At 60.9% G+C, this 56,706-nt stretch carries 56 protein-coding genes and 1 tRNA gene (1 of these 57 only partly in view); 25 read left to right on the top strand and 32 right to left on the bottom strand.

Translation table 11 applies throughout. The annotated features are described in order from the left end of the window. The 4 genes from GJT30_17600 to GJT30_17585 all read right to left on the bottom strand — a co-directional run. Nucleotides 1-821 carry the 5' portion of an MFS transporter gene (locus GJT30_17600; protein MSM41437.1) on the bottom strand. Its footprint begins 484 nt before the window's first position, so 821 of the gene's 1,305 nt are visible here — the first part of the coding sequence; its start codon is at nt 819-821; its stop codon lies off the left edge, out of view. A gap of 680 nt (nt 822-1,501) precedes the next feature. Continuing rightward, nucleotides 1,502-2,566 (bottom strand): hypothetical protein, encoded by a 1,065-nt coding sequence (locus GJT30_17595; GenBank protein ID MSM41436.1) that lies wholly within the window; start codon nt 2,564-2,566, stop codon nt 1,502-1,504. Nucleotides 2,567-2,719: 153 nt separating this feature from the next. Beyond that, nucleotides 2,720-2,971, bottom strand: a complete 252-nt coding sequence (locus GJT30_17590) for a hypothetical protein (GenBank protein MSM41435.1) — start codon at nt 2,969-2,971, stop codon at nt 2,720-2,722. A 122-nt stretch (nt 2,972-3,093) separates the two neighbouring features. Beyond that, nucleotides 3,094-3,282 carry a hypothetical protein gene (locus GJT30_17585; GenBank protein MSM41434.1) on the bottom strand — a complete coding sequence of 63 codons (189 nt, stop codon included), beginning with the start codon at nt 3,280-3,282 and terminating at the stop codon, nt 3,094-3,096. A 499-nt stretch (nt 3,283-3,781) separates the two neighbouring features. Between GJT30_17585 and GJT30_17580 the strand changes: the two genes are divergently transcribed. From GJT30_17580 to GJT30_17530, 11 genes are all read left to right on the top strand, one after another. Beyond that, nucleotides 3,782-4,405, top strand: a complete 624-nt coding sequence (locus tag GJT30_17580) for a TetR family transcriptional regulator (GenBank protein ID MSM41433.1) — start codon at nt 3,782-3,784, stop codon at nt 4,403-4,405. Next, entirely contained in the window at nt 4,395-5,846 is a 1,452-nt protein-coding gene (locus GJT30_17575) for an AarF/ABC1/UbiB kinase family protein (GenBank protein ID MSM41432.1), read from the top strand. Before GJT30_17580 ends, GJT30_17575 begins: the two co-directional genes overlap by 11 nt. Continuing rightward, the gene (locus GJT30_17570; GenBank protein ID MSM41431.1) at nt 5,847-6,536 is read left to right on the top strand and encodes an ATP-binding cassette domain-containing protein; all 690 of its coding nucleotides are present in this window, start codon (nt 5,847-5,849) and stop codon (nt 6,534-6,536) included. It begins immediately after the preceding gene. Continuing rightward, complete coding sequence (locus GJT30_17565) at nt 6,533-9,085, top strand: FtsX-like permease family protein (protein ID MSM41430.1); 2,553 nt, start codon at nt 6,533-6,535, stop codon at nt 9,083-9,085. The genes GJT30_17570 and GJT30_17565 overlap by 4 nt, the downstream gene beginning before the upstream one ends. 17 nt (nt 9,086-9,102) lie before the next feature. Then, nucleotides 9,103-9,888, top strand: coding sequence for an outer membrane lipoprotein-sorting protein (locus GJT30_17560; protein MSM41429.1), 786 nt, complete (start codon nt 9,103-9,105; stop codon nt 9,886-9,888). Next, nucleotides 9,885-11,120 (top strand): hypothetical protein, encoded by a 1,236-nt coding sequence (locus GJT30_17555; protein MSM41428.1) that lies wholly within the window; start codon nt 9,885-9,887, stop codon nt 11,118-11,120. The genes GJT30_17560 and GJT30_17555 overlap by 4 nt, the downstream gene beginning before the upstream one ends. 67 nt (nt 11,121-11,187) lie before the next feature. Continuing rightward, nucleotides 11,188-12,081 carry an alpha/beta hydrolase fold domain-containing protein gene (locus GJT30_17550; protein MSM41427.1) on the top strand — a complete coding sequence of 298 codons (894 nt, stop codon included), beginning with the start codon at nt 11,188-11,190 and terminating at the stop codon, nt 12,079-12,081. 58 nt (nt 12,082-12,139) lie between these two features. After that, nucleotides 12,140-12,859, top strand: a complete 720-nt coding sequence (locus tag GJT30_17545; GenBank protein MSM41426.1) for a PDZ domain-containing protein — start codon at nt 12,140-12,142, stop codon at nt 12,857-12,859. After that, entirely contained in the window at nt 12,846-13,199 is a 354-nt protein-coding gene (locus GJT30_17540; protein MSM41425.1) for a PadR family transcriptional regulator, read from the top strand. The genes GJT30_17545 and GJT30_17540 overlap by 14 nt, the downstream gene beginning before the upstream one ends. Then, complete coding sequence (locus GJT30_17535; protein MSM41424.1) at nt 13,196-13,927, top strand: hypothetical protein; 732 nt, start codon at nt 13,196-13,198, stop codon at nt 13,925-13,927. Before GJT30_17540 ends, GJT30_17535 begins: the two co-directional genes overlap by 4 nt. A gap of 75 nt (nt 13,928-14,002) precedes the next feature. After that, nucleotides 14,003-14,890, top strand: a complete 888-nt coding sequence (locus GJT30_17530) for a hypothetical protein (GenBank protein ID MSM41423.1) — start codon at nt 14,003-14,005, stop codon at nt 14,888-14,890. A gap of 53 nt (nt 14,891-14,943) precedes the next feature. On the opposite strand, the gene GJT30_17525 is transcribed toward GJT30_17530, so the two are convergent. From GJT30_17525 to GJT30_17485, 9 genes are all read right to left on the bottom strand, one after another. Continuing rightward, nucleotides 14,944-15,402, bottom strand: coding sequence for a pyridoxamine 5'-phosphate oxidase family protein (locus GJT30_17525; GenBank protein ID MSM41422.1), 459 nt, complete (start codon nt 15,400-15,402; stop codon nt 14,944-14,946). An 83-nt stretch (nt 15,403-15,485) separates the two neighbouring features. Beyond that, on the bottom strand, nt 15,486-16,334 hold the full coding sequence (locus GJT30_17520; protein ID MSM41421.1) for a hypothetical protein: 849 nt from the start codon (nt 16,332-16,334) through the stop codon (nt 15,486-15,488). Nucleotides 16,335-16,380: 46 nt separating this feature from the next. Beyond that, the gene (locus GJT30_17515; protein ID MSM41420.1) at nt 16,381-17,595 is read right to left on the bottom strand and encodes a Fic family protein; all 1,215 of its coding nucleotides are present in this window, start codon (nt 17,593-17,595) and stop codon (nt 16,381-16,383) included. Between the two features lie 428 nt (nt 17,596-18,023). After that, a complete protein-coding gene (gene tsaA, locus GJT30_17510; protein MSM41419.1) occupies nt 18,024-18,485 on the bottom strand; it encodes a tRNA (N6-threonylcarbamoyladenosine(37)-N6)-methyltransferase TrmO in 462 nt (153 codons plus the stop codon). 49 nt (nt 18,486-18,534) lie between these two features. Next, nucleotides 18,535-19,401 (bottom strand): hypothetical protein, encoded by an 867-nt coding sequence (locus GJT30_17505; GenBank protein ID MSM41418.1) that lies wholly within the window; start codon nt 19,399-19,401, stop codon nt 18,535-18,537. A gap of 68 nt (nt 19,402-19,469) precedes the next feature. Then, complete coding sequence (locus GJT30_17500) at nt 19,470-19,907, bottom strand: hypothetical protein (protein ID MSM41417.1); 438 nt, start codon at nt 19,905-19,907, stop codon at nt 19,470-19,472. Between the two features lie 251 nt (nt 19,908-20,158). Then, complete coding sequence (locus GJT30_17495) at nt 20,159-21,061, bottom strand: MBL fold metallo-hydrolase (GenBank protein MSM41416.1); 903 nt, start codon at nt 21,059-21,061, stop codon at nt 20,159-20,161. 371 nt (nt 21,062-21,432) lie between these two features. Further along, nucleotides 21,433-21,508, bottom strand: a tRNA-Thr gene (locus tag GJT30_17490). A 99-nt stretch (nt 21,509-21,607) separates the two neighbouring features. After that, complete coding sequence (locus GJT30_17485) at nt 21,608-22,234, bottom strand: redoxin domain-containing protein (GenBank protein ID MSM41415.1); 627 nt, start codon at nt 22,232-22,234, stop codon at nt 21,608-21,610. A gap of 189 nt (nt 22,235-22,423) precedes the next feature. On the opposite strand from GJT30_17485, the gene GJT30_17480 reads away from it, so the two are divergent. After that, nucleotides 22,424-22,942 (top strand): peptidyl-prolyl cis-trans isomerase, encoded by a 519-nt coding sequence (locus tag GJT30_17480; GenBank protein MSM41414.1) that lies wholly within the window; start codon nt 22,424-22,426, stop codon nt 22,940-22,942. Nucleotides 22,943-22,994: 52 nt separating this feature from the next. Next, entirely contained in the window at nt 22,995-24,851 is a 1,857-nt protein-coding gene (locus tag GJT30_17475) for a tetratricopeptide repeat protein (GenBank protein MSM41413.1), read from the top strand. A 152-nt stretch (nt 24,852-25,003) separates the two neighbouring features. Here the strand turns inward: GJT30_17475 and GJT30_17470 are convergent, their stop codons facing one another. The 11 genes from GJT30_17470 to GJT30_17420 form a co-directional block, all read right to left on the bottom strand. Continuing rightward, entirely contained in the window at nt 25,004-27,052 is a 2,049-nt protein-coding gene (locus tag GJT30_17470) for a diguanylate cyclase (GenBank protein ID MSM41412.1), read from the bottom strand. A 15-nt stretch (nt 27,053-27,067) separates the two neighbouring features. Further along, nucleotides 27,068-28,450 carry a TldD/PmbA family protein gene (locus GJT30_17465; GenBank protein ID MSM41411.1) on the bottom strand — a complete coding sequence of 461 codons (1,383 nt, stop codon included), beginning with the start codon at nt 28,448-28,450 and terminating at the stop codon, nt 27,068-27,070. A 59-nt stretch (nt 28,451-28,509) separates the two neighbouring features. After that, on the bottom strand, nt 28,510-28,743 hold the full coding sequence (locus GJT30_17460) for a DUF4911 domain-containing protein (GenBank protein MSM41410.1): 234 nt from the start codon (nt 28,741-28,743) through the stop codon (nt 28,510-28,512). Continuing rightward, a complete protein-coding gene (locus GJT30_17455; GenBank protein ID MSM41409.1) occupies nt 28,736-29,647 on the bottom strand; it encodes a 4-deoxy-4-formamido-L-arabinose-phosphoundecaprenol deformylase in 912 nt (303 codons plus the stop codon). The genes GJT30_17460 and GJT30_17455 overlap by 8 nt, the downstream gene beginning before the upstream one ends. A 50-nt stretch (nt 29,648-29,697) precedes the next feature. Continuing rightward, nucleotides 29,698-30,354: an outer membrane beta-barrel protein gene (locus GJT30_17450; GenBank protein ID MSM41408.1), complete on the bottom strand. Its 657-nt coding sequence runs from the start codon at nt 30,352-30,354 to the stop codon at nt 29,698-29,700. Nucleotides 30,355-30,384: 30 nt separating this feature from the next. Then, entirely contained in the window at nt 30,385-31,425 is a 1,041-nt protein-coding gene (locus GJT30_17445; protein MSM41407.1) for a bifunctional UDP-4-keto-pentose/UDP-xylose synthase, read from the bottom strand. A 145-nt stretch (nt 31,426-31,570) separates the two neighbouring features. Beyond that, a complete protein-coding gene (locus GJT30_17440) occupies nt 31,571-32,488 on the bottom strand; it encodes a formyltransferase (GenBank protein ID MSM41406.1) in 918 nt (305 codons plus the stop codon). 275 nt (nt 32,489-32,763) lie between these two features. Continuing rightward, nucleotides 32,764-33,702 carry a glycosyltransferase gene (locus GJT30_17435; GenBank protein MSM41405.1) on the bottom strand — a complete coding sequence of 313 codons (939 nt, stop codon included), beginning with the start codon at nt 33,700-33,702 and terminating at the stop codon, nt 32,764-32,766. 72 nt (nt 33,703-33,774) lie between these two features. Further along, nucleotides 33,775-34,938 carry an aminotransferase class I/II-fold pyridoxal phosphate-dependent enzyme gene (locus GJT30_17430; GenBank protein MSM41404.1) on the bottom strand — a complete coding sequence of 388 codons (1,164 nt, stop codon included), beginning with the start codon at nt 34,936-34,938 and terminating at the stop codon, nt 33,775-33,777. Nucleotides 34,939-35,116: 178 nt separating this feature from the next. Next, nucleotides 35,117-36,823 (bottom strand): phospholipid carrier-dependent glycosyltransferase, encoded by a 1,707-nt coding sequence (locus GJT30_17425; protein MSM41403.1) that lies wholly within the window; start codon nt 36,821-36,823, stop codon nt 35,117-35,119. Then, nucleotides 36,783-38,006, bottom strand: a complete 1,224-nt coding sequence (locus tag GJT30_17420; GenBank protein ID MSM41402.1) for a peptidase U32 — start codon at nt 38,004-38,006, stop codon at nt 36,783-36,785. The genes GJT30_17425 and GJT30_17420 overlap by 41 nt, the downstream gene beginning before the upstream one ends. Before the next feature lie 146 nt (nt 38,007-38,152). Here GJT30_17420 and ybgF point away from each other — a divergent pair, with 146 nt between their 5' ends. The 12 genes from ybgF to GJT30_17360 all read left to right on the top strand — a co-directional run bounded on the left by ybgF (nt 38,153) and on the right by GJT30_17360 (nt 48,713). Beyond that, nucleotides 38,153-38,881, top strand: coding sequence for a tol-pal system protein YbgF (gene ybgF / locus GJT30_17415; GenBank protein MSM41401.1), 729 nt, complete (start codon nt 38,153-38,155; stop codon nt 38,879-38,881). Between the two features lie 16 nt (nt 38,882-38,897). Beyond that, nucleotides 38,898-39,917, top strand: coding sequence for a LysM peptidoglycan-binding domain-containing protein (locus GJT30_17410; GenBank protein MSM41400.1), 1,020 nt, complete (start codon nt 38,898-38,900; stop codon nt 39,915-39,917). A gap of 149 nt (nt 39,918-40,066) precedes the next feature. Continuing rightward, nucleotides 40,067-41,152 (top strand): DNA-protecting protein DprA, encoded by a 1,086-nt coding sequence (dprA, locus tag GJT30_17405; protein MSM41399.1) that lies wholly within the window; start codon nt 40,067-40,069, stop codon nt 41,150-41,152. Nucleotides 41,153-41,183: 31 nt separating this feature from the next. After that, the gene (topA, locus tag GJT30_17400; GenBank protein MSM41398.1) at nt 41,184-43,466 is read left to right on the top strand and encodes a type I DNA topoisomerase; all 2,283 of its coding nucleotides are present in this window, start codon (nt 41,184-41,186) and stop codon (nt 43,464-43,466) included. A 43-nt stretch (nt 43,467-43,509) separates the two neighbouring features. After that, nucleotides 43,510-44,823, top strand: a complete 1,314-nt coding sequence (locus tag GJT30_17395) for a methylenetetrahydrofolate--tRNA-(uracil(54)-C(5))-methyltransferase (FADH(2)-oxidizing) TrmFO (GenBank protein MSM41397.1) — start codon at nt 43,510-43,512, stop codon at nt 44,821-44,823. A gap of 137 nt (nt 44,824-44,960) precedes the next feature. After that, entirely contained in the window at nt 44,961-45,236 is a 276-nt protein-coding gene (locus tag GJT30_17390) for a hypothetical protein (GenBank protein ID MSM41396.1), read from the top strand. Next, nucleotides 45,226-45,801: a septum formation inhibitor Maf gene (locus GJT30_17385; protein MSM41395.1), complete on the top strand. Its 576-nt coding sequence runs from the start codon at nt 45,226-45,228 to the stop codon at nt 45,799-45,801. The genes GJT30_17390 and GJT30_17385 overlap by 11 nt, the downstream gene beginning before the upstream one ends. Nucleotides 45,802-45,943: 142 nt before the next feature. Next, nucleotides 45,944-46,627 carry a YggS family pyridoxal phosphate-dependent enzyme gene (locus tag GJT30_17380; protein ID MSM41394.1) on the top strand — a complete coding sequence of 228 codons (684 nt, stop codon included), beginning with the start codon at nt 45,944-45,946 and terminating at the stop codon, nt 46,625-46,627. Between the two features lie 12 nt (nt 46,628-46,639). Next, a complete protein-coding gene (locus GJT30_17375) occupies nt 46,640-47,188 on the top strand; it encodes a YkgJ family cysteine cluster protein (protein MSM41393.1) in 549 nt (182 codons plus the stop codon). Beyond that, nucleotides 47,185-47,754: a carbonic anhydrase gene (locus GJT30_17370; protein ID MSM41392.1), complete on the top strand. Its 570-nt coding sequence runs from the start codon at nt 47,185-47,187 to the stop codon at nt 47,752-47,754. The genes GJT30_17375 and GJT30_17370 overlap by 4 nt, the downstream gene beginning before the upstream one ends. A gap of 8 nt (nt 47,755-47,762) precedes the next feature. Continuing rightward, the gene (locus GJT30_17365; GenBank protein ID MSM41391.1) at nt 47,763-48,560 is read left to right on the top strand and encodes an alpha/beta fold hydrolase; all 798 of its coding nucleotides are present in this window, start codon (nt 47,763-47,765) and stop codon (nt 48,558-48,560) included. Between the two features lie 45 nt (nt 48,561-48,605). Next, entirely contained in the window at nt 48,606-48,713 is a 108-nt protein-coding gene (locus tag GJT30_17360; GenBank protein MSM41390.1) for a rubredoxin, read from the top strand. A gap of 20 nt (nt 48,714-48,733) precedes the next feature. Here the strand turns inward: GJT30_17360 and GJT30_17355 are convergent, their stop codons facing one another. The 8 genes from GJT30_17355 to GJT30_17320 form a co-directional block, all read right to left on the bottom strand. After that, a complete protein-coding gene (locus tag GJT30_17355) occupies nt 48,734-50,317 on the bottom strand; it encodes a HAMP domain-containing protein (GenBank protein ID MSM41389.1) in 1,584 nt (527 codons plus the stop codon). 312 nt (nt 50,318-50,629) lie between these two features. Continuing rightward, the gene (locus GJT30_17350) at nt 50,630-52,690 is read right to left on the bottom strand and encodes an elongation factor G (GenBank protein ID MSM41388.1); all 2,061 of its coding nucleotides are present in this window, start codon (nt 52,688-52,690) and stop codon (nt 50,630-50,632) included. A gap of 57 nt (nt 52,691-52,747) precedes the next feature. Then, nucleotides 52,748-53,527 (bottom strand): methylmalonyl-CoA decarboxylase, encoded by a 780-nt coding sequence (gene scpB, locus GJT30_17345; GenBank protein MSM41387.1) that lies wholly within the window; start codon nt 53,525-53,527, stop codon nt 52,748-52,750. Between the two features lie 97 nt (nt 53,528-53,624). Continuing rightward, complete coding sequence (locus GJT30_17340; GenBank protein ID MSM41386.1) at nt 53,625-55,190, bottom strand: 4Fe-4S binding protein; 1,566 nt, start codon at nt 55,188-55,190, stop codon at nt 53,625-53,627. Then, nucleotides 55,187-55,453, bottom strand: coding sequence for a DUF2442 domain-containing protein (locus GJT30_17335; protein MSM41385.1), 267 nt, complete (start codon nt 55,451-55,453; stop codon nt 55,187-55,189). Before GJT30_17335 ends, GJT30_17340 begins: the two co-directional genes overlap by 4 nt. A gap of 87 nt (nt 55,454-55,540) precedes the next feature. Continuing rightward, the gene (locus tag GJT30_17330; GenBank protein ID MSM41384.1) at nt 55,541-55,822 is read right to left on the bottom strand and encodes a CopG family transcriptional regulator; all 282 of its coding nucleotides are present in this window, start codon (nt 55,820-55,822) and stop codon (nt 55,541-55,543) included. Beyond that, on the bottom strand, nt 55,794-56,012 hold the full coding sequence (locus GJT30_17325; GenBank protein ID MSM41383.1) for a hypothetical protein: 219 nt from the start codon (nt 56,010-56,012) through the stop codon (nt 55,794-55,796). The genes GJT30_17330 and GJT30_17325 overlap by 29 nt, the downstream gene beginning before the upstream one ends. Nucleotides 56,013-56,033: 21 nt before the next feature. Next, complete coding sequence (locus GJT30_17320; protein MSM41382.1) at nt 56,034-56,696, bottom strand: transposase; 663 nt, start codon at nt 56,694-56,696, stop codon at nt 56,034-56,036. Between the last annotated feature and the right edge of the window lie 10 nt (nt 56,697-56,706).

The following is a 56,706-nucleotide window of genomic DNA, read 5'->3' as shown; positions in this document are numbered from 1 at the left end:
ATCGCCACTGCCAGGAATGCCATCTCGCCCATGCTCTTCTTCGCCATGCCCGCGACGCTGCCGATGACCATCAGGCCGGCGCCGGCGCCGATGAAGTAGGTCACCCAGAGAACATAGAACTTGCCGGACTTGAGCATGTCGGAAACGGTACCGTTGTAGGTTGGCTTGGCTGCAGCCGGCTTGCCCTCTTCACCTTTCTTGACGGCATCAACCGGGACATAACCGGCCGGCGGGTTGACCAGGAGGAATGAAAGGCCGCAGACTACCACGGTGAAACCACCTGCCAGGAACAGCATCGACTGCTGAATGCCGAATTTCCCCAGCATCCAACTGGCAAGAGGGGCAATATAGACAGGAGCAATACCGAAACCGGCAACGACGATGCCGGCAATAAGCCCGGTCTTGGCCGATGTGAACCACTTGAGTGCCGGCGGCGTAGCAGCGGAGTAACCGAAGCCGAAACCGGCGCCGGCCAGGACGCCGAAACCGAGGACCCAGGCTGCATAACTAGAAGAAAGGGAAATCGTCGTGAACCCTGCGCCGACCAGCAGGCCGCCAATGAGCGCGGTACGTGCCGGGCCAATCTTGTCCTGGCACTTGCCAGCCAGGATCATGGCAAAAGCAAAGGTGAGACAGCAGACGGCATACGGGTCGTTGATGTTTGCCAGATCCCAATTAAATGCTCCCTCGCCGCCTTTTTCAATGGATGACTTAATTGCACCCTTGAAGACACTCCATGCGTAGAGAACACCTAATGCCAGGTTGATTCCCAGACCAGCAAAAGTTACTTGCCACCCTCTGTTTTTTACTGTTTCTGACATGATTGTCTCACCTCCGTGTAGTGTGGTTCTAAATATGTTGTAAACATGAAAGAGCAACATGCATACCAATGTTCTAAAATACCACACAATATTATTTAGTCTTTAATATCGACATGTTACACATTTTGCAATACTGCAACACAACTTGGCACGGCAACCAGATTTGAAAATTTGCAAAACAGCATCAGGAGCACAGGGCAGGTATCGACCCAACTATTTTCTTATATATTAGAGACTTGCATCGGAGACAGGAATGCGGAACCGCTTTTCGCACAAATGCAAATGCGACCGGTTTTTTGCATAAGTGAAAACGGCTGGCTGCAGCCAGTGCCATTGCGACTGCATGGCATGCCCCCCCGCAGTCGACCGGCGCACCCACAGAGGATAGTGACCAATACTGTTCAAATCGAGGTTCCGCAGGCATGATGGCAACCTCCCAACCTCCCTGCCCGAACAATGCGGCAGGGCACCGGGCGACAGCCGGGCGCAAGACACTACCAGGATAGGTAGCCCTCATCTTCCCACTGTCAGCTCGACCAGTAAAAGAAACCAACTGACTTGATCCGGAGTAAAACAGATACACGGGCAGGGAGAGATAAAGATTTGCTGCGGGCAAAAAAATGGGGCAGCGTCTCTCGATGCTGCCCCCAATGAAGGAAGGTACTACGCCTTTAGGAAGGTTATCCTTTGCGGACTGCCTGCTCCAGGGGCTTCTTGGCTGGGCCGTTCATCCTGATGGCCGCGGCAAACTCCATCCAGAAGATGAGGTAGATGGAGACCATCAGCGACAGCCCGATGTTCTGGTTCTCGGGTCCCAGTGCCTTGGCCAGGATCGGCGAGGCAAAGCCGGCGCCCAGGGTCCCGGTGACCCGCTCCAGAACATAGAATACCGCCAGGGTGATGACTGTGCCGACAATCATGATGGCAATCCCGCGACCACGCTTCATCCAGTACCGCGGCGAGAAGCCGAACATCCGCATGAAGATGACGACCCAGATGATCCAGACCGAGTAGTCAACGGCGGCGTCGGGCAGAGCCAGCTTGTTCTTGACCAGGACGATCTCCAGCACGGTAACGACGGCCAACAGGGTGAACATCCAGGAGAACTTCTCGTCGGCCTGGGTCTGCCAGTTGCGGCTGTCGGGAGCGGCCACTTCGCGGGCGGAATGGTTATGGGTGCCCAGCGCGGAGAAGAGAATGGCGAACCAGATACCGGCATTGTGGAAGAGCAGGGAGGAATGGTTGCCGGCGACGTTGGCGATCCGGGAGAGGGGATCGCGGGCGAAGTCAGCGGCGATTCGCATCAAGAAGAGGTTGACGATGATGGAACAGGTCATGATGACGGCGACGGTGAAGATCCGCCGCGGTAGCAGATAGGGATCGACACGGTCGGGAAAGCCGAGAATGAAGGCAAACCAGATGAGGTACATGATGAAGGGGATGCCGAAGCAGATACCGTAGACGCTGTTACCTGCAAAGTCCCCGGCCTGGGCGTAGAGGATATAGTTGTTGCTGGGATCGGCGTCGGTGTTGGCGGCCTTGGCCACGTCCTTGGCGACGAGTTTGACATGGGGCAGCATTCCCATAAAGTACCAGCCATGGTCTCCCTGGGTGGTGTCGACGACCCAGTACTGGTCGCCCATCATTTGATCCAGACCCTGGAAGATCCGCATGGAGAAGGTAGAGCAGAGCGTTACCACCACCAGCAGCAAAATCGCGTTTTTGATACTCATCGGCTGAGACATAACCGTTCCTCCTTCAGGCATCGCTCATCCCGGGAGCGCGGAGTTTTTCGTAAAGTCAAGGCGGTCGAGGGATGACGCGGAGACGGAAGCCACGCTCCGTCGCACAAGGAATCCCGACGACCAACGCCGGGATTGCGGAAAAGAACCGCTCCCCTATTCTTTATGTGTGGTCCAGAACATGGATACCGCATTGGCGGCAAACAGGCCGTAGAGCCACATGGTATTCCAGGCCGGCCCGGACCAGTGGCTGCCGCGGCCGCCACCAACGACGCCGGAGGCGATCACGATCCCGATCATGGCAGTGAAGGCAACCATCGCCACGGCACGCAGGATGGCGCTGTTGCGCCAGGTGTGACGCTCCAGCTCTTCGATCCGGTTTAAAAGCTCAAGCTCTTTTTCGCTCATCGCTCTTCTCCTTTACGATGGATATGATCACAAAGCCGATAGCCACGATCAAGGCGGCCATCAGGGCGAATCCGTTACTATGCAGGCTTGTCAGGTACAGCATTTTCGTCCCCCTTCTCCGGTCAGCACTTCACCAGTTCCCTGTTTTCGGCCGGGAACCGCTCTGCCAGTTCCTGGTATTTCAGACATTCACCGTAGCGGCAGCTACAGAATTTGATGATCAGGTTTACGTCATAAGGGGAGATGTAGCCGCAGCCGACATCGCAGTAATCGTCGCTCTTCGCATAAAAGGGACACACTGCCTTTGCCATGGAAACCTCTGCCCTTTCAATCGGTCATGCTGCTCCCCGGATGGGGGGGGAAGCAGGTACCCGATCGTCATCGGGACCTGACTTCACCCAAGTTAGGAGTAACTGTCTTCTCTTACAGCAACCGCCATACCAAAGCGCACACTTTTCTTTACAGTTTTTATCGCTTGCTATTTCAGATAGTTACACACTGTTACCAGAAAAAACCTTCAATGCGATGAAGATGCGATTTTTGCAGAGGTGCAAATAGCAACGGACCACATATCGGGACATGGGACACGGCGACGCAGGAGATCGTGGAGTACACCTCATACATTTCAACATGTTAGCTTGTAATGCCCGCTAACATCCCAGATGATTGCAGCCATGCAATGTGAACATTAACAAATTTTGCAAATCTGCAAAATAAGCCCTGGTAGTTTTATGAGCGTGCTCATTTTTCTATTGCTGCCACCCCAAGCTCCTGCTATAGTGAACGCGTTCACATTAGCAGGAGCACCTCATGCGCATCAGCGAACAGACCAAACAGGAAACGCGGGCCCGCATACTGGAAAAGGCTGCAGAGCTTTTCATCGGCAAGGGGTTCGAGGACAGCACCACGCGGGACATAGCCCTGGCCGCGGGGCTGGCCGCCGGCACCCTGTTCAACTACTTCCCGAGCAAGGAAACCCTGGCGATGACCATGGTCGCCGAGGCGCTCGGCCGGGGGCAGACTGATTTCCAGCACCGCCGTAGCGGAAATGAGGATCTGGCCGAGGAGTTCTTTTTGTTTGTCGCCTCGGGCCTGCGGCGGCTCCGTCCTTTACGCCCCTTTCTCGGCCCGGTGCTGGAGCGGTCTTTAAGCCCTTTCCCCCGCAAAAACATCTGCCCGGAGGGTGAGACGGCCCGACTTGAACACCTGGCCGCCGTGCAGGAAATCATCGGGCGGCACGGTTTTACGGAAGCCCCCGATTATGTCGCCATGACCATCTACTGGTCCCTCTACCTGGGCATCCTCGCCTTCTGGACCAATGACGAATCACCCAACCAGGAAGCGACGCAGGCACTGATCGACTATTCAATCCGCACGTTTGTACAGGTGATTTCCGGCACCGGTGCGGATACGGGAGGAGCTCATGCGGACTGAAAAGACCACCGATATGGAGCTGCTCGACCTCCTGCCAAAGGATGGCACCACAGACCCGGCCGGAGAACGGCTGGCGGAACTGCTCGCCCGGATAGCAATGAAAAAGGTGCCGGTAAACTCCTTTTCACGTATCTGGATTCTGGGTTCTCTCCAGGCAAGGGTCACTGCCGGATATTTCGCCTATTGGCTGCGCAGCCGTTTCAGTGACGCCGGGGAGAAGCAGCGACTCAAGAGCGAAGCCCACCTGGCCGCGGCCCTGAGAATGTTCGGCACCATGGGCTATCTGCGCGGCGCAATAATGAAATTGGGCCAGCTGCTGGCCAACCTGCCGGAGGTGGTGCCGGAGGAGTTTGCCGACGTGCTTGCAGCCCTGCACTTCGAGGCGCCCCCCATGCACTATGCCCTGGTGCGCGAGGTTTTCCTGGACGAATTCGGCCGCGAACCCGAGGAGTTGTTCGCCAGTTTCGACCGCCAGGCCTTTGCCGCCGCCTCACTGGGGCAGGTGCACCGCGCCCGGCTGCACAGCGGCAAAGAGGTGGCGGTCAAGATCCAGTACCCCGGCATTGCCCGGACCATCAAGGCCGACCTGCGCAATCTCCGTCTCCTGCTTCAGCCGATCTGCCTGACCAGGGACTGGCAGAATACGCTCGACAATCTGGCGGACCTCGAACAGATGCTGCTTATGGAGACCGACTACGAACAGGAGGCTTGTTTCGGCAAGCAGGCAAGGTCGCTCTTCACGGAGGCGGACCTGATAGTGGCCCCAAAGGTCTACGAAGACTATTCCACCAAACGGGTGCTGACCACCGAGTACCTGCGGGGATGCCATCTCAATGAATTCCTGGCCCGCAATCCGAGCCAGGCCGAACGGGACCGTTTCACCCATCTGCTGACAGTGGCCACCTTCCGGGTCTTTTACCGGCTGCGCTGGCTGCCGGCCGACCCCCATCCCGGCAACTTCATCTTCATGGACGACGGGCGCCTGGGAATGATCGATTTCGGCTGTACCCGGGTCCTGAGCGATGCAGACTGGCTTTTGTCATGGGAATCCATAGAGGCGGGGCTGAACCGGGACCAACCGCGCCTGAACCGTGCCATTGCCAAGGCCTGCCTCTTCGACGATCCCCAAGAGATGAGCGCCCATCATCTGAAAACCATCCGGGAAGGGTTTGAGTGGTTCATGGAACCCTGGTTGCAGGAAGGCATATTCGATTTCGGGGACAGGGATTTTTTCCGCCGAGGCGTCGATAATTTCGCGGAAGGCGTGCGCAAAAGATATACCCGATGCGTGGCCATGTCCCTCTGGTCCAACCGTTTCACGTTCGGGGGAAGGGCCTTTTGCTACCGGTTGAAAGGACGCTGCGAGTTCCGAAAGATCTTTCTCCAGGAGTCAAGCTGGGATGGGCCGGGCAAAAAACTCGTCGCAAAGGAGATCTCATAAATGCTGAAGCTCCAGGATGTATTCAAGACCTACGACGGCAAATCCAGGGTGACGGCCCTGGCCGGGATAACCCTTTCCATCGCTGCCGGCGAGCTGGTGGCGATCATGGGGCCTTCCGGCTCCGGCAAATCGACACTCTTGAACCTGATGGGAGGTCTCGACGTTCCCAGTTCCGGTTCGATCGTCGTGGCGGGCAAAGACCTGGCCACGGAGAACGAAAAGGGGCGTTCCCTGTTCCGCCGCTCCAAGGTCTCCTACATCTTCCAGGCCTATCACCTGATGCCGACCCTGCGGGTGAGCCAGAACGTGGCCCTGCCGCTCCACCTGGCCGGGGTCCCGGCCAGCGAGATCAATCGCAAGGTCGCCCAGGTGCTCGGGGAGGTCGGACTTGAGGTGAGGGCAAACCACCTCCCGGACGAGCTCTCCGGCGGGGAGCGTCAGCGGGTCGCCATTGCCAGGGCGCTGGTCACCGACGCGCCGCTGCTCCTGGCCGACGAGCCGACCGGCAATCTCGACACGGCACGGGGCGAGGAGATCCTGACCCTGCTCCGTACCATCCACCGGGAGCGCGGCACCACCATCGTCATTGTCACCCACGACCACCACGCGGCTGGCGTCTGCGAACGGCTGATCAGACTCCGTGACGGGCGGGTGGAGGGTGACAGCGTCCAGGCCGGGGGTGGCAGATGAGGTTCCTGCTCCGTACCCTCTCGCTCTCCTACGTCAGGCGGCACGTGACCAAGACGCTCTTGACGCTGCTCGGCGTGGTGGTCGGCGTGGCCACCTTCAGCGCGATCCGGAGCGCCCAAGGGACCCTGGTCAAGGGGATCCGCACCACGGTGGACCGCGTGGCCGGCAAGGCACAGCTCCAGATCACCATGGAAGGCGGGGTGCCTGAAGAGGTGCAGGAGCGGGTCCGCGAGCTCCCCGGCATCCGGGCCACCGCCCCGGTCATTGAGCAGATCGTGGTGCCGGAGCAGGGGGAACTGGGGAGCCTGCTGGTGATCGGGATCGATCTCCTGGGAGACCGGGAGATGCGCGACTACGGCTTTGACGGGGATGACGCCGACCTGGACGACCCGCTCCTCTTCCTCGCCCAGCCCGACTCGGCCCTCTTTACCCGCGAGTTCGCGGATAAGGCCCGGCTGAAGACGGGCAGAACCATCACCCTGCGCCTGCCGAAAGGGGCGAAACGGGTAACGGCCAGGGGGCTCCTCTCTCCCAAGGGGTTCAGCGAGGCATTCGGCGGCAACCTGATGGTGGTGGACGTCTATGCTGCTCAGGAGTTGTTCGGCCGGGGGCGACGCTTCGACCGGCTGGATGTGCGGATCACCGAAGGGACCACGGTTGCCCAGGCGACCGCGACACTGGAGAAGGCGCTCGGGCCGGCCTACCGCGTCGAGACCCCGGACCGCCGCGGGGAGCAGATGGAGCGGATCGTCGCCAACTTCGTCTCCGGCTTCAACGTCTCCAGCGGCTTTGCCCTGACCATCGGGACCTTCCTGATCTTCAACGCCTTCAACGTGGCGGTGAACCGCCGGCGGCGCGACATCGGCACGCTCCGCGCCCTGGGCGCCACCCCCCGCCAGGTGCAGATGCTCTTCCTGGCCGAGGCCCTGCTGATCGGCATCGTGGGGGGGATTATCGGTTGCCTGGCCGGGACAATGCTCTCCCAGGGCTTTCTCCGGATGATGGGACAGACCACGGAGACGGTCTATGGCGTCACCAGCTCCGGTGCGGTCCACCTGCCGCCGGGGATTGCGCTGGAATCCATGGTGCTCGGCATCCTGGCGTCGCTCGTGGGGGCCTGGGGACCGGCACTGACCGCATCCCGAATCTCGCCCACCGAGGCGCTGGCCAAGGGGGCCTTCCAGGCCCGGCTCCCCGGCAAGGTGGCGCCACGGATAGCAGCCGGGCTGGTGGCATTCGGCTGCGCGATCCTGCTGGCCCTGCACCCCCCTTTCGGGGGCAACCTGCTGATCCTTTCCGTTCTCCTCCTCGGGGGCACGGGGCTCGTCCTCCTCGTCGGCCCCCTGTCGCGGGCGATTTTGCAGTTCTTCATCCCGCTTGCCGCCCGCTTCGCGCCCGTGTCGGGCCGGCTTTCATCGGATGCCCTCCTCGGTTCCCCCCGCCGGACCTCCGGGACGGTGATGGCAATGGCCCTCTCGCTCACCTTCGTACTCGGTTTCGGCGGATACATGGGCTCCACCAAGGCAGCAATGGTGCGCTGGATGGACGATGCGCTCACCTGCGACCTCTTTGTGCGGGCCTCGGCCAACTTTTCCCGCCCCGATTTCCTTTTCCCTGGGGAATTGCGTGAAGAGCTCCTGAAGGTGCCCGGCGTGCGGACTGTGGAGAGCTACCGCGCCGTCCGCCCCCTGTTCCGGGGCCAGCAGATCCTGGTCAACTCCATAGAGGTCGGTCCGACCATGGACCGGACCAAATTCGAGTTCATCCAGGGGGATGCGGAATCGATGCGCCGGGGTGTGACCAGAGAAGGGATGTGCACCGTTTCGGAGAACTTTTCCCGGCGCTTCAACCTGGGCGTGGGCCAGGAAGTGGAGCTGGTCACCCCGAGCGGGATCGTGCGGATACCGATTGCTGCCGTACTGCGCGACTACAGTTCCGACAAGGGGACGGTGCTCCTGGACCGCACCCGATTCCTGAGTCTCTGGAAGGATACCCGTGTGGACATATTCGACGTCTCGATCAACCGTGGCGCGGATGTCGGCCAGGTACGCAATGCCATCCGGGCGCAGCTCGCCGGGAAATATCCGGCCCTGGTCTCCACCCGCAAGGAATTCACCGCCGAGATCAACAAGGCCATCGACGCCTTTTACGCCCTGACCAGGGTCACGGTTTTCCTCGCCCTGCTGGTCGCCTTCCTCGGGATCGTCACCTCGCTGTTGATCTCGGTGGTGGAACGAACGCGGGAAATCGGGATACTGAAGGCACTGGGGGCCTTGCGTTCCCAGATCGCCAGGAGTATCGTGCTGGAGGCGCTGGCCCTGGCCATGACCGGCCTCGTGCTGGCGATCCCGGCCGGCAATCTCTTTGCGGCCTTCATGGAAGGGGCCATTGCGGAGTTCTTCACCGGCTGGCAGATGCCCCACCACTATCCCTGGGAGATCCTGGCCCAGCTCCTGGTCGCTCTCCCGCTGATCTCGGCGGTCGCCGCCTGGATTCCCGCACGCCAGGCAGGAAGGTTGAAGATCACCGAGGCGATTGAATATGAATAATGTCGTAGGAGGGATACATGCGCATGAAAAGATTCGTTGCGGTTACGCTTTTCTCGGTCATTTTCGCCGGCATTGCCGCGGCAGGCCCCGACGCCCGCGCGCTCCTGAAGGAATCTGAGAACCGCCACCGTACCCGCACCCAGCAGTATGCCGGGGACCTCACGGTGGTGAACAAGGATGGCAAGGTCCGCAAAAAGGGGTGGAAGAGCTTCCGGCAAGGGTATGCCGGCGACGCCAGGAACCTGATCCGTTTCATTGACCCGCCGGAGGTGAAGGGGGTCGGCTTCCTTTCGCTGGCAAAGCCGGGGAAGAACCCGGACCAGTGGCTCTATCTCCCCTCCATGAAGCGGGAGCGGAGGATCGCGGCCCAGGACCGGGACGCCTCCTTTGTCGGCACCGACTTCAATTACGAGGACATGGAAGAATTCGACCACGAAAAATACAAGGTGGCGCTGCAAGGAGAACAGACCCTGGAGGGGCAGCCCTGCTACGTCATCATGGCGACCCCGCTGGAGACGGTGGGGAAGTCGGTCTACGAGAAAAAGATCCTCTTTCTGCGCAAGGACATCCTCTACCTGCTCCGCGAAGATCTCTTCCGCAAGGGGGACAAGGAGCCGAGCAAGCGGATGATCCTCACGGACATCCAGAAGATCGACGGCCACTGGGTGGCCAGGAAATGGGAGATGCACGACCTGAGGAAGGGGAGCAGGACCACGGTGATCCTCAAGGAGATCGCCTTTGACCAGCCCCAGGCAGCCAACCGCTTTACCCTGCAGAACCTGAACCGCGAGGGGGGCGATTGACCCGGATTCGCCTCCTGCTCCTGCTCCTGCTGATCCCCCTGCCGGTCTCGGCCCAGGGGATTTCGGGATATGCCGAGACAAAGGGGTTCGCCTATGCCGAGCGGTTGAACGACCGCGATCCATGGCTGCTCGGCTGGGGCACCCTCTTTGCCAAATGGGAGCAGATGGCTGTGGAGACGCAGCTCACCGGCTCACTGCGGGTGGAAGGCATCACCTCGGACGAACAGGGCAACCTCGCCTTCGACCCGGCCGACCGCAGGCTCAGGCGTACCCCCCTCTCCGTGCGGGACCTCTGGCTGCGGCTCCCGCTCACCCCTGCCCTGGACCTCCAGATGGGGCGTTTCCAGCTCGGCTGGGGGAAGACCGACGGCTATTCCCCGGCCGACGCCTTCCTGCCGCGCGATCTTTCCGACCCGTTCAGCGACGAAAAGCTCCCCCTGTGGGCCGTGCGCCTGAGCGGACAAGAGGGGACGCTGCGCTACGAGGCGGTTGCCTGCCCAATAACCACCCCCTGGCGCCTGCCCGTGCTCGGCAGCCGGAATGCCCCGCTCGAAACGGAAGGTCTGCCCACCGGAACGGTCTTCGACGAGATCGATTCCCCCCCCCCGACCGACGGCTTTGGCGCCCTGCGCCTCCTTGCCACCTTTGGCGATTGGGACCTGGGGGCATGGGGACGGTTCGGGGTGCGCCCTGCCCCGCTCCTGGATTTTCGCCTGGACCGGGCAACGCCGACCCCATCCGGCCCGATCATCCCCGTGGAGCGGCGTTATGCAAGGGAAGAGGCGATCGGCATCGAGGCATCCCGGATCATCGGCTCCTGGATCCTGCGCGGCGAAGGTGCCGCCCTCTTCTCCCGTGACCGCGACCTGGGCAATGCGCTTATCGGCGCGCTGAGCGCGGAAAAGGGTTTCGGCGACGGCACCCTGCTCGTCACCCTGGCCGGGAACGCGCTGGATACGCCCGTGGACCCGGTGCTCCTCTTCGACCGGTCTATTCTTCCCGCCCTGATCGCAGCCTGGAACCGGACCGAGGATTGGGGAGAATGGAAACTGGTCTGGAGCGTGGGGCTCAAGCGGGGCGACGGTCTGCTGAAGGCGGAGGCAGGCTACAACCTGACCGACCTCTGGAAAGTGACGCTGGGGGGGGAACTCCCCTACGGCTCGGCAGAAGGCCCCTTCGGAGCCCTCTATGCCGCCCGGCGGGTACACCTGGCATTGCGCCTGAGCTGGTGAAGGCCTTATGCACATGCGACTAGTATTGTCGACTACAACGGATTCATGACAAAACCCGGAGGGATTGATGGCCAGCCTGCAAAGTTACATCCTGCGCACCTATCTGAACTACAACAAAACAGCCAACAGCACGCACTGGCCCGTGGAAAAATTGCGCGAAGTCGAGGAAGAGTCCGCCAGAAGGACGCAGATGCCCAAGGATTTCCTGCTCCAGCCGGTCACTGCCGGCGGGGTCGAAGCGGAGTGGCTCCATCCCTGCGAAGCGCCCAAAGAGAGGGTCCTGCTCTATCTCCATGGTGGCGCCTATGTCATGGGTTCGTGCAACACCCACCGGGCAATGGTGGCACGCATGGCCAGGGCGTGCGGGATGCGCGGGCTGATTCTCGACTACCGGCTGGCGCCGGAACACCCGTTTCCGGCAGCCCTCAACGATGCGGTCGCGGCATACCGCTGGCTCTTGAATAACCGCATCAAAGCACGCGATATCGTGATCGCCGGCGACTCGGCCGGTGGCGGCCTGGCCCTGGCAACCCTCCTTTCCGTGCGCGAGGCCGGCGATCCGCTCCCGGCCGCTGCGGTCTGCATCACTCCCTGGACCGACCTGGCCATGACCGGCGATTCGCTGAAGAGCCGCGCCAAGGCCGAACCGCGCGTCACGCTCCAGTCTCTTTCCCTGGGCAGACACTACATCGGTGACAACGACCCGCGCCTGCCGCTGATTTCCCCGCTCTATGCCGATCTTGCCGGGCTCCCGCCGCTCCTGATCCATGCCGGCAGCGACGACATCCTCCTGAGCGATGCAACGCGCCTGGCGGAGCGGGCCAGGAGCGCAGGCGTCCAGGTTACCCTGGAGGAGTGGGAGAGGATGTGGCATGCATTTCATCTCCATGTCCCCCAGCTGCCGGAAGCGCGGCGTGCCATCGACGCCATCGGCGCCTTCGTCCGGCAAAAACTCGGGTAGCCGTTTTCCCCATTGACATACCTAAATTTAATAGGCATTATACCTTTAAATTTTAGGTATGGGAGGGGGAGCCATGAACTCCAGTTTTTCCAGGCGTTTGTTGTCGTTGGCGGTCATCAGCGGTTTGCTCTGCGGCTGTGCGTCACACCCGGAGCTGCAACGGGGCTGGGTGGGGGGCGAATATGAAAATGCCAAGGTCGGCTTCTTCAAGCCTGATCCGCTCAAGGGGGATACCACGCTTCCCCTGCTGCCCGAACCGGTGCTGAAGGAGCAGTCCGGTGCGGTGCTGGTCGTCGGGCTCGCTGAAGAGACCCCGCTGGCTGAGGCCGGCATCCGGGCAGGGGACCTGATCGTCGGGATCGACGGAGAAACGGTGCAATCCATCGATGACCTTCGCACCCGGATCGACGAAATGACACCGGGGGCCACGGCTCGACTGAAGGTCTATCGCAACGGCGAAACAACCGAAAAACCATTGGTAATCGGCAAGGAAACCTATAAAATTATCGGGACGCTCTCCATCGGTCTCCGCTTCAGCCCGGAGATCGAACTGAAGATGCAGCCCGATTTTTCACTGTTCTCCCTGGTCAGTTTCCGGAGCAGCGACAAACGGGTCAACCTGCGGTCGCCGCAAGCCCAGTACGTTGCGGCAAACTCCGAGGCGGGAAAGACTGCGGAAAATGCGCTGTGGGATCTCTGGCTGGGGGTTTTCGGCCTCGGCAGAAGCGAGACGATCATCAATCAGGAGTCGGTCGGAGTGAACCATGACAAAAGTTGACCGGAAGAAACCGAATGCGGCATTCCAGAACGGGGTGCCGCTCCTCCTGGTTTTGAAACTCCTCTCCAGAAACGAGATGTACGGCTACGAGATCGTGAAGTCGATCCAGAAGGCATCCAACGACGTGCTGTCGTTTGCCGAAGGGGCAATCTATCCGGTGCTGCATCTGCTGGAAAAGGACGGGTTCATCACAAGCCGGGAGCAGAGCATCAACGGCCGGACCCGCCTCTATTACAGCCTGACCGAATCGGGGCTTAAGCGGCTTTCCGAACTGGAGACGGAGTGGGCCAGGGTCAGCCGGGGGGTTAGCCTGGCATTGCAATGGGAGCCGCAATCATGAGACATGACCTTGACTGGCTGAAAACCACGTTGATCCGGCGGGGCATCCCGGTCCGGCAGGCATGCCGGCTGGTGGGGGAATTGGCAGACCATGTCGAAGATGCGGAAAACGATCTGCTCCTGGCGGGCAAATCCCCCCGTGAAGCCGCGCTGCTTGCCAGGGAGAAGCTGGGCGGAATGGAACTGCTCGCCGACGAGATCAGCACCTGCTTTGCCAAGCGGACATTCTGGGGCAAACATCCGGTGCTCTCGTTTGTCCTGCTGCCGCTCTTTTCCTTTGCCCTGATCCCGATCGTCCCCATCGTAACGGGCAATCTCCTGGTCAGGTTCCTGGATCGCCTGAAGGAGCAAGGCATCGGTTACGACCTGCAGGCGGTGCTGTCGTACTGCAACAATGGCTTTCTGGCCTACCAGTACCTGCTGGCAGCCGTTTGCGCCGCCGGCTTTATCGGCATCGCCACGAGGTACGCCTGCAGCATGAAATGGGCGGCTGCGGCAACCGGCATACTGGCCGTTTTGGGCGGGCTGCTCGTGTCGGTCCTGACGGTCGGGCCTCCGGTCCATGCCGGGGCGCACCTCTCCGGCACCATTACCCTGGGGTTCGAGTTGTCCGACATGTTCTCCCCGGAGCGAATCGTGCGATTCAGCCTCCCCCTGGCAATGTTTGCCCTGCTGGCAGGCAAAAATGTCTGGCACGGCTACATAAAGCCGACGATGACCAGGGGCTGAAATATCCGTTGTCCATTGCGCATTGACATATTCATTCCCAAAGGGATTCACATGCATAGATGCCGTCATGCTCTGATGTTGTTTTGCCTCGTAGTATCCGCTCTTGCAGCCACAAACGCGGAATCGGCCGACACCTCCCCCAATGAAGCCGCCAAGGAGCTGATGGCGGCCGAGGAACAGCCGGGCCGTCACCCTTGGAACGCCTCCGTTCAGACGACCTGGTTCCCGGACAGCACGATCCGGAACACCGGTGGGGAGATCGGGATGCAGGAAGTGGAGGCAAAGTTCGGGCGGAGCTACCAGCTTTCCCCTGCTTTCAACCTTTCCACGGATTTCGCCTATTCGCTCAGAACCCTCGATGCCCCCGACAGCGCGCGGCTGCCGGAGGAGCTGCACACGGTCTCGGTCAAATGGAGCGGGAATTATCAGGTGAACAAGGATACGGGGCTCACGTTCCTGGTTGCGCCGAGCCTGAACGGCGACTTCAAGGTGATCGGCACCGATGACATCCGGATGCAGATCGGTTTGATGGGGCGTTACAACATGTCGGCAAAGCTCACGCTGCTGGCCGGGCTTATCTATCGCCAGGGTTTCGAGTCCCTCCCGGTACTCCCCATCATCGGGGCCATGTACCGGCCCGACGAACACTGGACCCTCAGTCTGGCCGCTCCCCGGCCAGGGGTAACGTACAGCCCGGACAAGACGTCGAGTTATTACATCGGCGGAGAGTTTGCCAGCAGCGAGTATCAACTGCATGACGCCTCGCTCGGGGCGAAGATCATCAGCTACCGGGATTACCGGGCGCTTGCCGGGGCCGAATTCCTCCTGTTTTCCGCAATCAAGCTCAACATCGCGGCAGGTTACGCCTTTGACAGGAAGTTCGTCTTCTATGACGGCGCCAGGGACGACGTCAAGGTCGATGACAGCCCCTTTGCCAGGATCGGGGTGAGTGTGGTCTGGTAGGCTTTGGGAAAGCGGCAGCCGGGAGAAAACTTCCTCCTCCGACTGGGCAGGGGTCAACAGCCGGTCTTTTTCCCGGTCATTTCCTCGATCTCGACCCTGATCACGGCGGTCTTGGCGACTGCAGCCGGCGGAAAACTGAACTCACCTTCGCCGTACTGGTTCATGATGACCTGCAGGGCTGCCACCTTTTCCTCCCGGCTCTCCAGCAAGGTGGCAGTGCCAAAGGCGATGACGCTCCGAAAGCGCATCCCCCAGGCACAGGGGGTTTCGGCCTGCACCAGTCCGTGGCCGGTATCGAAGGCACAGCAGACCCGGCTGTTGCGCCGCAGGATATCGATTTTCCGCCCCTCCACGGCGCTATGCAGGTAGATGACGCCCTCTTCGTAGCCGAAGTTCATCGCCACCAGGTACGGCGAGTCCCCATCCGCCATGGCCACGTGACAGACCTGGCACTCGCGGATGATCTCCTCCTGCTCCCCTCGGTCGGTAATCTCTTTTTCCGCTCTTCTCATCCAGAACTCCACAATTCCGGGGTCGCCACCCGGCGTCAGTACAACATCAACGGCAAATCAGACCTCGTGAATTCATCTCCCCATCAGCCCCGCCGCAACCGGTCGACGAACTCCTGCCAGGCAGTATCCAGGTCCTCGCCGAACGCCTCGGTAAACGACCCAGCAAAATCCCGGTCGTCCTCCAGGGCCAAAAGAAAGGCGCGGAAGCGTGTTTCGTCGCGTTGTCTCAGCCAGGCCACGAACATCCCGCTCTGGCGGTAGAACATGTGCGGCTCCAGGCCGTAGGAGTGGGCGGATTTCTTGAACAGGAAGCTCCCGCGCGCCTCCGGCGTGATGCTCTTTCCCGCCAGAATGGCCCTGGCCGCCTCCTCCGCGCTCACCTTTTCCGCCCCGCCGCCCCCTGAGACGGTCACTGCCAGCCCTTCCTGGAACCAGGCCGGCAGGTTGGCGTTGTAGCCATAGATGCCGAGCTGCTGCCCGATGTGCAGATGGGACAGCTCGTGGGTCAATATCCGCTTGATCCGTTCCGGCTCCTTTCTTAGGCCGCCGGAAAGGAAGAGCTTGATGATTACGGCGCCGCGTATCTGTTTCGACACCCCGGTAAAGGCGGCAAAGCTCTCCTCGTCTTTGGTGACATAGACCTGCACCGGCTGCGTGAATGGCCGGTGCTGGTCCCGTTCCACCGTGGCAATGGCCTCGGGCAGGAGCGCCGCAACGGGCGCAGCCACATCCTCGCCGCCTGGCTCGGAGAAAACACGCCCATCACCCGCCATCGGCGCAAAGTCCGACGTCGACTTCAGGGAAGCAATACTGGAACGCATCAGGCTGCAGCCGCAGATGTGTGCGGCAAGCACGAGCAGGACGATGCATCTCGCCGCTCCGGCAAACCGGCTTGCAGGCGAACGTGGCCGAGGCTCGGCGGCGGAGCGCAGCAGAGACCGTCTGCCACGTTTAATTGAGCATTCCTTGCTGTACGGGCTAATCAAGACTGGCCTCAACCCCTTCAGGGTAAAGGCGAGGGAAATAATACCCCACCATTGATGCTGGGAAACCGAGCTTTACAGGTCCCTTTTCCGAATCGGAAACCAAATAGCCTTTGCCCAATAAACTACTTACGACCCTACGTGCTGAGCGCTCAGGCATTCCAATGATGCTTGGGATTTCTCCGCGAGTTATTTCCCCGCGTAAAAATACATCTCTCAGTAAATGACCAGCCTCAGGTTTCAATGCACCAAAAGAAACTTGACGATCAACCACTGCTTGTATTCTTTTCTGCATTCCATCCAAATCCAAAAGCCCTGTCATGAAGTCAATTTGGTCAACAGCAATTTCAAGAAAAAACTTACAAAATCCCAACAGGCCCGCTTGCGTCAAGCTCCCCCGGCCATCCAGATCTCCTCTGCGAGGTTGATCTGCCCCTGCCAAGGAAGCAAGATATTCTTCACGATTTCTTGCGAAACCTCTAGATACAGTCCACAACCCATGGCCATCTATCCGGGCTTTTTTCAGATAGGCATGTGTCATAAGACGTGTAACTCGCCCGTTGCCGTCCAGGAAAGGGTGAATCCATGCAAGACGGTGATGAGATGCCGCCGCCGCGATAACTCGACTTACACCCTTTAGTTGTTGAGGGTCGTAGACTTCTTCATATCTTTTCATAAAATCACATATATATTCTGATTTCGGTGGCAAGTGTCTTCCAACCTCAACCTCTAATTCCCTTGTTCTGCCAGGGATCACCCTTTCAGTTTTTCCATCTGGGCGTTGTACGACAAGATACTCCTCCGGCATCCGCTCATAAAATTCTTTATGTATCCAGCACAAAAAACTCTTACTTGTAATGACTGTTCCCGGATTATTCTCAATGTGAGTCTCGATGCATTTCTGGACTTCAATATGTGCTTTGCTTTCCAATTGTTTTGCTCTTTTTACAGGATCTTTGGAAAAGTCTTCTCGCATAGCGCGATCAATGTCTACAGGATGGGTGTTGTGCCCTTCTATCAAATTGGAATAGTAGCTGTTCATTTTTCTTACTAATTCCACGATTCCTCTACGGGTAACTGGATGAACAGCGGCACTAATGCCAGCAGACTTACGAATCACCTCAATCGCCAGATCGTCGAGTTCTCCCGCGGGATCAAGAGGCATCATCGGTTCCATTTCGGAAATTTTCGTATAAAAACCATCTTCCATGTGGATTCTCCGTACATGGGCCAGCATTCTGGCCGATGTTGAAACCGATATTATCTGCGCATGAATGTTCAGTTGTGCAGAGAGTTTGGCCGATTTATAGGCCGATCCTATAAAATAAAATATTAAATATAAACAAGCTATTGCAAACAATGACACCAATATATATCAAATGTTTTGGCCGATAATTTGGCCGATATCCTTGTACTGCATTTTATCAATTAAATAAACAACTTTTTATTTGTCTAATTTTACTGGCCGATATTTTGGCCGATCCTGGGGAACTAACAATAAAAAATGCCGCCCCGCGGGGATCGGCATTTTCCCAGTACATACAGCCTGCCCCACCGGCATCACTGCTTCAGATAGCGTTTCATCGGGTTGTAGGCGAATCTACTCCGCTTGAAGCATTCGTTCGCCCGTTTCACTCTCTATTCTCGATTGCCCGGTTTTGGCCGCCACGTTGTTTCCTGCACCCACCCATTGGATGCTGCGGCAATGAGATCAAACCGCGGTATGTATGGCTTAATATCCAGCAAAGGCGTCCTGTCGAGAACATCTATGCCATCGACAATCAAGACGTTGTCTTCCCTGCGCAGGAGTCTGACAATAGACATGCCGATTCCGTTTGGCCGGCAAGGGTGACGTGAAGCATAGATACCGTGCGGTGTGTCGTCAAGAAACGTAGGCCTGACCAGTTCGACCTCCCCGCCCCGGTCAAACAGGTACAGCAGATAAAGGTGGGAAAAGGTTTCGATATCCTTGAGACCGGGAGCGTATTCTTGGAAGACTTCGACTCGACCCTCTGCGTTTTCGGAATAGAGCGGCTGAATCGGGCATTCTTCCTTTGTCTTGTGAGGTGAGTGAATGATTCCTATGGGCTGGATTTCCATGGTGATGGTCCTTGTGGGCAACGTGTGAGAGTGCAGCGGCGAAGCGTAGTTATACCTTGTGGACCAGTGTGGAGAAATCAAATTCAAACCGTTCTGTGTTTTCTGGATACAAGTCAACCATGACAAACGTTCGATAATATTCTTTAACAAACTCTAAGTTGCCGTTCTTCAGGCTTTCTTTGGCCTTTCTTCGGACTTCCTGAATTGTCAAAGTCTTTGTCTCAAGCTCTTGGTACTGTGAGACTATGCCTTCTACCCTTTGTAATATTGCCTTGGCTGAACAATGCTCTTTTAGATAACTTTTCGATGCCATTGTGAAGAGGTCTTCACAGGTTACGAGCCCATAACGTTTCCCGGTGCTTTTTAGCGTCTCATTCATTTTTGCGATTGCACCGTTGACCTCTTTTGTCTTGAACAGTTCTTGGTAAAACACTTGATAACCCGCTTCAACTTCATTAAAACTGACAGCTTGTCTCGGACCTAACACAGCGTAAAACGGCGCTCTTTCCAAAACATCTGTAATTTTGAATAGGTGGAATCCAAAACAAGCCGCAACTACAACAAGGAGGTTATTTCTTGTGTTTATATTGATTCTCTGAAGGGATTTAAAGAGATCTTGCCAAGGTATTGCTTCCCCACCAGCCGTGCCGAGGGCGTCCTCATTCGCGTGTGCCTCAATGTGGATGAAAGGGAGTTCGTTCTTGGTTTTTGTTGCGTCCTCTATAGCGCTCAAGATGCTATCGAGTTCACTCCTGTCATTAAAGGTCAAATACGTGATTGTAAGCTGAGGAAGATATGCATCTTTCCAAACCGTTGAGTCTTTGAAAAGAGCTCTTCCGGTATGGCGCTCATCTGATTTCAGCGATTCTAAGATGTATATTTTGTTAAAAGAAAGGTGGCAGTCCTTGTGTTGCATAATTTTCTCTTTTCTCCGGTATAACGGGGCCGGCGTTGACCTGCCATCGGGCAGGTCAAACAACGTGGTTATGCTCGATTTTTCTTTTTCGTTTGTTTGCTATTGTTTGGTAGGGCATCTAATGTGTGGCCTACTAAACCGGTTAATTGCCGCGTAGCGTCTGCTTGTTGTTTATGTAATTCGAGCATTTCTCTCATTCTGTTAATTATCCCGACTATTAAGGACATGAACAAAATGGCAAATGACCAAACTATTAAGAAAACATCTCTACGATTAATTACCTCGTCTGATCTGAATTCTAATAAAAGCGCTGATACAGCACATATGTTGCTGAACCAGAGAAAAAGGCGGACAAAAATTTTCTTGGTGTCATCTTTGATTTCGTCAATGCTTTTCGCATGTTGGGCCTTAATGGTTATCCATGCCAGTAATGTCGCCCATCCAAGCGATATTGCTAATGTGACTATCATGACAGCCCATGCCGTTTCATTGCTGGTTAATGTCATTTCTGGTTTCCTTTATTTTTCTGCATAACTCGTTATTAGCAAGTTTCCCGATATAAGTAATTTATTACCTATATTTGGAATATATCTCTCATATAAGTAACTCAGTTCCCACGACGGTGATCTCGTCAGTATTCCGCCCCCATTATACGCCGCCGACCTCCATGCGCAAGTGACGTTGCCGCGATAAAAAAAGGCCGACCCCCGCGGGGATCGGCCTTGCCTCTGACACACTACAGCCTAGCCCAGCGGCTTCACGGCTTCAGATAGCGCTTCTTCAGGTTGTAGGCGATCATCCACTCGGCCTGGGCCCGCTTGGGCAGGACCTTTTTCATCTCTGCCGCGACCGCGTCGGCATCCTTCGAGGTGGCTGTCAGCTCGCGCGCCTTGGCGTCGAACAGGAGGAGGTAGTCCTTCATCACCTGCAGGTCCTTCTTGGTGGAGAGCGGGCCGTGACCGGGGATGATCCGCTCCACGTCCATGGCCTGGAGGGCGTCGAGGGTCCTGGTCCAGCCGGCGATGTCGCCGTCGGCCAGGTAGGGATGGAAATCGGTGAAGAGGATGTCGCCGGCAAACATGATCTTCCGGGCCGGCAGGTAGACGACCGTGCTCCCCTCGGTGTGGGAGGGGGCCAGGCGGATCAGGTCAACGGTCTCGTCCCCCAGGTCGATGCTCACCGTGTCATTGAAGGTAAGGGTGGGCAGGACAATCTCCGTCCCGGCCATATCCTCGGGCTTCAGGCCGTAGCCGGCGATATTCCGGAGGATCTCTTCCCCCATCCCTGCCAGGAGCCGGCGGTCGGCGTCGTGGGAGATCACGATGGCGCCCAGCCGGGCAAAGACGCAGTTGCCAAAGGCATGATCCAGGTGGGTATGGGTGTTGACCACGTACCTGATCGGCTTGTCCGATACCTTGCGGATGTCGGCCAGGAAGCGCTCTCCTTCCTTGGCGGAGATGAGGGTGTCGATCACCAGGATGCCGTCCCGGCCGACGACGATGCCGGCGTTGGCGGCAAAGCTGGTGGCAGGGCCTGCCTCTTTCACGCCGACGTAGGAATAGACGTTATCGGCAATCTTGGTCAGCTCCGCCAGGGCAGATGTGGCCCCGCCACAGACAACCGTTACCACGCAGATCCAGAGAACTACGAACCGCTTCATGTGTTCCTCCTTTTGCATCGCGTCATGTCAGATGCCGCCGCAAGGCTCGGGATGGCGCGCGACGACTGCGGCAGCGGCCCAGTATATGCCCATCCCCGCAAAAAATCACCCCCATTTTGCGCACTTTTTTGGGAATGGGCGCAATGAGAGCCATGGGTTGCCAACCATGCCCGGAAACTATTGGTTCCCGGATCGGAAAGGAGGGATTTTTCGTCCTGGCAAGGAAATCAAGGGATTGCGCGGAGGCGTAGCAGCGCTACGCCGCACAAGGAATCCCGCGGATTGACGCCGCCAGGGCGGAAAAGAACCCTTTCCGGACGGGAACACAAAAAGGCCCCACGGCGGATATTCCGTGGGGCCTTGCGTGCTACTGGAGCCGATGGGCGGACTCGAACCGCCGACTTGCTGATTACGAATCAGCTACTCTACCAACTGAGTTACACCGGCTTGCTTCGTGCCGACGACGTGCCGTCGAGCGATGGTTTTTTTAGCGTACTTTGCTCCGGAAGTCAAGCCACAACTCCCTGTCGCTCCGACGGAACCGCGCTACTTCGGCTTGCCGCCGAGCGTCTTCTGCCCCGGTTTCCATCCCAGCGGACAGAGTGAACCGCTCTGCAGCGCCTCCAGCACCCGGATGGTCTCGTCGACGCTCCGCCCCACATCGGTGTTGTGCACCACCTGGTACTGCAGCACCCCCTGGGGGTCGATGATGAAGAGGCCACGCAGGGCTATCCCCTGTTTTTCATCGAGGATGCCGTAGCGGCGGGCGGTCTCCTTGTTGAAGTCCGCCAGCAGCGGATATTTGAGATCCCCCAGCGCTCCGCTCTTGATCCATGCCAGGTGCGAAAACTTGCTATCCGTGGATGCCCCCACGACGGCAGCTCCCAGCTCCTTGAACTTGGCGACGCTTTCGTTGAACCCCTTGATCTCGGTCGGGCAGACAAAGGTGAAATCGGCCGGGTAGAAGAAGAGGACCAGCCAAGTGCCGGCATAGTCGGAGAGGCTGACCTGCTTGAATTCCTTGCCCTGTTCCGTGCCGACCACCGCCTCAAGAGAGAAACCGGGGGCCGGCTCCCCTACCTTCGCCTGCTGCGGCGCCATCATCTGGTGATGCGACGTCATGAGCGACTCGCCGGCAGCGGCAAGACCGGAGGTCAGGCAGAGTGCCGTCATCAGGATCACCAGCGCGCAACCTTTCCGTATTCTCACGTTCACGGTCTCCTCCTCGAATGAATTTCGTCTAAAACTATACCACAGCCCGGCCAATTGCAACCTTCAGTCAAACCGCTCCCCAGAAAACGGTTCACCACCTGAGCGAAATATGGTAGAAGAGGGGAAAATAACCTGTAAGGAGCAGCAGCCATGACCGAATCGACCAATCCCAAGGTCCTGATGGAAACCTCCATGGGTCCGGTGACCATCGAACTCTTCAAGGAGAAGGCCCCCATCTCCGTGCGCAACTTCCTCTCCTATGTCAATGACGGCTACTACGACGGCCTCACCTTTCACCGCGTGATCAGCACCTTCATGATCCAGGGAGGGGGCATGGACGCCGACATGCAGCCGAAAAAGACCAAGTTCGCCATCAAGAACGAGGCGGCCAACGGGCTCTCCAACCTGCGGGGCACCCTGGCCATGGCCCGCACCAACGTGGTGGACAGCGCCACCTCCCAGTTCTTCATCAACGTGGTGGACAACAAGTTCCTCGACCACCAGGGGAAAAAGCCGGAACAGTACGGCTACGCCGTCTTCGGCCAGGTGGTGGAGGGGATGGACGTGGTTGACGCCATCAAGCAGGTGAAGACCACCTCCAAGGCCGGCCATACCGATGTCCCTGCCGAGCCGGTGATGATCAACTCCATCAGGCTCATGGAAGAATAACCTGCGGCGGGGTGGGCCGTCCCGCACGGCCCACCCGCTCCCGGCAGAGCAGATGCCCAGCCCCCTCTCCCCTTTGCCCGTAACGGCGCGACAGCCGGCCTTCCATCTCCTGCTGATCGTCGCAATCGGGCTGTTCGCCTACTCCGACAGCTTCATTGTCCCCTTTGTCTTCGACGACCGCTGGACCATCGTCACCAACCCCCAGATCCGCGATCTCTCCCGCTTCTTCACTGATCCCGCCATCTTCGCGGCCTTCCCGCGCCGTTTTCTCGGCTTTCTCACCCTGGCGCTGAACTACCGTCTGGGGGGGCTGGAGGTTGCCGGCTATCATGCCGTGAACCTTGCCCTGCACCTTGCCACCGCTCTCCTGCTCTACCGGTTCTGCGGGCTGCTCCTCGATCTCCGCTCCGCTGGGGCATCCTGCGCCACCCGGCTGGCCATGCTCCTCCCGCCGCTCCTTTTCGTGGCCCACCCGGTGCAGACCCAGGCGGTCACCTATGTTACCCAGCGGTTCAGCGTCCTGGCCACCCTTCTCTATCTGCTCTCCTGCACCCTCTATCTCTCTTTCCGCCGGCGTCGGGAAGCGGGGATTCCACTTCGCCGGCTCGGGCCCTGGTATGGCGGGGCGCTTCTGGCCGGGCTCTGCGCCATGTTCGCCAAGGAGATCGCCTTTACCCTGCCGCTGGCGATCTGCCTCCTTGAATGCGCCCTGTTCCGCGGCACGCTCCGGCAGCGGCTTTGCCGGCTCGGGCCGTTTCTCGCCCTGCTGTCGGTCATCCCCCTGCTGACCCTGCTGTCCGGCGGCCACGAGCAGGAGCTGGCCGTCCTGGGAGGAGCGTCGGCCGCTTCGTCGCTCCCCACGCGGGATGCATATCTGACCACCCAGCCGGCCGTGCTGGTCACCTATCTGCGGCTCCTGCTGCTGCCGGTCAACCAGACCCTGGACTACGACTTCCCGCTCTACCGCTCGCTCCTGGCGCCCAAGGTGCTGGCAGGGATCGGCCTTGCCGCGGCGCTTCTCGCCGCTGCCGCCATGCTCTTTCGCCGCAGCATGAAGGAGCCCAGTGAAGATGGCACCCCCTTTGCCCGCCAAGCCGCCATCGGCATCTGCTGGTTCTTCCTCACCCTGGCAGTGGAGACAATAGTCCCGCTGGCCGACGTCATCAATGAGCATCGGCTCTACCTTCCGTCAATCGGCATGGCCCTTGTGGCCGGAGCCGCTGCAGGAGCTCTGGCAGAGCGGTTTTCGCCCCGCCCGGTCATTGCAGCAGCCGTCGTCATCGTGCTGCTCCTGGCGATAGCCACCTGGCAGCGCAACCTGACCTGGGGGGACGAGCTTCTCCTCTGGAGCGACGCCGCGGCCAAGGCGCCGGGAAAGGCCCGCCCCCACTACAACCTGGGAGTGGTGCTGAGCCGGCGCGGACTGCTCGATGCCGCCGAGAGCGAATTCCGCGCTGCCCTTGCCATCGACCCCCGCCATGCCCGAGCCCGCTACAACCTGGGGGTGATCCGGGCAAGCCGCGGCGAATACGCTGCGGCCCAAAGCGATTACGAGGCTGCGCTCGCCCTCGACCCGGCGCTGGCCGAGGCCCACAACGCCCTGGGGTCGCTCCGGGCAGCCACCGGCAACCTGGCGCAGGCGATCGCCTCCTATCGCGAGGCGATCCGGCTCGATCCGTCCCTGGCCGACGCCCGCAACAACCTGGGGGCGGCCCTGGCCGCCGATGGCAAGGCGAATGCCGCCATCGTCGAGATAGAGTCCGCCGTCCGCCTCAACCCGGAGAATGCCGACTATCGCCGGAATCTCGCCAGGGCCTACGACCTGCTGGGGTTGCGGGAAAAGGCCGCGCTGGAGCGGGCACGTGCGGATGCACTAAAGGATCAGAGCGGCAAACGAGCCCGTTATTGAAAACGCAGGTTGTTCAAAAGCAGTCAGATCGGCGCACCTGCAGAAAGCCCCGCGGAGGCGTAGCAGCGCTACGCCGCACAAGGTGGCTTTCGAGGACGGCGGCGAGATGGCTGGTTTTAGCTCCGCTGAAACTTCGTTTTCAACAACCTGTTTCAGTGGGTCTGCTGGGTGGCGGGTGCGACGATCCGGAACCTGCTGGCAGTCGGGAGATCCAGGCTGGAGACGATCCGGTTGCGGCCTTCGGCCTTTGCCTGGTAGAGGGCCACATCGGCAGTGGAGATGAGATCGGCGGCGGTGGCTCCGTTGTCCGGGTAGGTGGCGATGCCGATGCTGATGGTGAGGGTGCTGGACGGGAGCCCTTCCTCGCCGGCAAAGAGTTCGTGCTCGATGGCGTAGCGGATCCGCTCCGCGACAAAATGGGCATCCACGTTAGGGGTATCGGGGAGGAGGATGCAGAATTCCTCGCCGCCATAGCGCGTCACCACGTCCATCTCCCGCACCGACCGTTGCAGGAGCTGCGCCACCTTCCGCAGCGCCAGGTCGCCGGCCGGATGGCCGCAGAGATCGTTATAGAGCTTGAAATTGTCCAGGTCGAGCATCATCACGCTGAGCCGCAGGCCATTGCGCACGCTGCGGGAAAGCTCCTCGTCCATCCGTCGCTCCAGAAAGCGCCGGTTGTAAAGCTCGGTGAGCGGATCGGTGATGGAAAGACGCTCCAGAAGCCGCACCCCTTCATGGCTCTTCATCCGCAGGAGCAGTCCGGCGGCATGGGTCGCCAGCCTGGTCAGCAGTTCCAGGTCGTCGTTGCCAAACGGGGTCTGATCAGCGCGGTCGGCCAGGTTGAGCACCCCGACCGTTTCGTCGCGGCACGACAACGGCAGGCTGATGAGGGAGCCGGTCTTGAAGCGGGAACGGTGCCCGATGGTGAACCGCTCGTCGTTGACGATATCGTTCACCAGCACCGGCTGCCCGGTCAGGGCCACCTGACCGGCAATGCCGCTCCCCAGCTTCACGGTGAAACGCCGTGCCAGCATCGGATGCATCCCCTTCACCGCCGCAATGGTGAGGAATTCCTTCTGCCGGTCCAGGAGCATGAGCGAGCCCGAGCGCGCCCCCACCAGCTTGGCTCCCCGCTCCAGAACGTTGCGGCAGAGCTCCTCCATCCCCTCCACCAGAGTCAGTTCCGTGAAGATCTGCACCAGCCGCTCGGCGCGCTCCACCTGTTCGGCCTGCTGCCGCTCTCGCTGAACTCCCGCGATCCGGGCAGCCGCTCGGCCGATCAGAAGCTCCTGCATGAGGAGATCGTTGCCCCGCAACCGTTCTCCGACCAGCAGCAGGGCGCCCAGGGTCGCGTCACCCTCCAGTAACGGCACGCAGATCCCGCTGTTGCCGGCATAGGAGGGGAGAAAGCCGGCCAGGTCGTGCACAGGCAGACGGACCGTCCCCTGGCCGCCGAGACAGTGGCGCGCACCTTGATCCTGCAGGGCAAACGGGGTGAACTCCGCCCCCCAGGCCGGGCAGACCTGCCAGCCCGGACCGCCCTCGGCAGGAAGGATGGTTGCGACCCCCTGCAGATCGAAGAGAATTCCCAGGGATTCGGCCAGAAGGGCAATGACATCGTCGCGGGTGGCTGCCCGGTCGAGCTCTGACGACAATTCCAGCACCAGGCGGAGCAGTTCATCCCCCTCAGGCCCCTGGGCCGGCACGAGATCATGCCCGCTCAGGAGGCGGACCAGGGCAAAGGTGCGGCCTGCCAGTTCCGCAACGGAACCGAAGGTGGCAACGGGCAGGGCTTCCAGCTCTTCCAGAAGGCGAAGCGGGTCTTCGCCCAGGCTGACGGCCAGCTCTTCCACCCGCAACAGGTCGAGGCGGGCATCGCGCACCCCGCCGCAGGCCAGGCACCAGGGGGGGGGCGCACCTCCCAGGGGCAGGGCAAAGAAATAGAGCCCGGCCGGGGTCCTGGTTACCTGGGGGCTTGAGCGGCGCTGGGCACGGTCGAGCAGTTCGGCAAGGGAAGCTTCGGCGATGCGGGAAAAGAGCGGCGGCACCCCGTTGTTGCCGGCATACTGCCAGGAAGAACCTGCGGCCGCACCGGTCCCCTGGCGCTTGAACGGCGCCAGGAGGTGCCCCTGTAGAAAGCCGGCATGGCTCAACGCGGCAAAGATCTCCCCTGCCGCCGTATGTGCCCTGGTTTCACGCATCTGTCGCCACTCCGCTCAGGCTGCCCCGCCAACAGTAATCTCGGAAATCAGCAGGGTCGGCTGGGCATCGGATACCGGCACCCCCTGGCCATCCTTGCCGCAGGTGCCGATGCCGAAACCGAGATCGCTGCCGACCCGGACGATATTCTGCAGAACAGCCGGCCCGCTGCCGGTGAGGGTTGCCCCGCGTACCGGTTCGCCGATCGTCCCGTTTTCGATCAGGTAGCCCTCAGTGACCTCGAAGACAAAGTCGCCGGTGACCGTGTTCACCTGCCCGCCCCCCATCTTCCTGACGAACAGGCCATGCGTCGCCTCCCGCACCACCTCTTCCGGGGGTGTGCTGCCGGGCGCGATCAGGGTGTTGGTCATCCTGACGATCGGCTTGGTCTGGTACGACTCGCGCCGGCCGTTGGCCGTGGATGCCTGGCCGGTCTTCATGGCGGTGAGGCGGTCGGAGAGGTAACCCTTCAGCACGCCGTTCTCCACCAGCACGGTCCGCTGGGCAGGAACCCCTTCGTCGTCGAAGGAGAACGAGCCCCGGGCATTGGGGATGGTGGAATCGTCCACCACCGTGACCAGCGGCGAGGCGACCACAGTGCCGATCTTTCCGGTGTACATGGACACCCCGGCCTGGACCAGGTCTCCTTCCAGGCCATGGCCGATCGCCTCGTGGACCATGGTCCCCCCCGCCTCGGACGAGAGGACCACCGGCATCATGCCGCCGGGAGCCTTGCGGGCCTCCAGCATCATGACCGCCCTGCGGGCCGCGGTCCGGGCAATCTCCTCCACCGGGTGCGTCCTGAGAATCTCCAAGCCGCAGAAGCCCCCCACCGGCTCGTAACCGGTCTGGATCACCCCGCCATCGGCGGCTACCGCTTGCACTGCAAAGACCACGCCCGTGCGATTGTTTTCCACGAATTCGCCCAGCGAGTTGGCGATCTGGCTCCGCGACCCGCCGTCGCGGTAGGAGACCGTCACCTGGCGGATGCGCGGATCGACGCCGCGTGCCACCCGGTCGGCCAGGCGGACCAGCTCCACTCGCTCCTCCAGCGGCACCAGGTCGGGCGGTTCCAGGATCGGGAACCCCGGACCGACGACACGGCTGCGAAGATCGATGGCACCCTCGAACCGCCGCCCCTGCACGGCACGGCTCACGGTCTCGGCCAGCTCCATGAGCGCTCGCTCCGTCACCTCGTTGGTATAGGCATATGCAGTGCGCAGGTCCGCGATAACCCGGATCCCCACCCCCCTGTCGCTACCGGAAATGACCCGTTCGATCCTGCCATCCTCGCAGCTGACACCGGTTGCCGTCCCCTCCTCGAAATAGAGGTCGGCAAACTCGCCGCCATTGGCAAGGGCGCGGCAAAGGATACTCCGTATATCCATGGTTTCAAGCACTGTCGCCCTCCAGTTTCTTGTCGTAGGTACTCAAAATGCGGCGGGAAAGACCGGATCGGTCAGTGTGCCGCGTAATCGGGCATCTCTTCCAGGGTTATATCCCCCTGCAGCGAGGCAAGCAGCGCCGCGCTGTCGGCTGCAGCCCAGTCGGCGGAGCTGATCCGGACGATCCCCTCCCGCTGGTCGACCGTGCTCATGGTCATCATCCCCTCGTAGGCCTCGACGATGAACTTGAGAAAAACCATGTCGCGGCGTGCCACCCGGTAGTGCCTGACAGTCGTCGCATCAGGCATCGCGGTTCATCCCCTGGAGCGCCACCGGCATCGCCCTGCCCGCAATGGTGCCCATTGCCAGCTCGCAGGCTGGTGCATCGTAGCCGACATCCTTTGCCACCTCGTCAAGGGTCATAAACCGCACCCCGCGGTTGCGCAGCCGTTGCAGGAGATCGGTAAAGAGATCGCTGAACGCCTTCCCTTCCAGTTCCGCATGGATGGTATGCACATTGAGCCCCGGTTGCAACAGGGAGAGATAGTGGTCGTTGATGTTGGCAGTGGTGATGCCGTTCTCGCCGAGGAGTTCGTCCATGGTCGGCCAGGTGGAAGGGATCTGCAGTGTATTGAAAAAACGGCCCTCCATGACCGGATAGAAGGGATGGGTGCCACGGGCATCGCTGCAGTGGGTAAGCCCCATGGCATCCTGGATCTCCAGGGAATCGGCGGTGACGGTCCAGCCGGGAGCCGCAGTGGTGCGGGTGCGGCGGCCGATGATCTCCTCGAACAGGGCGCTCGCCCGCCCGAGTTCGAGCAGGGCGGACTGTTTGGGGAGCCAGGGGAGGTAATCGTGCCATTTGACATGGTCCCAGCAGTGGATGCCGATCTCATGCCCTTCCTGTTCGGTTAGTTGCAGAATCTGCGGCAGGCGTTCGCCGATGATGGGGGGAGGCAGGAGGGTGCCGTAGAGCATGGTGCGCAGGCCATAGACCGAAGGGGCGCGGGTCCGGAGCATCTTCTCCAGAAACCCTTTCCGGAAGATGCGGCGGATCGCCTTGCCCGAGTTGTCCGGACCGAGGGAGAAATAGAAGGTGGCCCTGATGTGGAATCGCTTCAGGGTCTCCAGCAGGCGCGGCACGCCGTCGCGGGTACCGATGAAGGTATCAACGTCGACCTTGAGGGCAACTGTGGCGGGTCTTTCAGTCATGCAGTTTGCGCTCCCGCCCTCCGGGCAGGTTTACCGCGGCACAAAGGGTATCAGAACCCCATCGTCACGGATCCGTACAGAAACGTACCTGAAATATCGAACGAACTCCCCATCATGGTGCTTTTCAGCTGCTCGATCCGCTTGACCTCTATGGCGAAAGAGCCCGCCCCACCCAGCTTTAAGGCAACCCCGCCGCCATAATAGAGGGCGGTCGTCAGGTCGTCGTCCTCCAGTTCCTGGTTCGCCGAGATCTTTTTCTTTGCCATCAGGTACTGCATCCCGCCGCCGCCGAGGACATAGATGTCGACATAACTCAAGGGGACTATGGCCTTGGCCGTCAGCGCCATCGGCACGACGGAAAGGGAATAGAAGGGGTCGGCGGCGTAATCGTGGGTCAGGAGGGGATCATCCTTGATATAATCGGTCTCATAGTAACCGATCGTCGCTTCTGCAGCGACATACGGCAGCGGCCGGATGCCGTAGCCCAGTTCGGCGCCGGTGCCGATGTCGAAATCGAGGCTGCGGCCATCCACGCTGACATCCGGGAAGAAGCCGCCCCCCTTGAACGTGAGATACTGCTGGATGCCCGCCCCATCCTGGCCGGCGCTATCGCGAGCCTTCATCCAGTCGAAATCCGCAGCCTGCGCCTGCGCGGACAGAAGCAGCAGAGCGGCCAGCAGTACCCATGTACGGAAAATCCCGGTCATTCCCGATCCCCCCAACGCCTCAGCAGGCGGTTACAGCAGGTGCTCGATCTTCTCCTTGTCCTCAATCAGGTAGAAGTCCAGCGTCTTGCGTAGCGCCTCGTCGATGCCGGTCTTCGGTGCCCAGCCGAGGCACTTTTTGGCGTTTTCCACCGAAGGGACGCGGGTCAGCATGTCCTGGTACCCCTTGCCGTAGAACTCGCCCGAGGTAATATCCACGATCCGGCAGTTCTCGGCCTTTTCCCGGTAGGCGGGATACTCCTTGACCAGGGCGATCAGCTTTTCGGCCAGTTCCCGGACCGACAGGTCGTTGCCGGGGTTGCCGATGTTGAAGATGCCGGCGTTGGCGCAGCCGTTCTCGTTGGCGATGATCTTCATCAGGCAGTCGATGCCGTCCTCCACAAAGGTGAAGGAGCGGCGCTGATTGCCACCGTCCACCAGCTGGATCGGTTCGCCGGCCAGGATATTGTAGAGGAACTGGGTGAGGACCCGCGAGCTCCCTTCCTTGGCCGTGGAGATGGAATCGAGCTTGGGACCGACCCAGTTGAAGGGACGGAACAGGGTGTACTGGAACCCTTCATGGGCGCCGTAGGCATAGATGACCCGGTCGAGCATCTGCTTGGCGCAGGAGTAGATCCAGCGCTCCTTGTTGATCGGGCCGAGCATAAGCGGCGAGCTCTCTTCGTCGAACTCTCGGTCCGGGCTCATGCCGTAGACCTCGGAGGTGGAGGGGAAGATGACCCGTTTCTTGTACTTCACACACTGGCGGATGATCTTCAGATTCTCCTCGAAGTCCAGCTCGAAGACGCGCAGCGGGTCCTTCACATAGGTGACCGGGGTGGCGATGGCCACCAGCGGCAGCACCACGTCGCACTTCTTGATGTTGTACTCGATCCACTCCTTGTTGATGGTGATGTCCCCCTCCAGGAAGTGGAAGCGGGGATGGCCGATGGAGTGTTCGAGCTTGTTGTCGCTCATGTCCAGGCCGTAGACTTCCCAGTCGGTGGTGTCGAGGATGCGGCGGGTCAAGGCGTTGCCGATAAAACCATTGACGCCTAGTATCAGTACTTTCATTCAACTTTCTCCTTGTTACGGCTCCGACAACGGGCCGTCTGCAGCGTTGCGTTGCGGGCCGTGAGGCTCAACGTAGCGCTGCTACGCCTCGCCCCCCGGTCCTCACGCGCCTTGCATACGGCGCCGTTCTCGAAGCCGGTTGGTTTTATTTAAATTGTGCGGTAAGCAACTGCCTCTGCTCAGTAAAAGCGGCAGCGTCGGTTTCCGCTTCGTTCTCCACCTGCAGACTCCTGATCTCCAGGAGCCCTGCGCCGGTCCCGACCAGGAGCGGCTCTCTCGATACGATCCTGCCAGGCTCGCCGCTTCCCTCCAGGGGCCAGGCCTGCCAGATGACGACCTTCTGACCGCCAAGATGGGTAAAAGCGCCCGGATAGGGGTGGGTGACACCGCGGACCAGGTTGTAGACCTCAACGGCGCTTCTGGTCCAGTCGATCCGGCCGTCCTCGGGCTTTCTGCCACCACAGTAGTTGCCGGACTTCAGATCCATAGGGATGCGCGGCGCGGTCCCGACCAGAAGCTGCGGCCAGGCCCGGCCGATGACCGTCACTGCCGCGTCGGTCACCTTGTTGAAGACATCAAAGGCCGTGTCGGTAAAGGCGATGGCCACCCGCTCCCGGTCGACGATCTCCCCGGCATCCGGCTTCTCCACCATGTAGTGGAGCGTGGCGCCGGTCTCGGTCTCGCCGTTGATGACCGCCCAGTTCACCGGCACCCGCCCCCGGTATCGGGGGAGGTAGGAGCCGTGCAGGTTGAGGGCACCCCTGGCGGCCAGTTCCAGCACCTCCGGCTTGATCATGTTCCGGTAGTAGAAGGAAAGGAGGAACGCCGGGGCGATCTCCCGCACCCGCGCCACGTTCTCCGGAGTATTGATGTCGCTGGTGACATACGGGATGCCATGCCTGTCCGCCAGCTCCCGCACCGACTTGAACCAGATCTGCTCGGTGGGCGAATCCTCGTGGGTGAAGACGAGGCGCACGTCGGCCCCCTGGCGGAGCAGCTCCTCCATGCAGCGATAACCGACATTATGATAGGCGCAGACGACGATTTTTGGGGTAGTGGTCACGTACAAATTCCTTAAAGGAGTAAATTGCTTCACACTACGTCTGAATCCACCACTAAGACACTAAGGACACTAAGAAATCGCTCACCAATAAGCTTTGCGGTCTCACATCCCGTCCCCAAATCCATGCACGATGCCTGACCAAAGTTATTTATTTGAAAACCCTCTGAATCCACCACTGAGACTCTAAAGACACTAAGCAGAAAACATGTTGTTTTTCTTAGTGCTCTTAGTGTCTTAGTGGTGAAAAGGTTTTTTTAAGAGTCACAGTAGCGGTGTTACTCTTCAGTTCCGTGTACCTTGCGCACCACGTACCGCGGCCGCCTCCTCACCTCCTGGTAGATCCTCCCCACATACTCGCCGACGATGCCGATGCCGAAGATCGTGATGCCGATGAAGAAGAAGAGGATGGCAAAGAGGGTGAAGACCCCTTCCACCTCGGCGCCGACCAGGAAGCGCCGCACCAGCAGGAAGATGGCAAAGGCCACGGCAAAGAGCGAGGTCATGATCCCCAAAAGGGCGAAGATCTGCAGCGGCACCACGGAAAAGCCGGTCATCAGGTCGAAGTTGAGGCGGATCAGCTTGTAGAGCGAGTATTTGCTCTCCCCTTCGAGCCGCTCGGCATGGGCCACCCCGACCTCTGACGGAGAGGAGGCAAAGGTCTGGGCCAGGGCCGGAATAAAGGTGGAGGCCTCCTGGCAGCGGTTGATGTTGTTCACCACGTTGCGGTGATAGGCCCGCAGCATGCAGCCGTAGTCGCTCATCTTCATGCCGGTCATCTTGCGGGTGACGACGTTCACCATCAGCGACGCGGTCTTGCGGAAAAAGGTGTCCTGCCGCTTCTGGCGGATGCTGCCGACGACATCGTGCCCCTTCTCCACCTCGGCAATGAGCTTGGGGATCTCTTCCGGCGGGTTCTGCAGGTCGGCGTCCAGGGTGATCATGATCTGGCCGCGGCTCACCTCGAAAGCGGCCATGATCGCCATGTGCTGGCCGAAATTGCCGTTGAACTCCACCACCCGGACCTCGGGGTAGCGGGCAGTGAATCCCTGCAGTATCTCCAGGGAGCGGTCCCGGCTGCCATCGTCGGTGAAGATGATCTCGAACGGGAGCGCAAGCCCCTGCATGACCGGGTAGAGCCTGGCCATGAGGTTGTCCAGGTTCCCTTCCTCGTTGTAGACCGGGATGATGATGGAGATGTACGGCTGTTGCGGCATTGGTAATTCCCGTAGGGGCAACCCTGCATGGTTGCCCTTTGTTGGGCGGCCACGCAGGGCCGCCCCTACAAATTATTTCCGAAATTTCACGATCACGTCCTTCACCGCATCGACCACGTCCCGCGCGTCCTGATCGGTCATCTTCGGGAAGAGCGGCAGCGACAGGATCCGGTCCGATGCGTAATCGGCATGGGGCAGGCTGCCTGCCGGCTGGGGGAGATGCTCCCGGTACCAGGCATGGTGGTGGACCGCCTTGTAGTGGAGCCCGGTGCCGATGTTCAGCTTCTTCAGCTCGGCCATGAAGCCGTCACGGTCTATGTCGAGCAGCTCGATCCGGACCAGCGGCGTGTAGAGATGCCAGGCATGGCGTTGCGGATACGGGCCGCAGACGGGAAGAGCCAACTCAGCCACATCGGCCAGGGCCTGGTTGTAGAATCCGGCGATCTCGGTGCGGCGTTCGATGAAGCGGTCCAGCTTGGGGAGTTGGTGGATGCCGATAGCCGCCTGGATGTCCATCATGTTGTATTTGAAGCCGGGCAACACGATGTCGTAGTTGGGGGTACCGCTGGCGGCAAAGCGCTTCCACGCCTCGCGGCTCATGCCGTGGAACTTGAGGAGCGACACCTCCTCGGCCAGAGTCTCGTCCGGGGTACAGACCATCCCCCCTTCGCCGGTGGTCAGGTTCTTGTTGGGATGGAAGGAGAAGATGGAGATCGAATCGAAGGAGCCGATCCGCTTCCCCTTGTATTCGGTGCCCGCGGCATGGGCCGCATCCTCTATGACGGTGAGCCCGAATTCGCGGGCCAGGGCGAAGATCGGGTCGAGATCGCAGGATTGACCGGCAAAGTGGACCGGGATGATCGCCCGGGTCTTCGGGGTGATCTTCTCGCGGATCTTTTGGGCATCGATATTGAGGGTGCCGGGCTCGATATCCACCAGCACCGGCTTTGCACCGCACAGGACCGGGATGCTCGCCGTGGAGGCAAAGGTCATGGGAGTGGTGATGATCTCGTCTCCCTCCTTGATGCCGAGGGCGAGCAGGGTCAGGTGGAGCCCCGCGGTGGCCGAACTGAGCGGCACGGCATAGGGGGCGCCGACATACGCCCGGAAGGCGTCCTCGAAACGCTTCACCTTGGGGCCGGTGGTGATCCAGCCGGAACGGAGGGAATCAACGACCTCGTTGATCTCTGCGTCCTCTAGGGTGGGAGTGGAAAAGGGGAGAAACTCGCTGCGCACCGGAAACCTCCAGGAACTATCGCAAATCGCTTATTTATGGCACAAATCCCACGGTCGTGCAAACACTTTTCGCGCCACAAAGCCGCCCCAGTGTCGGCTCCGTCACCCGCCAGGCCCGCAGCGGGGCCTCATCGGGCACACGCATCCGAAGCGCAGGACGGACACCGCAACCGCTGCGTCAGCGATTGGTGATCAGAAGCTTGCGGCGGTCTTCGCCGAGTATGCGTACCTGAGTTTTTGACTTACTCATGAGGGTGTCGAGATCCCCTTGCCTGAGGAGCGCAACCACGGGACGGGACGAATCCCAGATCGGGACGAATCGGTCCATATCCATAAACCAGGCCGACTGGTCTCCCTGCTTGGAGCCGAACTCCAGCTCGCCGATCCCGCCGACCACGATCACGCGCCGCTGCGCATAGAAAGGGAGCCCCTGCTCATAGCCGAACGAGGCGACCACCGTGTCGGGCCCCGCCACCTTCCGCACCATGAGACAGAGTTCCTTGGAACTCGCCCGCCTCTGGGAGATCCGCTCGTAGAAAAAGTGCGGCCCCACCACGGCCAGGAGCAACCCGCCGGCGCAGAGGGTCAGCAACAGCCGCTGACCGTCGCGATAGTGAACGGCGACAAAGGCCAGGACTCCTTCTGCCAGGAAGATCCCCCCGGCCACGATGCCGCCGACCGGCGACAGATCGGGCCGGGTTGCCACATGGGGATAGACCATCGCACCGAGCCCCACGATGCAGAGGATTGTTGCCAGGACCATGGTGACCCTGGCCGGCAGCTCTTCTCCGTCCAGGATCGTGCAAAACAAGCGCCCGACCAGAAGGGCCAGGGCAGGAAAGACCGGGAGGATATAGGGGATGAGCTTCGAATTGGACTTGGAAAAGAAGAGAAAGATGAAACCGGCCCAGAGGATGAGATAGATCAGGTTTTCGCCGCCGGGCGCCTTCCGCTCCCGCCAGGCTTTGGCAAGTGCCTGGGGCACGAAGAACGACCAGGGGAGCATGGTCAGAAGGAGTATGGGGATGAAAAACCAGAACGGCTGGTAACGGCCATGCACCTTGGTGAGGAAACGCTCGAAGTGTTCATGGATGAAGAAGAAGCGGGCGAATTCGGGATTGCGCAGCGACACGAGAACGAACCAGGGGGCGGCGACCGCCAGAAAGAGCAGAATACCGGTCAACAGCCGCATCTCCCTCAGGAGACGCCAGCGTCGGCAGATGAGCAGGTAGAGGAAGATCACCGCACCGGGCAGGACCAGCCCGATCAGCCCCTTGGCCAGCACGGCCAGGGCCGCAAAGATATAAAACAGATAGTAATAGAGCCCCTTTCGCTTCTCGTCCGGGCGGGAGGCGAGGAGAAAGCAGCCAAGCGCCGCGGTCATGCAGAAGGTGAGGGTCATGTCGATGAAATTGATCCGGGACTGCACCAGGAAGCCGGTGGCCGAACCGAGCACCAGGGCTGCCAGCATCCCCTCGCGGCGGCCGAACAGCTTTCGCCCCATATGATAGGTGAAGAGCACCGTGAGAAGGCCGCAAAGCGTTCCGGGGAAGCGCGCGGCAAATTCATTCTCCCCGAAGACGGACAGCGACAGGGCATTCAGCCAATAGTGAAGCGGCGGCTTCTCGAAATACTTGACGTAGTTCAGAAGCGGCGTCACGAAATCGCCCCGTTCAAGCATCTCCCGCGGGATCTCGGCATAGCGCCCCTCGTCCGGCTCCATGAGCGGGAAACGCCCCAGGAATTGGAAAAAGGCGATGCCGAACACCAGGGTCAATGTGGTCAGATCACGCCGGGCACTGCCGGCAGTTGCGGTGATGAATCTCAGGATACTTTTCACGCGGTCACTGTTCCTCGTCTGTAGATTCCCGCCGCAGCAGGTCATACCGTTCCACCGGCACCGGTAAGCGGAGCACTATCCGCTGGTTGGGTTGGGCCACTGCCAGGGGCGCCCCCTTTTCGTCCTGCATTTCCTGCATGGTGAGGCTGGCGGTCTTCATTGCCGGACCGATCAGCTCCACCGCATCTCCGTCCAGCATCCGGTTGCGCACGCCAACTACGGCCCGGCCGTCGGCCAGCACCTCTTCCACCATCCCCACGAACTGGTGGCTGCGGCGGTAACGGGAGTGGTACTCCTGGTCACCCTCGCCGGGCTGGCCAAAGAGGAAACCGCTGGTGTAGCCCCGGTGGCTCACCTTCTGCAGCTCTTCGAGCCAGGCGGGATCGCACCGGTAACCGTCAGGGTCGGCGCAGTAACGGTCCAGGGCGGTCCGGTAGACGCGCACCACCGAGGCGACATAGTAGCTCCCTTTCATCCGCCCCTCGATCTTCAGGGAGTCGACACCACTTGCGACCAGTTCCGGCAGGTGCGGCAGCAGACAGAGATCCTTGGAGTTGAAGATGAAGGAGCCTCCCCCATCCTCGACAACCGGGAAGTACTGGCCGGGGCGGGTCTCCTCCACCAGGGCGTATTCCCAGCGGCAGGGATGGGCGCACTCCCCCTTGTTGGCCGGCCGTCCGGACATGACGCTGGAGAGAAGGCAGCGGCCGGAATAGGCGATACAGAGCGCGCCGTGGACAAAGACCTCCAGTTCGGCCGAGACCTTGTCGCGCACGGCTTGGATACCGGAAAGCGGGGTCTCCCGCGCCAGATTTATCCGCTTTATCCCCTGGCGTTGCCAGAACAGTGCGCTCTGCCAGTTGGTGGTATTCGCCTGGGTGGAGAGATGGATCTCCCGCTCCGGGGAGACCTCCCGGATCATGGCGATAACCCCGGGATCGGCAACGATGCAGGCGTCAACCGGGATAGGAGCGATCTCTTCCAGATAGCTCCTGAGCGCCGGCAGCTCGTCGCTGCCCGGATAGGCATTGACCGTCAGGAAGACTCTCACCCCGCGGCCATGGGCATAATCGACCGCCTCCCTGAGCTCGCCGGGGGTGAAATTGCCCGCCAGGTTGCGCAGGCCAAAGGCCTTTCCCCCCAGGTAGACGGCATCCGCTCCGTAATGGATGGCAATCTTCAGTTTTTCCATGGTGCCGGCAGGTGCCAGCAGCTCGGGTTTCTTCACGGATATCGCCTTTGGTGGCGCCTGTCGGCGCAGGGGCTGGATACTAGCATAAATCGCCCCGGTAAAGATACCCAAAAGGGGCGTTAGCCCTTGACAAAGCAGCGGATGAAGCTTTAATTATGATAACTTTTTTCTAAGGAGGGAAAATGCACCGCGCACACTGGCTCTGCACCGGCATAGCCGGCCTGATGCTCGCCGGCTGCAGCTCCGTGGACGTCATCTCCAAGAAGCAGATGGAAACAGAATCCCGCTTGGAGCAGCTCCTGCAGTCGAATGCCGCCAACGCTTCGCAAGTTGCCGATCTCACTCGCGAAGTCCAGGAGATAAAAAATGCCCTGATCGGGCAGGCAGCCGACCTGGAGACGATCAAATCACGGCAGGAGAACCTGCAGAAATCCCTGGAAGCCATTCCGGCGCAAGCCCCCTCTTCGTCTGCAGCACCGGCCACGGAGCCATCCGCCAAGATCGAGCTCGTCAACGCCGCCACCAAGACCGACGCGGAAAATCCCCAGCAAGAAGCCTACATGAAGGCCTTCGGCATCTTCAGCGCCGACCGCTATCCCGAAGCGATTACCGCGTTTACCTCCTTCATCGCAGCCTACCCCGACAGCGAATATGCGGCAAACGCCCAATACTGGATCGGCGAATGCCATTATACGCAGAAGGAGTACCGCCAGGCCCTGGCCGCCTTCAAGCTGGTGGTTGAGAAGCATCCCAAGGCAAAGAAGGTGCCGGATGCGCTGCTGAAGGTCGCCTTCTCCCAGCTGAGCATGAACGAGCCGTCCGCAGCCAAGACCACCATGCAGAAACTGATCGATCACTATCCCAAGAGCCCCGCTGCCGCCAAGGCGCGCGAGCGGTTGAGCCGTCTCTAGTCAAAGGGGTTACGCAATGAAACGAGTCGTTTTTTCACTGTTGGCAGTCCTCCTCTGCACACCTGCCCTGCCGCCTGTGGCAGGTGCCGAAGAACCGCAGACGACCTATATCATCCAGAAGGGGGATACCCTCTGGGGCATCTCAGGGCGTTTCATCCGCGACCCCCATTACTGGCCCGACCTCTGGGCGAACAACCCGCAGGTGACCAACCCGCACCTGATCTTCCCCGGCCAGAAGGTAAAGGTCTTTCGCGACCGGATCGAGATAGAGCCGGTCGAGGTGAAGAAGGAAGCAGCGGCACCGCCTGCACCGCAGGAAGCCCCGGCAACCGGCACAGCCAACGCGGCCAAGGATACCGTCTTCACGGTGAGCGGCGGCGAAGGGTATTTGATTGAGGACAAACTGAAACCTTCCGGCATGATCATCTCCACCCACCTGAACCGCCAGATCCTCGGCGAGGACGACATCGTCTATACCGACCTGGGGAGAACCACCGGCGGCAAGGTGGGAGACCGCTACTCCATCTTTAAGAAAGGCGCCCCCATCAGCCACCCGATGACCAACCAGATCGTCGGCTACAAGGTAACCCCGCTGGGGACCCTGCAGATCGTCGAACTGGAGGACAAGGTCTCCAAGGCGATCATCACCAAGTCCTACGAGGAGATCGGTCCGGGCGCCTATCTCATGCCCTATGCCGAACCGCTACGGACCATCGCGCTCAAGTCGGCCGATCGGGACCTGACCGGTTACATCGTCGAAACCAAGTCAGGCAACAAGGCCATCGCCTCCGGCGACATTGCCTATCTCGACCTGGGGAAAAACCAGGGGCTCCAGGTCGGCAACATGGTCTACGTTATCCGCGATGTCTACCCCGACCCCAAATTCATCGACGTGCCGGTGGGGAAACTCCCCTCCGAAGTGATCGGGGCAATGGTGGTGGTCGACATCGGCCCCAACACCTCGACGGCCCTGGTGGTGAAGAGCATCGACACCATCTACCGCGGCGACCGGGTGGAACTGATCAAAAGCCGCTGAAACGTCTCGTCCGGGACCGGCACCGCTGCCGGTCCCTTTTTTCTTGGCCGGCAACCGGCCATCACGCCGAAGCCGGAATCAGGGAGGGGCGCCGCATGAAGCAGCGCCCCTCCCTGATTCGCATTTCACGTTCACACAACACGGCCCTTATGGAACATTACTACTGGTTCGGTCTCAGGTCGGTCCCGCTGGTCGGGAACATCACCTTCCGCCGGCTCGTGGAGCGATTCGGCTCTCCGCAGCGTGTCCTGGAGGCGACTGCCGAAGAGCTGGCAGCCAAAGGGGTCTCCCCTGCCGTTGCCGGTTCCATCAGCAGCTACGACTACCGGGAAGCGGCTGAACGGGAATGCCGCGCGGTTGCGGCAAGCGGAGCGCGGGTCGTCGATTGTCACTCCCCCGACTATCCCCGCCTTTTGCTGGAAACCGCCGATTTTCCGCCATACCTTTATGTCAAAGGGGTGCTGGAAGGATGCGACCCGTCCGTTGCCATCGTCGGCTCCCGGCGGGCAACTCCGTACGGCCTGCAGGCTACCTCCCGGCTCTCGGCCGAGCTTGCCGGCCACGGGGTGCTGGTGGTCTCGGGAATGGCGAGGGGGATCGATACTGCTGCCCATCGCGGTGCCCTGCAGGCCGGGGGAAAGACCATCGGGGTCCTGGGGTGCGGCATCGACGTGATCTATCCGCTGGAGAACCGCCGGCTGTTCGCCGAGATGGCTGAACGCGGGGGGCTCATCTCCGAGTTCCCCATGGGAACCCAACCGGTGGCGGCCAACTTCCCCCGCCGAAACCGGATCATCAGTGGCCTCTCCCGCGGCGTGCTGGTGGTGGAAGCCGCCGAGAAGAGCGGTTCGCTCATCACCGCTCAGTTCGCTCTGGAACAGGGGCGCGAGGTCTTCGCCATTCCGGGGGCCATCACCTCCGGAGCTAGCAGGGGCACGAACCGGCTGATAAAACAGGGGGCCGTGCTGGTGGAAACCGTCAGCGACATCCTGGCAGAGCTCCCCCCGTCCGGCACAAGGGATGCCGCCGCTCCTGCCGCGGCCCGGAGCGCCCATCAGCAGTTGGAACCGGACGAAGCGGCAGTGTGCGACCTCCTTGCGGGAGGACCGCTGCAGATCGATGAAATCACGGCAAGAGTCGTGTTGACAGTGCAGGAGCTTTCGGCTATGTTACTGCGCCTGGAATTAAGGGGAATCGTCATGCAACTCCCCGGCAAGATCTTCGCATTGACCTGATACCGCAACCATTAAACAGACTGGTGCCGCTATGCCACAACACCTGATCATCGTCGAATCGCCTGCCAAGGCCAAGACCATCGAAAAATTCCTGGGGAAGGACTACAAGGTACTCGCCTCCTTCGGCCATGTGCGCGCACTCCCCAGCAAGCAGGGTTCGGTGGATCTGGATAATGACTTCGAACCGAAGTATGCGGTGCTCCCCGAGAGCAAGAAGCATATCGATGCCATCAAGCGGGAGCTGAAAAACTCCGACTCACTGCTGCTCGCAACTGACCCCGACCGCGAAGGGGAGGCCATCTCCTGGCACCTGCTGGCCGCACTCGGGATCGACGAGAACAAGTCCCCGCTCACCATCCAGCGGGTGGTGTTCCACGAGATCACCAAAACGGCCATTGTCGACGCGGTCAAGAACCCCCGCACCATTTCCCACGAACTGGTGGATGCACAGCAGGCCCGCTCGGTGCTCGACTACCTGGTCGGCTTCAACCTCTCCCCCTTCCTCTGGAAGAAGATCCGCTACGGCCTCTCTGCCGGCCGGGTCCAATCGGTGGCGCTGCGCCTCATCTGCGAGCGGGAACGGGAGATCCAGGCGTTCCAGACCCAGGAATACTGGACCATCGCCGCTGACCTGATGAACGGCACCAAGCAGCGTCTCACCGCCTCCCTGGTCGAAGTGGAGGGGAAAAAGCTCGGCAAGTTCGATATCCCCGGCCAGGCCGAGGCCGACCGCCTCGTGCAGGCGCTGCAGGGCTGCCCCTACCGGGTCGGCAAGATCACCCGGAGCGAGCGGAAGCGGACCCCCTCCCCTCCCTTTACCACCTCCACCCTGCAGCAGGAGGCGGCCCGCAAGCTCGGCTTTTCGGCCAAGAAGACCATGTCCACAGCCCAGAAGCTCTACGAGGGGATTGATATCGGCGGCGGCGCCGTCGGCCTCATCACCTACATGCGTACCGACAGCGTCGTCCTCTCCACCCTGGCGGTCGACGAGGCACGCGAGGTGATCACCAGCCTCTACGGCCGCGAGTATGCGCTGGAAAAGCCTCGCACCTTCAAGAACAAGGCAAAGAACGCCCAGGAAGCCCACGAAGCGATCCGCCCCACCTCGCTGGCCCGGACCCCGGCCGAGCTGAAGAAGGTCCTCGGTTCCGACATGTTCAAGCTCTATGAGCTGATCTGGAAACGGACCGTGGCCTGCCAGATGGCGGAAGCGCTCCTGGACCAGACCTCGGTGGAGATCGCGGCCGGCGACCGCTTCAAGCTCCGCGCCACCGGCACGGTCATCCGCTTCCCCGGCTTCATGAAGCTCTACATCGAAGGGATCGACGACGAGAGCGAAGAGAAGGAAGGCCTCCTGCCGCCGCTGAACGAAGGAGAGCCGCTCAACCTCCAGGAGTTGAAGCCGGAACAGCACTTTACCCAGCCGCCGCCCCGCTATACCGAGGCGACCCTGGTGAAGACCCTGGAAGAGTATGGTATCGGCCGGCCATCCACCTATGCCAGCATCATGAACACCCTGCTGGAGCGAAAGTACGCCCGGCTCGACGCCAAGCGGTTCTTCCCCGAGGATGTGGGGCTCGTGGTCAACGACCTGCTCACCAAGCACTTTACCCAGTATGTGGACTACAACTTCACCGCCTTCCTGGAAGAGGAGCTGGACCAGGTCTCCCGCGGCGAAAAGCAGTGGAAACCGCTCTTGCGCGAATTCTGGGGGCCGTTCGTCTCGCTGCTCAAGCAGAAAGAGGGAGAGGTCAACAAGTCGGACGTCACCACCGAGGCCACGGACGAGGCCTGTCCCGAGTGCGGCCAGCCCCTGGTGGTGAAGCTGGGCAAGCGGGGCAAGTTCATCGCCTGCTCCGGCTACAAGGAAGGGTGCACCTACACCCGCAACATCGAGCAGCAGGCCGGCGAGGTAGTCGAACCGGTGCTGTCCGACGAGAAGTGCGACAAATGCGGCAGCCCCATGCTGATCAAGGATGGCCGCTACGGCAAGTACCTGGCCTGCTCCGGCTATCCCGCCTGCAAGAACATCCAGCCGCTGAACAAGCCGAAGGGGACCGGGGTGGTCTGCCCCGAGTGCAAGCAGGGGGAGTTGACCGAGAAGAAGTCGCGCTACGGCAAGATGTTCTACTCCTGCAACCGCTACCCCGAGTGCAAGTTCGCCCTCTGGGACCCGCCGGTAGAGCAGCCCTGCCCCAAATGCGGTTTCCCGCTCCTGGTAAAGAAGGTCTACAAGCGGGAAGGGGAATTCCTCAAATGCCCCAAAGAGGGGTGCGACTACAAGCTGGGCGGCAAAGAGCCAAAAGCGAAATAAGCGAAAGGCGGGGCGCAAGTCCCGCCTTTCTCGTAAAGGACAGATGACAAACTCCCTCACCATAATCGGCGGCGGGCTGGCCGGGTGCGAGGCTGCCTGGCAGGCCGCCATCCGCGGCGTGCCGGTCGTTCTCCACGAGATGAAGCCGGACCGCTTTTCCCCGGCCCACCACTCCCCGCTGCTGGCGGAACTAGTCTGCTCCAACTCCCTGCGCGGCGCCGACCTGGCCAATGCGGTGGGGCTCCTGAAGGAAGAGTTGCGCCGTCTCGGCTCCCTCTTCATGCAGGCGGCCGACGCGACAAAGGTTCCGGCCGGCGGGGCGCTGGCCGTGGACCGCGACCAGTTCGCCGCCTTCATCACCGAGCAGATCGCCAGCCACCCCCTGATCACCCTGGTGCGCGCAGAGGCGACCGAGATCCCGGCCGAGGGGCTGACCGTCATCGCCTCGGGGCCGCTCACCAGCGACGCCCTGGCAGCGGGCATCAGCCGGCTCACCGGCGACTACCTCTATTTCTACGACGCCATTGCCCCGATCGTCGAGGCATCGTCGCTGGACATGGCGAAGCTGTTCCGGGCCTCGCGCTATGGCAAGGGCGACAGCGACGACTACCTGAACATCCCGCTGGACGAGGCAGGCTACAACGCCTTTGTGGACGCGCTGCTGGCGGCCGAGAAGGTGCCGGCCCGCGACTTTGAAAAGATGGTCCATTTCGAGGGGTGCATGCCGATCGAGGAGCTGGCTGCCAGAGGTCGCGAGACGCTGCGCTTCGGGCCGATGAAGCCAGTGGGGCTCACCGATCCCCGCACCGGAGCCGAGCCCCATGCCGTGGTGCAGCTCCGCCTGGAAAACCGCGAAGGGACCCTCTACAACCTGGTCGGCTTCCAGACCAAGCTCACCTGGCCGGAGCAGCGGCGAATCTTCAGCATGCTTCCCGGACTGGAGCAGGCGGAATTCGCCCGGCTCGGTTCGCTCCACCGGAACACCTTCATCAATGCCCCGGCGCTCCTCACCCCCACGTTCCAGCTCAGCTCCGAGCCCCGCATCCTCTTTGCCGGCCAGATCACCGGCGTGGAGGGGTACGTGGAATCGGCCGGAAGCGGCTTCCTGGCCGGTATCAACGCCGCCCGGATCGCCACCGGAGCGGTGCCGCTGCCACCTCCCCCGACCACCGCCCTCGGTGCGCTGGTCAACCATATCACCACCTGCGACCCGGCCCATTTCCAGCCGATGAACGTCAACTACGGCCTCTTTCCCCCTCTCCCCGGCAGGGTCCACAAGAAGGAAAGGCGGGCACGCCTCGCCGAACGGGCGCTCGCAGACCTGGCCCCCTGGCAGGCGGAGATCGCCAGCGCATAGCACGGAATCGGCGGCCCACCGTCCAGAAGATTATTGAAAAACACCCTGCAGAGGGCCGTTTTTTCTGTTGTCCCTCATCAGCCAATCCGCTAGAATCTGACCGTTGTCGCGGCCCATCCTCCACGCAAGGACTATCCATGAACGAAAAGGAAAAGCAGGAAATATCTCTTATCGGCCGCATCTTCTCCATGGAGGCGCTCCTCCTCCTGATGGGGCTCTTCTCCCTCGGCTCGGGCATCTATAACAGCGCGCCGATGCAAATCTTCTGGGGGGTCACCATCGCCTGCGGTGCGGTGATCCTGCACTTTGTCCGGAAGAAGGACTGGCAGAAGCACTGGGCTGAGCAGGAAGAGATGAAGCTGCGCTACGAGGAACGTCGCCGGCAGGCGCAGGAAAAAAAAGATGGGAAATAGGCTGCGGATCGTCCTTGCCTCCGCTTCGCCGCGCCGTGCCGAACTCCTGGAGTCCGCCGCCATCCGCTTCCAGGTGGTGCCGGGCCATATCGACGAGACCCCCTTTGCCAACGAAGAACCGGTGGCGCATGTCCTGCGCCTGGCAGAGGAAAAGGCACGGGAAGTGGCACTGCGCGAGGAGGGGGATATCTTCATCGGCGCCGATACCATTGTCCTGTGCGACAACGAGATCATGGGAAAGCCGGTGGATGAACGGGATGCGGTGCGGATGCTGCGCAAGCTCTCGGGCCGCGCCCACGAAGTGGTGACCGGCTACGCCGTCTACGACAAGGCCCGTAACAAGGCGGTACAACGCGCCATAACGACCATGGTCGTCTTCAAGGAGCTGCGCGACGACGAGATAGAGACCTACGTCGCCACCGGCTGCCCCCTGGACAAGGCGGGCGCCTATGCCATCCAGGGTGGAGCCGCCCACATGGTGGAGCGGATCGAGGGTTCGTACACCAACGTGGTCGGGCTGCCGCTGTGCGAGGTGATGGCCACCCTCAGAGAATGCGGTTGTTGAAAACCAGCCATCTCGCCGCCGTCCTCGAAAAGCCACCTTGTGCGGCGTAGCTCTGCTACGCCTCCGCGGGGCTTTCTGCGGGTGCGACGATCTGACTGCTTTTGAACAACCTGAGTTGCTTAGCAACCTGTCAGGACCCGATATGAGCATTGCTGACAACCTCCAGAGAATTAGGCACCAGATTGCAGAGGCAGCGGTGCGCACCGGTCGCGATCCCGCCGCTGTCAGGCTGGTGGCGGTCTCCAAGACCAAGCCCGCTGCGCTGGTCGACGAGGCGGCCCTCTCGGGCCAGCTCCTCTTCGGCGAGAATTACGTCCAGGAGTTCGTCGCCAAGGCAGCGGCAGTGCGGGAGCAGGTGGAGTGGCACTTCATCGGCGCCCTGCAGAGCAACAAAGTCAGGCAGCTGGCCGGGCTGGTCACCATGATCCATTCTGTGGACCGCCTCTCCCTGGCCGAAGAGATCGACCGCCAGTGGGGAAAGCTGGGGATAAGCTGCGACATCCTGATCCAGGTGAACATCGCCGGCGAGGCGACCAAGAGCGGCACCACCGCCGCCGAGCTGGCAGACCTGGTCCGCCGGGTGGCTGTGCTGCCCCATCTCCGTATCCAGGGGCTGATGACCATGCCCCCCTTCTTCGACGATCCCGACGCGGCCCGCCCCTATTTCCGCCAATTGAAGGAGCTGGCAGCGCTGATCGCAGCCGAGCGGATTCCGGGGGTAGCTATGGATGAGCTCTCCATGGGGATGTCCGGCGATTTCGAGGCGGCCGTGGAGGAAGGGGCGACCCTGGTCCGGATCGGGACGGCCGTCTTCGGCATGCGGTAGGCGGGATTCCCCATGAAAGACGCCCTGACAAACTACGTCTCGCTCGTCGCCAAGGTGGACGAGCTCTGCTCACGCATCGAAGGGGAGTTCGCCGACCAGATCGCCTGCCGCAGCGGCTGCTCCGGCTGCTGCCGCCATATCACCCTCTCCTGGGTGGAGGCAGTGACCCTTGCAACGGCACTGGCAGCTCTTCCCCCCGCAGAGGTCGAAGAGATCCGGCATCGCGCCCGCACAGCCTCTCTTGACGGTGCCTGCCCGCTGCTTGCAAACGATCGCTGCGCCCTTTACCAGAGCCGGCCCATCATCTGCCGCACCCATGGGCTCCCGATCCTGACGCAACAGGATGGCACCGGCCGGGTCGATTTCTGCCCCCTCAATTTCACCGGGGTCGACCGGCTCCCCGGCAGCGCCCTGCTCGATCTCGACCGGCTCAATACCCTGCTCGACTCCATCAACCGGCTCTTCATCGCCGAAGCCTTCGACGAATGCCCGACCAGGGAGCGCCTTGCCATCGCCGAGGCCCTCCTTCTCGATCTCGACCCCACAGGAGACGCCCCATGAAACTGCTCGACAAGATCCTTGCGGCAAACAGCACCTTTGTCAAGCCGGGAGTCTTCCCGCCGCTTCCCAAGGACCCGAAGCAGCAGTTCGCCATCTTCACCTGCATGGATACCAGGCTCGTGGAGTTTCTGGAGCCTGCCATGGGGATCAAGCGGGGGGATGCCAAGGTGATCAAGAACGCCGGCAACACGCTGGTGGACCCGCTCCACGGCGGGGTGATCCGGAGCCTGGTGGCGGCGATCTTCACCCTGGGGGTCGAAGAGGTCTTCGTCATCGGCCACCGGGACTGCGGCATGGCCTCGGTGGACGCAGTGGCCCTCAAGCAGCGGATGGTGGCCCGCGGCATCCCGGCCGCGACCATCGACGAACTGGTGCCGGACCTCGCCCAGTGGCTCGGTACCTTCGGCTGCCCTGAGGAGAATGTCGCCGACGTGGTCGCAAAGATCCGCCGCAACCCCCTCATCCCTCAAGACGTGCCGATCCATGGCCTGATCTTCTGCCCGACCGACGGCCACCTGGACGTGATCATCAACGGCTACGACAACCTCAGGCAGGAAACCGCATAGGAGGGTTCATGCAGGCGATCATCAACGGCATACAGATGGCGTACGACGACACGGAAACCGGCCTGCCGCTGCTGCTCATCCACGGCTTCCCCCTCTGCCGCCGGATGTGGCGGCCGCAGTTCAACAAGCTCCCCCGGTCTAGCTACCGGGTGATCGCACCCGACCTGCGCGGCTTTGGCGAAAGCGACGCCCCCGAGGGGCCCTACAGCATGGATATTTTCGCCGACGACATGATTGCGCTGCTGGATTACCTGGAGATTGATCAGGCGGTGGTGGGAGGGATGTCCATGGGGGGGTATGTCCTGTTCAACCTGCTGGAGCGCTATCCGGAGCGGTTGCGGGGGGCGATCTTCATCGTTACCCGCTGCACGGCCGACGACGAGTCAGCCAGGGAGCGCCGATTGCAGCTGGCCAGCGACGTTCGCAAATTCGGCCCCCAGGTGGTTGCCGATGCCTTTGAATCGCTCCTCTTTGCCCCGGCCTCCGTAACGGAGCGCCCCAAGCTGCTGGAGGAGGTCTACGGCTGGATGGTCGCCAACGACAGCCGCGGCCTGGCTGGCGGGCTTCTGTCCATGCGGGAGCGCAAAGACTATTCGCAGATGCTCGGCAGCTTCAGGGTCCCGGCGCTGGCCATCGGCGCGGCAGAGGACCGGGCCGCTCCGCCTGCGACCAGCACCGCCATTGCCGCCGGCATCCCCGGCTGCAGGCTCAGCATCATCCCGGAAACCGGCCACCTGGCCAACCTGGAAGACGTCAAGGCGTTCAACGCCCCGGTTCTGGAGTTCCTGGCATCGCTCGATGCCTGATGACACACTGCTGCCCCGAAAGGGGGACAACGAAAGGAGATCGACATGGCTGTCTGGAAGTGTTCCGTCTGCGGCTACAGCAAGGAAGGGCGCTGCAAGCCCCAGAAATGCCCCCAGTGCAACGAAAAAGGAAAATTCGAAAAGGCGGAATAGCCGTATGCTGCCGGCCTTTGTCAGGCCAGCTTGAACTGCCCCACCAGCCGCTGCAGGTCCTGGGCCAGGTGTGCCAGCTGCGCCGCTGCGGACGCGGTCTCCTGGGCTCCCTGCTCTGTCTCCCTGACAACGGTCGTCACCTGCAGGATGCTGTGACTGATCTCGGAGGTGGTGGCGGTCTGCTGCTCCGCGGCAGTGGCGATCTGGTTCACCTGCATGGTCACTGAATTGATCTGTTCCAGGATCTCGTTCAGGGCATCACCCGATCTGGCAGCCTCGGACGTCCCTGCCGCAACCTCCTTCACCCCCTCCTCCATGGCCGATACGGCGCCCTTCGTATCCGACTGGATCCCCTTGATCATCTCCCCGATCTCGCGGGTTGCCTTGGTGGTCCGCTCGGCCAGAGCCCGCACCTCATCCGCAACCACGGCAAAGCCGCGCCCCTGCTCGCCTGCGCGGGCTGCCTCGATGGCAGCGTTCAGCGCCAGCAGGTTGGTCTGGTCGGCGATATCCTGGATGGCGACGATGATCTCGCCGATCTGGTCGGATTTCTTCCCCAGAACCTCGATGGTTGCGGCAGACTGTTTGACCTTGCCAGCGATGCGGTTCATGACCGAGACAGTGCTCTCGACCACCTGCGTCCCGGCAGTGGCCGAACTGCTGGCCTTTTTCGACTCGTCGGCAGCAGCCACGCAATTGTGAGCGATCTCGCACGAGGTGGCCGCCATCTCCTCGCTGGCCGTGGCCACCGTACCTGTCTGGCCTACTGCCTCACCGATGCCGCTCACCATCCGTTCTGACGTCTCGGAAAGCTGGCGAGCCGCCACCGAGAGCTGCTGGGCATTGCCGGCAATCTTGGTCATGATGTCGCGGATCTTGGAGATGAGCTTGTTGATCCCCTCGGCCAGGGCCCCGATCTCGTCACCCGAAGAGACCGGCAGGGTCCGGGTGAGATCGCCGCCAGCGCTGGCAAGCTCCTCCACCGTTTTCACGAACTTCAGGATATGGTTGATGACCGCCTTTCGCATGAAGAGGTAGATCGTGGCGAGGAGGATGAAAAAGAAGCAGACCCCGGTCCCCATCAGCATGAAGGCGAGATTCCGGGAGCTGTCATAACCGTCCTGGACCGAGGTTTTCAGGGATATCCCCCCCAGGTATTTGGGCTCCTTGTCGTGGCACTCCTTGCACCGCTCCTCGTTCTCCAGGGGGACCGCCAGGTTGAGCACGTGGATGCCCTCCTCCACGGCGGTGGTCTCCACCTCCTTACCTGTCTCGATCGCCTTGACGACCTCCTTGTTCGGTTGGGCCTCCTTCGCTGCCTCCGACTCCTTCCCCTCCGGATTGTAGATCTTCAGGTCCAGGACGAATTTCTTCTTCTTGGCGTCGTCGATATATTTCGTCACCAGCTTGGAGTCGCCCTTCATCATGTATTCGTCGATGTCGTTGGCTATGATGGCAGAGACGTTCCGCGCATTCTTGAGCTGCAGGGTGGTGGTCGACTTAGCCTGCAACCAGAGCGACACCGCCCCGAGAGCGATAAAACCGAGACTCAGGCTTATCCCGAGTATGCCCAACACCTTCAACGCCAGACTCTTCCTGAACATGATCCGCCTCCGCTCGGTATGGTTGGCAGTGTCCCGACACGAAAAGTGCGACCGCTGCCCAGAAGCAGGCAACAATGCCCGGAACACCATCCTCACTTTTAAGTCGGCATTCCAATGAGAAAGTTTAGGTTATTTACAAAAATAATCAGCAATACATTCAACATGCCGGCATTTTTAGCGTTTCCACATATCACCGACTATTCCGGTCAACAAGACGCCCCTGATTCCCATCTACCTGGAATTCTCATGAAAAAAAACCGGGAGCTCATAGTGAGCATCCCGGTTTCGTGGATCAATTCGGCACTGCTGCCGTCAGAGGGAAAAGCGCTGTTGTACCTCCTGGGGGGCAGCGGCAAAGGAATGGAACTCCATGCTGAAGGTGCCGCGCCCCTTGGTGGCGCTACGCAGCTCGGTCATAAAGCCGAACATCTCGGCCAGCGGCACCAGGGCGCGGATGACCTCCAGCTCCCCCTGCACCTCGATCCCCTCGATCCTGCCCCGTTTCTGCTGGAGCGACCCCATCACCCGGCCGGTGGTATCGTTGGGGGTGGTGATCTCCAGCGACATGATCGGTTCCAAAAGGATCACGCCGGCATCACGTAGCGCCCTGTTAAGGCCGCGCTGCGCCGCTGCCCGCACCCCGGCCTCGCTGGTCACCCCCGGCTCGAAGGGGGCCTCGCGCACCTCAACGGCAAGGTCGGTCAGCGGATATCCGGCCACACCACCGGCTGCACAGGCCTGATTGAGGCTGTCCGCCAGGGCGGAACGTAAAAGAGGCGGCAGCGGCCCATCCGTCAGGGCTTCGAGGCCGATCCTCACCCCGGCACCCCGCTCCAGGGGGGTGATCGCCAGCAGCACCTCGCCGCCCAGAGCCCTGCCATCCTGCTCCACGCGAAAGACCTCGCGCCAGACCACCCCCTTTTTCAGGGTCTCCCGATAGACCACCTGGGGCCGGCCGGTCTTGATCCCCACCCCGAATTCCCGTTGCAGCCGGTCGCCGATGATCTCCAGATGCAGCTCCCCCATGCCGGTGAGGATGGTCTGGCCGGTCTCCGGGTCCTCGTGCACCCTGAAGGTGGGGTCTTCCCACTGCAACCGCTCCAGGGCGGGGAGGAGCTTGTCGCGGTCGTCCACCCCCTTCGGCTCCACGGCCAGGGAGACCACCGGTTCGGGCACGGTCAGACCGGCCAGGATCACCTCGTGCCCCGGCTCGCAGATGGTATCGCCGGTGAGGGCATCCTTGAAGCCGGAGACCGCCACGATCTCCCCGGCTATCGCCTCCTCCACCGATTCGCGGCGATGGGCATGCATCCGGAACAGGCGGGCTGCCTTCTCGAACTTTCCCCGGGAACTGTTGCGGGTGGCTCCGCCGGCCTTCAGACGCCCCGCATAGACCCGCAGGTAGGTGAGCTTGCGCCCCTCGTCCGCCACGACCTTGAAGGCAAGGGCACAGAACGGCGCCGCAGGATCGCAGGCAATGGCCGTAGTCTCGCCGCCCGGCTGCACAGCCTCGACGGGTGGGACATCCAGCGGCGACGGCAGAAAGGCGGCCACCGCATCGAGGAGCGGCTGCACCCCCTTGTTGCGCAGGGCCGAACCGAGCAGGACCGGGAAGATCCGGCAGGCCAGGGTCCCCTGCCGCAACGCCGCAATCAGGCGCTCGGCACTGACCGGGGCAGCGGAGAGGAAATCGTCCAGGATGGTGTCGTCGAAATCTGCCGCCGCCTCCACCAGCGCCTCGCGGGCACGGGCTGCCACCTCACGCAGCGCATCGGGGATAGGAGCAGCGGTAACGGTCCGTCCCAGATCGGTCTCGTTGAAGAAGAGCGCCGTCTCCCGGAGGAGATCCACCACCCCGCCAAACGCCCCCTCGTTGCCGATGGGGAGCTGCAGCAGCACCGGCCGGGCATTCAGGCGCCGCTCCATCTGGGCAACGACCATCCGGAAATCGGCCCCGACGCGGTCCAGCTTGTTGATGAAGCAGATCCTCGGAACCCGGTAGCGCTCGGCCTGGCGCCAGACCGACTCGCTCTGGGGCTGCACCCCTTCGACCGCGCTGAATATGGCAACCGCGCCGTCCAGCACCCGGAGCGTCCGTTCCACCTCGATGGTGAAGTCGATGTGGCCGGGGGTATCGATCAGGTTGATCCAGACGTCTCCCCAGCGGCAGGAGGTGGCCGAGGCGGTGATGGTGATCCCCCGCTCCTGCTCCTGGGGCATCCAGTCCATCACTGCCTGGCCTTCGTGGACCTCGCCCATCTTGTGCGTTTCGCCGCTGTAGTAGAGAATGCGCTCGGAAACCGTGGTCTTGCCCGCGTCGATATGGGAGATGATGCCGATGTTGCGGATCTGCGCCAATGGTGGATGGGTCATGGATCTGCTCGTAGTCTGGGAATGGATGGTCGACGGCTCGGCCGTCGGGTTGCGTGGCTATTCTCCGGTAAATTGCGGCTTTCGTTTCTCGTTGAACGCCCGGATCCCCTCTGCATAGTCGTTGCTGTCGTAGACCTGGCGGCGAAGCCCCTGGACCCGCTCGAAGGTGAGGGGGCTCATGGGGTGCGCGCTTGCCAGCAGGCGGATCTGCTCCTTGATCACGGCAATGGAGAGCGGGCTGTTGTGGGAAATCTTGCGGGCCATGTCGTAGGTGAACTCCTCCAACTGGTCGTCTTCCACCAGGTGATTGAGTATGCCGATGGTGCAGGCCTTTTCCGCGGAGATGGGCTGGGCGGTGAAGAACATCTCCTTGGCCGTGTTCACCCCCATGATATTGATGAAATGGAGGATACCGGTGACATTGTATGGCACGCCGATCTTGGCCGGCGTCATGCAAAAGCTGCAGCTGCTGCCGCCGATCAGGATGTCACAGGAGAGCGCCAGGTCGCAGGCGCCCCCCCAGACGCTCCCCTCGATCATGGCTATGACCGGCATGGGGAGATTCTGCACCGCGCGCAGGACCGTCACCAGCGGATCGTGATAGGCAAGAGGGTCGCGCCCAGGCAGAGGGAGCTCGCGTACATCATGGCCGGCAGACCAGACCGTGCTCCCCTTGGGCGCGCGGATGATGAGGACCCTGGCCTTGCTCTTCTGCAGGGCCTCGATGGCCTGGATCATCTCGTCGATCAATGCCTTGGAGAGTATGTTGCGATATTTGCCGTAATTGAAGGCAATGGTGCCGATATCGTTCTGCAGCTCGGTGGTGATGAGAGACATGGCATTCTCCTTGAGCGAATGGCTACCTCAATGAGTACCAGAGAAATGGCCGTCGTCAACACCAAAGCCCTATCCGCAGGCCACGCATCTGGGTCGTTCAGCGATAGGGGTCGTCCGTGGATTGGCTGTCTGCGGGGGCTGACGCCTCACTCTCCTCTTTCAGGGGGGTCCGATCCTTCACGGCAAAGATATCGATGCCGGACTTCCCCTCCAGCGGGCAGACATATTCGCAGATACCGCAGCCGTTGCAGAGGCTCTCCACCACATAGGGGACCTGGACCGACACCCTACGGCCGTCAGGCGTGATCTGCTCCTCGACGCGGGAGCGGATCGCCTTCTGCGGTATCGGGCAGTGCTCCTCGCAGACGATGCAGTCGGTCTGGCGGGCAAAGGGAAGGCAATGGTTCTTGTCGAAGACTGCCTTGCCGATTACCTCCCGCCGCTTCCGCGCCGGATCGAGTTCTGGGATGGCGCCGGTTGGGCAGACCTGGCCGCAGAGGGTGCAGTTGTATTCGCAATAGCCGAGCCTGGGGATCACCACCGGGGTATAGAGCCCTTCCACCCCTGCCTGCAGCACCGCCGGGTAGAGGGCGCTCCGCAGGCAGACCTTCAGGCATTCCCCGCACCTGACACACTTGTCGAGAAAATCGGCCTCGTCGCGGACACCGGGGGGGCGCAGCAGGCGGGCATGGGCAACCGGATCGCGGAACCTGAAGAGGCGAGAGGCGAAGAAGCCGGCAGCCAGGCCCCCCAGGAGGACGCGACGGCCGGGCTGAAACGCCTGGTCACCCGGCAAGGGAGAGGCGAGCCGGAACCTGACCCGCTGATGCGGGCAGTGAAGCGAACACTCCATGCAGAGGATGCACTCGTCCTGCTGCAGCAGCTCCCGGTCGAAGGAGGTCGGGCAGAGCTCCCTGCAGGCCCCACAGTCGCCGCAGAGCTTTACCGGCGTCCGGCGCAGGGCCGAAAACCGGCCGATGACGCCGAGCAGGGTCCCGAGCGGGCAGAGACGGCGGCACCAGCTGCGCGGCTCATACCGTTCCAGAAAGAGGATGCCGGCGAAGAGGAAGAGCGAGGTAAAGGCCAGGGGATAGAAGGTGTCGCGGAACGGGAGGAGATAATCCCGCAGAAGCGCATAAGCCGGGGCAATGGTGTCGCGACCGTCCCCCATGACACGGTAGAGGCCGACCCAGACCTGCCTGACCCCGTCGCCCATAAGAGGATAGACGGCAAAGGTGAGGGCGCGGAGCAACAGGGCGATGGGATCGAAGAGCCCGGCAAGGTTGACGCCGAACAGGGCGGCAAAGAGGAGCGGCAGCAGGAGCCAGTATTTGGCGTTGCCGGTCAACAGGGGCAGCGGCCCCCGTTTCCTGATCCGTGTCGTCACCAGGTCGAGCACCGTGCCGAGCGGGCAGATCCATCCGCAAAAGAACCGCCCCAGAAGCGCCGTGGCAACCGTCGTCACCAGCGCGGGCAGAAGCAGCCAGGTAAAGGTGCGGGAGGACAGGACGTAGCTCACCAGCACCAGCGGGTCGGCACGGAAGAAGCTGTTCACTGCAGCCCCCACCTGGTCGTTGCCCCGGTACTCGGTCTTCACGAACAGGATCAGGAACAGGGCCAGGAAGAGTAGTTGGCTGATGCGGGCGGAGGTGGGCTTTTTCATGGTCGCTCTTTGTTGGCAGCAATCACGCTGCGTCTTGCACCCGAAGGGCTTCCCAACCGATACAGGCCAGCGTCCCACTCAACCCCGTGCCCCCATTCTTCGACGGCAACCGTTGCAAAGAAATCCGGCTCCTTCAGACTTTCATATCCCGGCGAGTCCAGAAACTCGGAGACATCGACCCTCGTCCGTTTGCCGGAGCGCCAGACAATCTCCAGACATGGAGGCGATTCAGCGGCAACGGATCTGATTGTCTGCTGGTTCATAATGCTATCTCCCGATCGATTCCCGGTTCAGTCTATACCATTCCGAACGTATCAGCTCCCTGTTCTCCTTCGCCCAGCGGGGGAGAGCTAACCGGCGTGCAGTTTTTTCGCACGACCGGTTGAGCGCTTTGTTGGCTGTTCCGACTGTGCGTCAGCATATGTATCAAGCAATTGCCGGATCATGCGCTGATATTGCGTATGATATTTCGATGCCTCAGACTTGAAAAACTCGATGCTCTTCTTGCTGAGGGAGATGGTCACCTTAACCGACTCCTCGCGAAACGCCAACTCTGCGGGAGAGGGGAGAAAGTCTGGAGTTATCTTTATCTCGCCTAATGGTTCATCGGTGTATTTTATTTTCGTGCTCATAAATCGCCTTTCCCTTCCGCCAGTAACCGGCTCCAAATATCCGAATCACGTTATTGCGATACGTGAAGCGTACCGTGATAATGCCATCTCCGGCCTTGCCAAAACAATAGTAACGCATTTCCTTGTCGCTGTGATTCACATCTTCCGCGATCATAATCGGGGGACACATAATCGGCATAATCGGGCGCATAATCGGGGGACACAATACCCATTATGCTGATTTAGAGGGCCTTCCCGCGGGCTTTATCTTCAACTCACGTCCCGTCAGGTTCTCAATCGCGGCAATAAATTGTTCATCACCTGCCGGACGGCCGGTACGAATGGATTGCTGAAGCCGGTCCGGTTCCGTGCTCGCTTTGCAGCTTAAAAACTCTCTCCAATCCGTAACCAGTCCCAACAGTGTCCGGTCCTTCACCAGTGGGTCATGGTCCGACAATCCGCAGTGGTAGCGAGTGCTTGACCAAGGATATTCCCAGGGTGTTTCGACCATGCCGGCAACAACCGGGTTTAATGCCACATAGCGGGCAGCCGCTAGCAGGTGCCGCTGATCGAGCACGCACGAACTGAATCTTCCCTGGAAAAGGTAGCCACGAACCCCCTGAGAGAAGTTTTTCATGCGAGTGTAGCGACGATGGGCTTCTCCGAAGCCGCGGGCAAGTGATGTCTCACTGTTGGGCACTGCAATGAAATGGACATGGTTCGTCATGAGGCACCAGGACAGGATTTCGACATTGAACCGCGCGGCCTCCTCAGACAAAAAGGCAAGATAGGCGCGACGATCCTCATCGGAGTGAAAGACATCCATGGAGCGGACCCCACGTTGGGTGACATGATGTGGATAGCCGGGGACGACAATTCGAGAAATGCGAGCCATGGTCGAACAA

The organism is Geobacter sp., from assembly GCA_009684525.1.
Classification (GTDB): domain Bacteria; phylum Desulfobacterota; class Desulfuromonadia; order Geobacterales; family DSM-12255; genus Geoanaerobacter.
This window is presented reverse-complemented; position numbering and strand designations above follow the sequence as displayed.

What these genes read in the sequence shown, in the direction of transcription:
- GJT30_17335 (MSM41385.1), bottom strand. Translation starts at nt 55,453, where the DNA reads ATGAACCAGCAGACAATCAGATCCGTTGCCGCTGAATCGCCTCCATGT.
- GJT30_17365 (MSM41391.1), top strand. Translation starts at nt 47,763, where the DNA reads ATGCAGGCGATCATCAACGGCATACAGATGGCGTACGACGACACGGAA.
- GJT30_17470 (MSM41412.1), bottom strand. Translation starts at nt 27,052, where the DNA reads ATGCGTGAAACCAGGGCACATACGGCGGCAGGGGAGATCTTTGCCGCG.
- scpB (MSM41387.1), bottom strand. Translation starts at nt 53,527, where the DNA reads ATGTCTCTCATCACCACCGAGCTGCAGAACGATATCGGCACCATTGCC.
- GJT30_17445 (MSM41407.1), bottom strand. Translation starts at nt 31,425, where the DNA reads ATGAAAGTACTGATACTAGGCGTCAATGGTTTTATCGGCAACGCCTTG.
- GJT30_17475 (MSM41413.1), top strand. Translation starts at nt 22,995, where the DNA reads ATGCCCAGCCCCCTCTCCCCTTTGCCCGTAACGGCGCGACAGCCGGCC.
- GJT30_17350 (MSM41388.1), bottom strand. Translation starts at nt 52,690, where the DNA reads ATGACCCATCCACCATTGGCGCAGATCCGCAACATCGGCATCATCTCC.
- GJT30_17505 (MSM41418.1), bottom strand. Translation starts at nt 19,401, where the DNA reads ATGCAACACAAGGACTGCCACCTTTCTTTTAACAAAATATACATCTTA.
- ybgF (MSM41401.1), top strand. Translation starts at nt 38,153, where the DNA reads ATGCACCGCGCACACTGGCTCTGCACCGGCATAGCCGGCCTGATGCTC.
- GJT30_17515 (MSM41420.1), bottom strand. Translation starts at nt 17,595, where the DNA reads ATGGAAGATGGTTTTTATACGAAAATTTCCGAAATGGAACCGATGATG.
- GJT30_17580 (MSM41433.1), top strand. Translation starts at nt 3,782, where the DNA reads ATGCGCATCAGCGAACAGACCAAACAGGAAACGCGGGCCCGCATACTG.
- GJT30_17390 (MSM41396.1), top strand. Translation starts at nt 44,961, where the DNA reads ATGAACGAAAAGGAAAAGCAGGAAATATCTCTTATCGGCCGCATCTTC.
- GJT30_17565 (MSM41430.1), top strand. Translation starts at nt 6,533, where the DNA reads ATGAGGTTCCTGCTCCGTACCCTCTCGCTCTCCTACGTCAGGCGGCAC.
- GJT30_17545 (MSM41426.1), top strand. Translation starts at nt 12,140, where the DNA reads ATGGGAGGGGGAGCCATGAACTCCAGTTTTTCCAGGCGTTTGTTGTCG.
- GJT30_17595 (MSM41436.1), bottom strand. Translation starts at nt 2,566, where the DNA reads ATGTCTCAGCCGATGAGTATCAAAAACGCGATTTTGCTGCTGGTGGTG.
- GJT30_17435 (MSM41405.1), bottom strand. Translation starts at nt 33,702, where the DNA reads ATGCCGCAACAGCCGTACATCTCCATCATCATCCCGGTCTACAACGAG.
- GJT30_17530 (MSM41423.1), top strand. Translation starts at nt 14,003, where the DNA reads ATGTTGTTTTGCCTCGTAGTATCCGCTCTTGCAGCCACAAACGCGGAA.
- GJT30_17380 (MSM41394.1), top strand. Translation starts at nt 45,944, where the DNA reads ATGAGCATTGCTGACAACCTCCAGAGAATTAGGCACCAGATTGCAGAG.
- GJT30_17590 (MSM41435.1), bottom strand. Translation starts at nt 2,971, where the DNA reads ATGAGCGAAAAAGAGCTTGAGCTTTTAAACCGGATCGAAGAGCTGGAG.
- GJT30_17570 (MSM41431.1), top strand. Translation starts at nt 5,847, where the DNA reads ATGCTGAAGCTCCAGGATGTATTCAAGACCTACGACGGCAAATCCAGG.
- GJT30_17330 (MSM41384.1), bottom strand. Translation starts at nt 55,822, where the DNA reads ATGAGCACGAAAATAAAATACACCGATGAACCATTAGGCGAGATAAAG.
- dprA (MSM41399.1), top strand. Translation starts at nt 40,067, where the DNA reads ATGGAACATTACTACTGGTTCGGTCTCAGGTCGGTCCCGCTGGTCGGG.
- GJT30_17535 (MSM41424.1), top strand. Translation starts at nt 13,196, where the DNA reads ATGAGACATGACCTTGACTGGCTGAAAACCACGTTGATCCGGCGGGGC.
- GJT30_17320 (MSM41382.1), bottom strand. Translation starts at nt 56,696, where the DNA reads ATGGCTCGCATTTCTCGAATTGTCGTCCCCGGCTATCCACATCATGTC.
- GJT30_17455 (MSM41409.1), bottom strand. Translation starts at nt 29,647, where the DNA reads ATGACTGAAAGACCCGCCACAGTTGCCCTCAAGGTCGACGTTGATACC.
- GJT30_17500 (MSM41417.1), bottom strand. Translation starts at nt 19,907, where the DNA reads ATGACATTAACCAGCAATGAAACGGCATGGGCTGTCATGATAGTCACA.
- GJT30_17575 (MSM41432.1), top strand. Translation starts at nt 4,395, where the DNA reads ATGCGGACTGAAAAGACCACCGATATGGAGCTGCTCGACCTCCTGCCA.
- GJT30_17560 (MSM41429.1), top strand. Translation starts at nt 9,103, where the DNA reads ATGCGCATGAAAAGATTCGTTGCGGTTACGCTTTTCTCGGTCATTTTC.
- GJT30_17325 (MSM41383.1), bottom strand. Translation starts at nt 56,012, where the DNA reads ATGCGCCCGATTATGCCGATTATGTGTCCCCCGATTATGATCGCGGAA.
- GJT30_17410 (MSM41400.1), top strand. Translation starts at nt 38,898, where the DNA reads ATGAAACGAGTCGTTTTTTCACTGTTGGCAGTCCTCCTCTGCACACCT.
- GJT30_17495 (MSM41416.1), bottom strand. Translation starts at nt 21,061, where the DNA reads ATGAAGCGGTTCGTAGTTCTCTGGATCTGCGTGGTAACGGTTGTCTGT.
- GJT30_17540 (MSM41425.1), top strand. Translation starts at nt 12,846, where the DNA reads ATGACAAAAGTTGACCGGAAGAAACCGAATGCGGCATTCCAGAACGGG.
- topA (MSM41398.1), top strand. Translation starts at nt 41,184, where the DNA reads ATGCCACAACACCTGATCATCGTCGAATCGCCTGCCAAGGCCAAGACC.
- GJT30_17460 (MSM41410.1), bottom strand. Translation starts at nt 28,743, where the DNA reads ATGCCTGATGCGACGACTGTCAGGCACTACCGGGTGGCACGCCGCGAC.
- GJT30_17375 (MSM41393.1), top strand. Translation starts at nt 46,640, where the DNA reads ATGAAAGACGCCCTGACAAACTACGTCTCGCTCGTCGCCAAGGTGGAC.
- GJT30_17355 (MSM41389.1), bottom strand. Translation starts at nt 50,317, where the DNA reads ATGTTCAGGAAGAGTCTGGCGTTGAAGGTGTTGGGCATACTCGGGATA.
- GJT30_17340 (MSM41386.1), bottom strand. Translation starts at nt 55,190, where the DNA reads ATGAAAAAGCCCACCTCCGCCCGCATCAGCCAACTACTCTTCCTGGCC.
- GJT30_17585 (MSM41434.1), bottom strand. Translation starts at nt 3,282, where the DNA reads ATGGCAAAGGCAGTGTGTCCCTTTTATGCGAAGAGCGACGATTACTGC.
- GJT30_17485 (MSM41415.1), bottom strand. Translation starts at nt 22,234, where the DNA reads ATGACGGCACTCTGCCTGACCTCCGGTCTTGCCGCTGCCGGCGAGTCG.
- tsaA (MSM41419.1), bottom strand. Translation starts at nt 18,485, where the DNA reads ATGGAAATCCAGCCCATAGGAATCATTCACTCACCTCACAAGACAAAG.
- GJT30_17525 (MSM41422.1), bottom strand. Translation starts at nt 15,402, where the DNA reads ATGAGAAGAGCGGAAAAAGAGATTACCGACCGAGGGGAGCAGGAGGAG.
- GJT30_17385 (MSM41395.1), top strand. Translation starts at nt 45,226, where the DNA reads ATGGGAAATAGGCTGCGGATCGTCCTTGCCTCCGCTTCGCCGCGCCGT.
- GJT30_17395 (MSM41397.1), top strand. Translation starts at nt 43,510, where the DNA reads ATGACAAACTCCCTCACCATAATCGGCGGCGGGCTGGCCGGGTGCGAG.
- GJT30_17370 (MSM41392.1), top strand. Translation starts at nt 47,185, where the DNA reads ATGAAACTGCTCGACAAGATCCTTGCGGCAAACAGCACCTTTGTCAAG.
- GJT30_17480 (MSM41414.1), top strand. Translation starts at nt 22,424, where the DNA reads ATGACCGAATCGACCAATCCCAAGGTCCTGATGGAAACCTCCATGGGT.
- GJT30_17550 (MSM41427.1), top strand. Translation starts at nt 11,188, where the DNA reads ATGGCCAGCCTGCAAAGTTACATCCTGCGCACCTATCTGAACTACAAC.
- GJT30_17360 (MSM41390.1), top strand. Translation starts at nt 48,606, where the DNA reads ATGGCTGTCTGGAAGTGTTCCGTCTGCGGCTACAGCAAGGAAGGGCGC.
- GJT30_17425 (MSM41403.1), bottom strand. Translation starts at nt 36,823, where the DNA reads ATGACCTGCTGCGGCGGGAATCTACAGACGAGGAACAGTGACCGCGTG.
- GJT30_17450 (MSM41408.1), bottom strand. Translation starts at nt 30,354, where the DNA reads ATGACCGGGATTTTCCGTACATGGGTACTGCTGGCCGCTCTGCTGCTT.